The following is a 56,575-nucleotide window of genomic DNA, read 5'->3' on the forward strand; positions in this document are numbered from 1 at the left end:
CGCAGGCCGGCGTCGGCGAGAGCCGCGACGTCCCGGGCGCGGGCGGCGTCGAGGTCGCCGTCGTCGCCCAGACGCACCGCGACGACCATGTCGTGGGGCCCGGCGGCGTCGGGCACCGCGAACCCCATGCCGGCGAGCACCTCGACGTTGAGCGGGGTGGCCATCGCCACCTGCGCAGAGGCGACCCCGGGCAGGGCCTGCACGGCTCGGCTGACCTGGAGGAGCGCCACCGAGTCGGCGTAGGCCCCGCGGCGGAGCTCGACGTGGGTGCGTGGGGGGTGCGCGGTCATGCCGCCGCTCCGATCCGCTGGGGACTGAGGTGGGACAGCGCCGCCGCGGCGCCGGTGAGCAGGCCGTGCCCGGAGGTGTGGCCGACGGCCAGCAGGTCGCGGGTCGCCGCGCCCTCCGAGGGCGTGCCGGCCGCGGCGAGCCAGGTCGCCAGCCGGGGCACCGCCTCGCCGTGCATCGCGCAGTCGAGCAGGGTGGCCGAGAGCAGCGTGGTGCGCCCGGAGAGCGCGCGCACCATCAGGTCCACGTCGTCGGTGGCGACGCCGGCGGCGCGGTGCGTGACGAGCCAGCCCGCCAGCACGTCGTCGTCGTACGGCGTGAGGCCGTCGCCGCGGCCGACGCGCAGGGCGGGCAGGGGGCCGGGGCCGGTGACGCGCGTCGTCACCGTCGGCACGCCCACGTCGACGAGCCGCCCCACCCTCAGGGCGGCACCGCCCAGGTGCAGGACGCCCGCGCGGACCTCGGCGGTCGGCGGGAGGTGGTCCACGCGGGGCAGGTCGCTGCGCAGCGCGCACGGCACGGCCACCGCGTCGCGCGCCAGCAGGCCCACGCACCGGCCCGACACCTCGACGTAGGTGGCGACGGCGCTGCGGTGCAGGACCGGCACCGGGCCGTCGGGGGCGGTCCGCAGCAGGTCCCGGACGCGGACGGGGGCGGCGACGGGGAGCATCCCGGCGACGCTAACCCGCCCCGCTAGCGTGTGCCGATGTGGAGTTCTGCCGAAGCGTCGCCCCCGTGACGGCACATGTCGCTGACGACGACCGGTCCCTCGCCGCGTCCGGGGAGCGTCGCCGTGGCTGACGACGACCCCGGGCGGCCCGACCCGGCGCCGGGCGGGACCGCGGCCCGGACCGCGGGCGCCCCCGACGCGCTGGCGCGGGTGGACGCCCTGCACATCGCGCTGACTCAGATCGTGCTCGAGGGCGGGGACCTGGCCGGGATCGCGGCCGAGGTCAGCCGCGTGCTCGACATCGCGGTCATCGTCACCTCCAGCGACGGTCGCGAGCGTGCCGCCGCGGTGAGCGACCGGGTGCGGGAGGTCCTCGCCGACCACCAGCTGCTCGACCCCACCGGACGCGTGCGGGTCGAGCGGATCGGGGCGACGGGCACCCCGGTCGCCGCCGGGGAGGCCCGACTGATGCTGGTCGGCGCCGGCGGGGCGGACCTGGCGCGCCTGGTGTGCGTGCGCACCACCCGGCCGTTCGGCCACGACGACGTCCAGTCCCTCGAGCGCGCCGCCGCCGTCGCCGCCCTGCTGATCACCCGCGAGGCCGCGGTCACCGCGGTGGAGAACAAGTACCAGGGCGACTTCCTGCGCGACCTGCTCCTGCGGCGCACCTCCGACCCGGCGTACGTCGCGGAGCACGCGGAGGGCTTCGGCTGGGACCTGCGCCGCCCCCACGTCGTGGTCTCCGCCCAGCTCGACCGGCCCGAGGACGACCCGCCCGTCTCCAGCGCCCGGCGGCGGCAGTGGCAGGAGCGGTTCTCGGCCGCCTGGCGTCAGGTGGGCGCCGAGCTCGGCGAGGGCATCGCCAGCGTCGACTTCTCCTCCGAGGTCGTCACGCTGCTGCCCGTCGGGGAGCCGTCCGACCCTGCCGACCCTGCCGACCCGGGCGACCCGGCCGGACCGGCCGACCCCGCCCCGGGGGCCGACCCGGGCCTCCTGCCCGGCGAGGCGCTCGTACGACGGGCGGTCACCGCCGTGCGCGGGGACCGCGGCGGCGGGCGTCGCCCCTTCTCGGTCGGCGTGAGCCGGGTCGCGGCGACCGTCGACGACCTGCCCGAGGCCTACCTGCAGGCGCGCCGCGCGGTCGACGTGGGGCGCCGGGTGCAGGGGATCGGCGCGCTGGCGTTCTTCGACCGGCTCGGCCTGCACCGACTGATCGCCCTCGTGCCGGAGCAGCGGGAGCTGGCGTCGTTCGTGGCGGACGTGCTGGGCCCGCTCGCCGCGCGCACCGAGGAGGCCGCCGACCTGCGCGAGACGCTGCAGGTGCTGATCGACACCAACTTCAACGTGGCCGAGGCGGCGCGCACGCAGTTCTTCCACTACAACACGATGCGCTACCGCGTCTCCAAGCTCGAGCGGCTCCTCGGCCCGGTGGCCAGCGACCCGCATCTGCGTCTCGACGTCGCCGTCGCCCTGCGCGTGCTCGACGTCGTCGTCTGAGGCGGGGGAGCCGGCACCGGCGCGGGCAGGCCCCGCAAGTGGTGCCAACCACGGGTGCGACCGTTCGGCAGACCCTGCCGTCGTAGGGGTGAGATCCGGCTCACTACGTTGGCGTGGATCTCGGGCTCCGAGGACGAGCGAAGGGCGTGGCCGGATGTCGATGTTCACGTGGGACGTGGTGGACCCCGCCCCGGGCGAGGCCGTCGGGCCGCGCCAGCGACTGCCGTGGGGCAAGACGATCGGCCTGGGCGCCCAGCACGTCGTCGCCATGTTCGGGGCCACGTTCGTCTTCCCGCTCGTCATGGGCCTCGACGCCAACCTCGCGATCATGTTCAGCGGCATCTGCACGGTGCTGTTCCTGCTGATCTGCGCCAACCGCGTGCCCAGCTACCTCGGCACCTCGGCCGCCTTCGTCGGCGGGGTCGCGGCCATCCGGCTGCAGGGCGGCGACTCGGCCGACGTCACCGGCGCGATCATGGTCGCGGGTCTCGTGCTCGTCGTCGTCGGCGTGCTGGTCCACGTCGCCGGCACCGGCCTGATCTCGCGGGTGCTCCCGCCGGCCGTCACCGGCGCCGTGGTGATGCTGATCGGCTTCAACCTCGCGCCCGTGGTGGCGCAGACCTACTGGCCCCAGGACCAGTGGGTCGCGCTGCTGACCGCCACCTTCCTGGTGGCCGGCGCCGTGCTGCTGCCGGGCTTCTGGTCGCGGATCGCGGTCTTCCTGTCACTGGTCTTCGGCTACCTGCTGTCGTGGGCCCTCGACGGGGTCCTCGGCCCGATCACCTCGGTGCTCCCGACCGGCCCCGACCCGGTCGAGCACGACCGCGTCGACCTGTCGGCGGTCGGCCGGGCGGACTGGATCGGCCTGCCCAGCGGCACGCTCGCGGACGGCGTCCCCGTCGTCCACGCCCCGAGCATCGAGCTCACCTTCGTGCTGCTGGTCCTGCCCGGCGTAGTGGCCCTGATCGCCGAGAACCTCGGCCACGTCAAGGCCGTCGCCGACATGACCGGCGAGGACCTGGACCCCTACATGGGCCGCGCCATCGGCGCCGACGGCCTCGCCACCGCGCTGGCCAGCGCGTTCGGCGGCTCCCCGACCACGACGTACGCCGAGAACATCGGCGTCATGAGCGCCACCCGGGTCTACTCGACCGCGGCCTACTACGTCGCCGCCGCGGTCGCGATCCTGCTCGGGCTCTGCCCGAAGTTCGGCGCGATCGTCAACGCCACCCCCGGCGGCGTGCTCGGCGGCATCACGGTCGTGCTGTACGGGATGATCGGCCTGGTGGGCGCCAAGATCTGGGTCGAGAACCGGGTCGACTTCGGCGACCCCGTCAACCTCGTCGGCCTCGCCGCCGGCATCATCGTCGGGGTCGGCAACGTGACCCTCGTGATCACCGACCAGTTCCAGCTCTCCGGCATCGCGTTCGGCACGCTGCTGGTCGTCGTCTACTTCCACCTGGCCCGCACCGGGAGGTCGAGCACGTCCGGCGAGGTGACCCGCGCCCCGTGAAGCCCGCGCCCTTCGTCTACCACCGGCCCCGGACCCTCGACGAGGCCGTCGCCCTGCTCGCCTCCGAGCCCGACGCCAAGGTGATGGCGGGCGGCCAGAGCCTGGTGCCGCTGCTGTCGATGCGGCTCGCCGGTCCGGCGACGATCGTCGACGTCTCGGCGGTCGCGGGCCTCGCCACGCTCGTCGTCGACGACGGCGGGGTCCGGGTGGGCGCGATGGTCCGGCACGCCGACCTCCTCGCCGACCCCGACGCACGCCGGGTCCAGCCGCTCCTCGGCGCGGCGCTGGCGCACGTCGCCCACCCCACGATCCGCAACCGCGGCACGACCGTGGGCTCGATCGTCCACGCCGACGCCGCCGCGGAGATGCCCGTGGTGCTCGCCGTGCTCGAGGGCTCGGTCGACGTGGTCGGCCCGCACGGCGGGCGCACCATCGCCGCCGCCGATCTCGTCGTGGGCCCCCTCGAGTCCTCGCTGGCCCCCGACGAGATCGCCACCTCGGCCTGGTTCCCCGCCCTCGCGCCCGGTGCCGGGGTGGGGTTCGCGGAGATCGCCCGACGCCGCGGCGACTACGCCGTGGTCGGGGTCGCGGCGCTGGTCGAGGCGGGGGGCCGCGCCCGGGTCGGGTACCTGTCGGTCGGCGACGTCCCCACCGTCGTCGACGTCACCGGCGTCGACCCCGCCGACGCGGGGGAGGCGGCGCTCGCCCACCTGGAGCCCGGCGGCGACGTGCACGCCTCCGCGGCGTACCGGGCCCAGCTCGTCCGTGTGCTGACCGCCCGGGTCCTGCGCGAGGCCGAGGCCCACCGACAGACCCGCCAGGGAGCCGCATGAGAGTCCCGACCGACCCGCAGACCGGCCCGCAGACCGACTCGCAGACCGGGGAGTACCTCCACGACGTCCGCCTGCGCGTGAACGGGGTCGTCCACGACCTGCGGGTGCCCGCGCGCCGGCTGCTGAGCGACGCCCTGCGCCACGACCTCGGGCTCACCGGCACCCACGTCGGCTGCGAGCACGGCGTCTGCGGTGCCTGCACCGTCCTCGTCGACGGCCGCCCGGCCCGCGCGTGCCTGATGCTCGCCGTCGCGAGCGTCGGGGCCGAGATCACGACCGTCGAGGGGCTCACCCGCCCGGACGGGTCGCTGGGCCCGGTGCAGCAGGCGTTCCGCGAGTGCCACGGGCTGCAGTGCGGCTTCTGCACCCCGGGCTTCCTGACCACCGTCCACGCCGGGCTCGAGGAGAACCCCGACCCCACCCACGAGGAGGCCCGGGAGATGATCGGCGGCAACCTGTGCCGCTGCACCGGCTACCAGAACATCGTGCGGGCCGTCGAGCGCGCGGCCGTGCTCCGCCGCGAGACCGCGGACGGGGACCGCGCGTGACCACCAGGCTCATGGGCACCGGCGTCCAGCGCGTCGAGGACCAGCGCCTCCTGCGGGGCCAGGGGGCCTACACCGACGACCTCGACGTCGGGCCCGGGCTGCTCCACGCCGCCGTCGTCCGCTCGCCCCACGCGCACGCGCGGATCGTCGACATCGACGTCGACGCGGTCCTCGACGTCGAGGGCGTGCACGCCGTGTTCACCCACGAGGACCTCAGCGGCCCCATGGCCGAGCCGCTGCCGCTGCTCATCCCGCACCCGGCCCTCACCCACGGCCGCACCCAGTACGCGCTGGCCAGGGACGAGGTGAACTACGTCGGCGAGGCGGTCGCGTTCGTCGTGGCCACCGACCGCTACGTCGCCGAGGACGCCGTCGGCCGGGTCCGGGTCACCTACGACGTGCTGCCGGCCGTGGTCGGCATCGAGGCCGCACGCGCCGCCGAGCGCCTGGTGCACGACGACGTGCCGGGCAACCTCGGCGCCCGCCTCGAGCAGCAGGTCGGCGACGCCCCCGCCGCCGTCGCGGCCGCGCCGCACCGGCTCTCGCTGGACCTCGACATCGAGCGCAGCGCGTGCATGCCCCTCGAGGGCCGGGCGACCGTCGCCCGCTGGGAGCCGGCGCTCGACCGGCTGCAGGTGTGGACCTCGACGCAGTCCTCGACGGGCGTCCGCGCCGCCGTCGCGGTCAAGCTCGGCCTCGACCTCGGACAGGTCGACGTCATCACCCCCGACGTCGGCGGCGGTTTCGGCCTGAAGATCAACCACCCGTGGCCCGAGGAGCTCCTGGTCCCGTACGCCGCCCGCGTGCTGGGGCGGCCGGTGAAGTTCGTCGAGGACCGCCGCGAGCACTTCATCTCCTCGGCCCACGAGCGCGGCCAGGTCCAGCACGTCGAGGTCGGCTTCGACGACGACGGGCGGCTGCTCGGGCTCGACGTCGAGTTCTGGCACGACCACGGCGCGTACACGCCGTACGGGCTGATCGTCCCGATCATCACCTCCACCCAGCTCCTGGGCCCCTACAAGCCGGGCGCCTACCGGGTCGTCTTCTCCTCGCTCTACACCAACACCGTGATCGTCACGCCCTACCGCGGCGCCGGGCGGCCCCAGGGCTGCTACGCGATGGAGCGCACGATGGACGCGATCGCGGCGCACCTCGGCAAGGACCGCGCCGAGGTGCGGCGGGTCAACCTGATCCAGCCCGACGAGTTCCCCTACGAGCACCACCTGGTCTTCCAGGACGGCCGTCCGCTGACCTACGACTCCGGCGACTACCCGGCGATGCTGGACAAGATCCTGGCGCTCGTCGACTGGGACGGCTTCGGGGCCCGCAGGGCCGCGGCGGCCGCGGAGGGTCGCCGCCTGGGCATCGGCCTGGCCTGCTACGTCGAGGGCACCGGCGTGGGCCCCTACGAGGGCGCCCACGTGCACGTCGAGACCACCGGCAAGGTCAAGGTCGCGACCGGCCTGACCAGCCAGGGGCAGGGCCACGAGACCGTCTTCGCGCAGCTCGTCGCCGACGAGCTGGGCTGCCGGTTCTCCGACGTCGAGGTGGTCACCGGCGACACCCGCCGGATGCCGTACGCCGTGGGCACCTTCGCCTCGCGCGCCGCCGTGATGAGCGGCTCCGCGGTCCACCTGGCGGCCCGGCGGGCCAAGGAGAAGGCGTTGCGGATCGCCGCCGACGCGCTCGAGGCCGACGAGGACGACCTGCAGATCGTCGACGGCGTCGTCTCCGTCAAGGGCTCCCCGGAGACCGCGCTCGACCTCGGCACGGTCTCGGTGCTGTCGAACCCGCTGCGCTACGCCTTCGACGAGGCCTCGAAGCGGGCCACCCAGTTCAGCGTCGGCGACCCGGGCAGGCCACCGGTCGCCGAGGACGACGAGCCGGGCCTGGAGGGTCGCGACTTCTACTCGCCCGAGCGGGCCACCTTCGCCTCCGGGATGCACGCGGTCGTCGTCGAGACGGACCCGGAGACCGCCGAGGTCGAGATCCTGCAGTACGCCGTCGTCCACGACTGCGGCACGCTGATCAACCCGCTCATCGTGGAGGGCCAGATCCACGGCGGCGTCGCGCAGGGGGTGGGCGGCGCGCTCTACGAGCGGATGGCCTACGACGACACCGGCCAGCTGCTGAACGCCTCCTTCATGGACTTCCTGATGCCCTACGTCAGCGAGGTCCCCGACGGCATCGACATCGACCACCTCGAGACCCCGTCGCCGCTCAACCCGCTCGGCATCAAGGGCGCCGGCGAGGCGGGCGTGATCCCGTCGGCCGCGGTGTTCGCCGCCGCGATCTCCGACGCCGAGGGCTTCGAGATCACCGCCATGCCCATCTCGCCGTCGGAGCTGTTCGCCCTCCGCCAGGCCCAGCAGTCCCCGTGAGACGAGGAGCCCCATGAAGATCTCCGGCGCCGACGACGTCGCCCACCCGCCGCAGGTGGTGTGGGACGCCCTGCTCGACCCGCGGGTCCTCGTGGCCGCGATCCCCGGCTGCTCGCGGCTGGAGGCGACCGGCGAGCACGCCTACGACATGACCGTCACCGCGGGCGTGGCCGCGATCAAGGGCACCTACGACGGCTCGTGCGCGCTGAGCGACCTGACGCCCCACGAGACGCTCACGATGCGGCTCTCGGGCTCCGGCGCCCCGGGCACGGTGGACGCCACCGTCGCCGTGCGCTTCACCGACCTGGGCGGGCGCACCCGCGTCTCCTACGACGCCGACGCCACCGTCGGCGGCATGGTCGGCGGCGTCGGGCAGCGCATGCTGTCGAGCGTCTCGAGGCGCATGGCCGGCGAGTTCTTCGGCAACGTCGCGAAGGCGATCGAGACGCCGCCGGCCTCCGCGGCCGCCGCGGACCCCGCCACCGACGTCGCTCCCGTCGTCGAGACCGCGCCCGGGGTGTTCGTCGCACCCACGGCCGCCGTCGCGGGCCCGGCGTCCGGCACCGGGTTCCTCGCGGGCGTCGCCGTCGGCGCCGGCCTGGTCGCCCTGGGCGTCGTGCTCGGCGGCGCCCTCGGACGTCGGTCGTGACCATCACGCCGGACTCGACCGCCCGCGACCAGGCGGGCGCCGTCCGGGCGGGGGAGATCAGCGCCCGCGAGCTGCTCGAGCTGCACCTCGACCGCATCGACGCGCGCAACGGCGAGCTCACCGCGATCGTCTCCCTCGACCCCGAGCGCGCGCGCGAGGGCGCCGCCGCGGCCGACGAGGCCCTCGCCTCGGGCGCGGAGGTCGGCCCGCTGCACGGTCTGCCGTTCGCGTTCAAGGACACCCACGAGGTCGCCGGCTGGCGCACGACCTACGGCTCGGTGCTCTACGCCGACCACGTCCCCGCGACCGACGAGCTCATCGTCGAGCGGGTCCGCCGGGCCGGGGTCGTGGTGCTCGGACGGACCAACGTGCCCGAGTTCGCCGCGGGGTCCCACACCTTCAACCGGGTCTTCGGCACCACGCTCAACCCCCACGACCCGACCCGGTCCGCCGGCGGGTCCAGCGGGGGAGCGGCCTGCGCGCTCGCGGCCGGGATGGTGCCGCTCGCCGACGGCTCCGACATGGGTGGCTCCCTGCGCAACCCCGCGTCGTTCTGCGGCGTCGTCGGCCTGCGGCCCTCGCTGGGTCGGGTGCCGACGTGGCCGCAGCCCAACCACTGGGAGACGACCTCGGTGGGCGGACCGCTGGCCCGCACCGTCGACGACGTCGCGCTGCTGCTGTCGGTCATGGCCGGGCCCGACCCCCGCGCGCCGCAGGCCCTCGGCGACCCCGGGTCGGCGTTCGCGCCGCCCCTGCGCGGATCCCTGGCCGGACTGCGGGTCGCCGTCACCACCGACCTCGGCGGCGCCTTCGCCTGCGACCGGGAGGTGGCCGCGGTCGTGGCCGCGTCGGCCGGCACCCTGGCGTCGGCGGGCGCCCGGGTCGACGACGAGGTCCCCGACCTGCGCGAGGGCGAGGACGTCTTCCGCACGCTGCGTGCCTGGCACTTCCAGGCGACGTTCGCCGAGCGCCTCGCCGCCCACCCGGACGCCTTCAAGACCTCGCTCGCCGACAACATCCGCGCCGGCGCCGACCTCACCGGCGCCGACGTCGCCCGCGCGTACGCCGGCCGGACCACGCTCGCGCACCGGGTGCGGGAGTTCTTCACCACCCACGACCTGCTGGTGCTGCCGGCCTCCCAGGTGCCGCCGTTCCCGGCCGAGGTGGAGTACCCCGGCGCCATCGACGGCGTGCCGACGGAGACCTACCTCGACTGGATGCGGGCGGCCTACCTCGTCACCGTCACCGGCTGCCCCGCGGTCTCGGTGCCCTTCGGTCGCACCGCCGACGGCCTGCCCGTCGGGCTCCAGCTCGTCGCGGCCCACGGCCGGGACCGGTTCCTGCTGGAGTGCGCGGCCGCGCTGGAGGTCCTCGTCGCCGGATAGACACCGGGTGGCACCGGGTGGCACCGGGTGGCACCGGGTGGCGCCGGGTGGTTCGGGGTGACGCCGACCGCCGTCACAGGCCCGTCAGCCCGCCGTCAGCCCGCCGCCGGTCCCGACCGGACGACCGAGAGCTCCCGGGTGCGGGGCACCCAGTGGCGCAGCACCACGCCGTGACCGGTCAGCGCCCCGAGGGGCAGCAGGTCCAGGGCCGCCGCGACCTGGTCGGCGTCGAGGCCGGCGGCCAGGGTGACGTGGGGCGTCCACGCGCCGGGCGCGGTGTGGGCGGCCGGCGGCCAGGGCGGGTGCCCGGCGGCCGCGTCGAGCAGCGCGCCCACCTCGGCGTGCAGCCCGAGCAGGGCCTCGCCCGGCGTCACCGCCCGGGCGAGCACGAGGCCGCGCCGGGTCGGCAGGACCAGCAGCCCGGTGAGCGTCAGCGGGACGGGCAGCCGCGCCGCGGCCCGTCGTACGGCGTCGGGCGGGGGCAGGTGGCGTCGCTGCGCGAGGGTGACGTGCGGGGCGTTGGTGTGCAGCGGGTGCTCGGCCAGGCTCGGCAGGCCGGCGTCGGCCAGCAGCCGCCACTGGGCGCGGACCCGGTCGTCGAGCGCGTCGTCCAGACCGAGGTCGACCGACGAGGCAGGCACCGGCGTCGGCGAGCGGTCAGTAGCGGCCGACCGGCTTGTGGGAGCCGAACGACATCACCAGCGCGACGATCCACAGCACCACGGTCCAGCCGCCGAGCAGGTTGACCCAGAAGATCGTCCAGTGGTTCGACTTGCCGCGCAGGGCGGCGACGGCCCACGGCAGCATGTAGCCGCCGGTCAGGATCGCGACGAGGACGGCGACGAAGGCGCTGACGGGCCGGTCGCGCTGGTCGGTCAGGTAGCCACTCATGGCCCGAGCGTACCGGCGGGGCCACGCCGCTGCCGGGCGTCGCGGCCTGTCAGAGGTTGCGGCGCGGAGCAGGGCCGGTCGGCAACCTCTGCCATGGTCGCCGTCCGGCGGGGCCGGTTGAATCGTCGCCATGCCTGAGGAGTCACGGGGACCGCGCCGCGTCCGGGTCGGCATCGACACCGGGGGCACGTTCACCGACGTCGTCGCGCTCGACGAGGCCAGCGGCGAGGTGGTGACGACGAAGACGCCGTCGACCCCGGCGAACCCCGCGGACGGCTTCATGGCCGGGATCGCGAAGGTGCTCGACCTCCTGGGGCTCCCGCCCGGCGACGGCGGCCCGCTCGCCGCGGTCAGCCACGGCACCACCGTGGCGACCAACCAGCTCCTGGAGGGCAAGGTCGACCGGCTGGGGTTCCTCACCACCGAGGGCTACGGCGCGATGCTGGAGATCGCGCGCCAGTCCGTGCCCGACGGCTACGGCAACTCCTACTTCTGGGTGAAGCCGCCGCGGATCGTCCCGCGCGACCTGGTGCAGGAGGTCGGGGGCCGCCTGGACCACACGGGCGCCGAGGTCCGGCCCTTCGACGAGGCCGGCGCGCGGCGCGCCGCCCGCTGGTTCCGCGACCACGGCGTCGACACCCTCGGGGTCTGCTTCCTGCACTCCTACGCGAACGACGCCCACGAGGAGCGGATGCGCGCCGTCCTCGCCGAGGAGCACCCCGACGCGGTGGTCTCGGTCAGCAGCGAGGTGCTGCGCGAGTACCGCGAGTACGAGCGCGCCATGACCACGCTCGTCGACGCGGCCGTGAAGCCGCGGCTCGGCCGCTACGTGCGCACCATCTCCGAGCGCCTCGCCGCCCTGGCCGGCCGCGAGGACGTCGGGGCGGTGCCCTTCTACGTGATGAAGTCCAACGGCGGCGTGCTGAGCGCCGAGGAGGTCGTCCACCAGCCGATCACGACGGTGCTGTCGGGCCCCGCGGCGGGCGCGCTCGGCGCGGCACTGATCGCCCGCACCGCGGGCTTCGACAAGGTGCTCACCTGTGACGGCGGCGGCACGTCGACCGACGTCTCGGTCGTCGTGGACGGCGAGCCCACGCTGACCACCGAGGGCTCCGTGGGGGCCTTCCCGAGCAAGATCCCGATGATCGACGTCGTCACCGTCGGCGCCGGCGGCGGGTCGGTGGCCTGGCTGGGCCCGGAGGGCACCCTCAAGGTCGGGCCCCACTCGGCCGGCGCCGACCCCGGCCCGCTCTGCTACGCCACGGGCGGCACCGACGTCACCATCACCGACGCCCACGTCGTGCTGGGCCGGATCCCGCCCCACCTGCTCGGCGGCGAGATCCCGCTCGACGTCGCGGCGGCCCGCGCGGGGGTCGAGAAGCTGGCCGGCGAGCTCGGTCTGAGCCCCGAGGCGGCCGCCGCGGGCGTGCTGGAGATCTCCGCCTGGAACCAGGCCAACGCGCTGCGCGAGGTCACCGTCAAGCGCGGCCTCGACGTCCGCGACTTCACCCTCGTGACCTTCGGCGGCTCGGGCTCGCTGCTGCTGTGCCGTCTGGTCGACGTGCTCGGGCTGCGCCGGGTGCTGGTGCCGCCCGACCCCGGCAACGTCTCCGCGTTCGGGCTGCTGACGGTCGACGTCCGCAACGACGTCGTGCAGACCCACGTCGCGCTCGCCGACGACCTCGACCCCGCGACGCTCCGCGACGCGTACGCCGGGCTCGTGGCCCGCGCCGACGAGGCGCTCGCGAGGGAGGGGTTCGCCCCGGAGGCGCGGGTCCACCACTGCACCGCCGACCTGCGCTACCTCGGCCAGGCCTTCGAGGTGCGGGTGGGCGTCCCGCCGCCCGAGGACCTCGACCCGGCCGCGCTCGACGCGGTCGCCGACGCCTTCCACGCCGCGCACCGCGGCCTGTACGGCTACGACTTCGCCCACGACGCCGACCAGCAGGTCGAGTGGGTCAACCTGCGGGTCTCCGGCATCGGGCCGATCCGGCGCCCCGAGATTCCCTCGTACGAGCCGGCGCCGCAGGACCCGACGCCCACCGGTCGCCGCGAGGTGTGCTTCGACCCGGCCGCCGGCCACGTCGACACCCCGGTGCTGCGGCGCACCGACCTCACCCCGGGCACCACGGTGGTCGGCCCCGCGGTCATCGAGGAGTTCGGCTCGACCGTGCCCCTGCACCCCGGGTTCTCCGCCCGGGTGGACGCCCACCGCAACCTCGTCGTCGAGCGTGTCGGGAGGGACGCATGACCAGCTCCAGCCGCCGGGCCCCCACCGAGTTCCCGTTCGGGTTCCTCACCGACGACCGCGGTGCCGGCGCGGACCCGGTGCTGACCGAGATCGTGGCCGGGAGCCTGGCCGCCGTCGAGCGGGAGGTCGAGACCGCGATCGCGCGCACGTCGCGCAGCCCGATGATCCGCGACGCCCACGACTTCCGCGCCGGCATCCACGACCGCCTGCTCCGCAAGCTCACGGGCCGCTCGTACTCCGCGCTCGTGCACCCCGTGGCCCGGGACTTCCCGATCGCCGGGATGCGCGAGGGCGACGTCTTCTTCCACAACGACGTCTACCGCTCCGAGGGCGGCATCGGTCACCTGCCCGACCTCTGCGTCACCGTCCCGGTCTTCAGCGAGGGCGCGGTCGTCGCGTTCGTGCAGGCCTTCGGCCACCACGACGACATCGGCGGCGCCGTGCCCGGCTCGATGCCGTCCGGGGCCACGAGCGTGTTCTCCGAGGGGCTCATGGTCCCCCCGATCCGGCTGTGGGACGCCGGCGTGCCCAACCGGGCGGCGCTCACGATCATGACCCGCAACTCCCGGATGCCGGAGTCGCTGGCCGCCGACCTCGACGCCGAGTGCTCGGCCTGCCTGATGGGCGCGCGGCGGCTGGGCGAGCTGTTCGACCGCTACGGCGTCGCCGCCGTCGAGGCGTGCTTCGACGCGATCATCGACGGCTCCACGCGCACCTACCGCCGCGAGATCCTGTCCAAGATCCCCGTCGGGACCTGGACGTGGGAGGACTACGCCGAGCACGACGGCGTCGACGAGCCGCAGCTGCACACCCAGCGGATCACCCTGACGCGCACGCCCGAGGACGACCCGGACGGCGAGCGGCTGGTGCTGGACTTCGACGGCACCTCCCCGCAGGCGAAGGGGCCGATCAACCACTGCGGCGACTACAGCGACGGCGTCTTCCTCGCCAAGTGGCTGGCGCCGATCCTGCGCAACCTCGCGGACACCCCCGAGCGCATGGCCGAGCTCGACGTCAACGAGGGCGTCGTGCCGCTGCTCGAGCTCCGCTTCCCCGAGCCCGGCACGCTGCTGACGCCGGTCTTCCCGGCCCCGACCAACGCGCGGACCTTCGTCATCCTGCGGCTGCTGGGCGTGCTGGCCGGGGTGGTCGCCAAGGCGGTCGACGGCCGGATGCCCGCCGACCAGGAGACGATCCGCTACACCGGGGTGTACGGCGAGGACCACGACGGCCGGCCCTACCTGATGCGCGAGGTGCTCGGCGGCGGCTCGGGCGGGCGCTACTACGCCGACGGCGAGGACACCATCCACGTCGTCCCCGACTCCCGCAACCTGCCGACCGAGTTCACCGAGGCCCGCTTCCCGTTCCGCGTCGAGGCGCTCCGGCTCGCGATGGACTCCGGCGGCGCCGGCCAGCACCGCGGCGGCCTCGGCTACGAGAAGCACGTCCGGATGCTCAAGGACGGCCACTTCATGTCGATCGCCGACCGCTCGATCCTGGCCTGCTGGGGCGTGAAGGGCGGCCTGGCGGGCGCGCCGTTCTCCGTCGTCGTCGACCCGGGCGGGCCCGCGGAGCGCGAGGTCGACGCGCTGGCCGACGCCGAGCCCGTGCGGGCCGGCGAGGTGATCCGGATCCGCACCACCGGCGGCGGCGGGTGGGGCGACCCGCTGCAGCGCGACCCCGAGGCGGTCGTGCGGGACGTGGTGTGGCGCAAGGTGTCCCCGCAGGCCGCGCTGGCGTCGTACGGCGTGGTGCTGACCGGCTCCCTCGAGGCCGGCGACCTGGGCCACGACGCCGCGGCGACCGCCGCCGAGCGGGCCTCCCGGCCCGGCCCCGGCGAGGCGTTCTTCGACCGCGGCCCGGGCTACGCCCGCCTGTCCGGCGGGGCGACGCACGCCGCGGTCGACCGGCGGGTCGACGTGGGGTGAGTGCCACCCGGGTCGTGGTGCTCGCGGGCCGCGGCAAGACCGGCCGCGCGGTGGCGTCGGCGCTCGGGCGGCGCGGCGTCGGGGTCGTCGCGCTCGGCCGGGAGGTGGCCGGGGACCCGGCCGGGTCCCTCGCCCGGCTGGCGCGCGGCTGCGACGCCGCGTACGTCGTGGCCCCCAACCTGCACCCCGACGAGCCGGCCCACGTGGCCGCGGTGCTCGACGGGCTGCGGGCCGCCGGCGTCGGCCGGGTGGCCTACCACTCGGTGGCGTCGCCGTACGCGCCGTCGATGCCGCACCACCTCGGCAAGGCGGCCGCCGAGGACCTGGTGCGTCGGTCGGGGCTGGCGTGGACGGTGCTGCAGCCGGGGGCCTACCGGGACAACCTCGACCTGTCCGCCGACCTCGTGGTGCCGTACGACGTGCGCGCGCGGTTCGGCTTCGCCGACCTGGCCGACGTGGGCGAGGCGGCGGCGGTGGTGCTGACGGGGGCCGGCCACGAGGGGGCGACCTACGAGCTGGCCTCGCGGGTCGCGTCGGTCGCCGAGCTGGCCGCCGAGGCGGGGGTGACGGCGCGCCGGGGCGAGGTGGACCTGTCCGCGCTCGACCCGCGGGAGGCGGCGTGGTTGCGCGCGATGTTCGCCCACTACGACGCCCACGGGCTGCCGGTCGGCACGCGGGTGCTCGCGGCGCTGCTCGGGCGCGCCTGAGCCCTCGGTCCTCAGGGCCGCCCGGCGTGGGGCACGTCCACGTCGACCGCGCGGATCTCGCCCTCGCGGGCGGCGCTGCGGGCGTGCTCGTCGAAGTCCGGGGCGCAGCACAGGTACAGCGTGCGGCCGTCGGCGCCGCCGAGCGTGCAGGCGTAGACCCCGGTCCCGGGCGACACCGTGTCCACGACCTCCCCGCCCTCGCGGACCCGGACGGCCCGGCCGCCGACGGCGTCGGCGACCCACAGGCACCCCTTGGCGTCGAGACCGCAGCCGTCCGGCGCGACGGCGAGCTGGCCGATGGCCTCCCCGACGGCGGAGGCGGTCGGCGGCTCGCCGAACCGCGCCCAGTCGCGGCGCGGGCCCAGGGCGCCGTCGGGCGCGACGTCGAAGGCGCTCACCCGGTTGCCGAAGGTCTCGTCGACGAGCAGCGTGCCCCCGTCGGGCGTGATCGCGCTGCCGTTCGGGAACCACAGCCCCTCGGCCACCCGGGTCACGGCGCCGTCCGGGTCGACCCGCAGCAGGCCGGTCCGCGCCAGGTCGGCGCCCCCCATGAGGTCGAAGCCGAAGTCGCCGAGGTAGCAGCGTCCCTCGGCGTCGACGACCATGTCGTTGGGGTGACCGCCGACGTGGTCCGAGACGTCGGCGTGGACCACGACGCTGCCGTCGTGCTCGCGCCGCATGAGAGCCGCGTCGCGCATCGACACGAAGACCATCCGCCCGTCGGGCAGCCACCCCAGGCCCGAGGGCTGACCGGGGACCTCCAGCTCGGTGCGCAGGTCGGAGCCGTCGCCGCGCACCGAGTAGTAGGCCTGCGTGTAGAAGTCGGCGAACCAGAGCCGCCCCGCGCCGTCGTCCTCGGAGGGCCGCCAGCGCGGACACTCCGTGAAGGACATGCCGGTGACGACGCGGCGGACAGGGCGGTCGGCGATGGCGGTCATCCGGGCATCCTGGCAGCGCCGGCCCGGGTGTGACAGGGCCCGACCGGGGGAGGCCTGCGGGCACGACCGAGCCCTCCACCCCGCCCGGCGTGATCCCCCACGTGGACGTCCACGACGGCCCGACGCGGGTCCTCCCGGTGACCCCCGGAGGCGCCGTCGACGTGGGGGTGGGCACGCAGGACGGCCTGCGCGGGGCCGGCGTGCTGCTCCCGCCGGGTGGGGCGCTGCCGCACCTGCTCCACCGGGTGCGGTCGACGGGCGAGGCCGAGTCCGGTCCGGCGTCCGGGTGAACCGGGCCGGGCCGTTTGGCAGAACCTGACGACGGACCGGGCGCCGGGTCGTCTCCGGCCACGATGTCGGGGCGTGGCCCGGATCACTACGGTCGGCGCATGCGGGTGGTGGTGGCTCTCGGCGGCAACGCCATGACGGGCCCCGACGGCAGTGCCCGGCCCGAGGACCAGATCGCCGCGGCCGAGACCGCGACGCGTGCCGTCGCGACCCTGCTGGCCGAGGGGTGGGAGGTCGTCCTCACCCACGGCAACGGCCCGCAGGTGGGGAACCTCCTCGTCAAGAACCAGCTCGCCGCCCACGTCGTCCCCCCGGTGCCGCTCGACTGGTGCGTCGCCCAGACCCAGGGCACCCTCGGCTTCGTCCTGCTCGACGCCCTCGACGCCGCGCTGGCCGCCGCCGGGGTCGAGCGGCGTACGGCGACGGTGGTGACGCGGACCCTGGTCGACGCCGACGACCCCGGCTTCGCGACCCCGTCCAAGCCTGTGGGCCGCTACGTCACGGCCGACGAGGCCCGGGTGATGACGGAGCACGGCGAGACCTGGGAGGACCGCGGGGAGCGGGGCTGGCGCCGCGTCGTCGCGTCGCCCGAGCCGCTCGAGATCGTGGACGCCGGCGCCGTCCGCGCGCTGGTCGACGCCGGGTACGTCGTGGTCGCGGCGGGCGGTGGCGGCGTCCCGGTCGTCCGCGCCGCCGACGGCACCCTGCACGGGGTCGAGGCCGTCGTCGACAAGGACCTGGCCGCGGCGCTCCTGGCCGTCGAGGTCGGTGCGGACGTGCTCGTGATCGCGACCGACGTCCCCCAGGTCGTGGCCGGCTGGGGCACGGACCACGAGCGGCCCCTGCGCCAGGTCTGCCGGCGCGACCTGCGCGCGCTCGCCGACGCCGGCGAGTTCGCCGCCGGCTCCATGGGACCCAAGGTCGAGGCCCTGCTGCGCTACGTCGCCCGCGCCGGCAGCCACGCCGCGATCTGCGCCCTCGACGACATCACCGCGGCGGTCGACGGCGGCGCCGGCACCGTCGTGTCCGCCGACGACGAGTCGTTCCTCGACCCGGACGACTGACACCCCGCACACCCCTACGAGAGGAAGCCATGCCCGACGCCATCGAGGTACGCAAGGTCCCGATCCACTCCGTCGCCGACGCCAGCGAGCTGGAGCGGCTGATCGACGACGGGGTGCTGCACGCCGAGCGGGTGGTCGCGATCATCGGCAAGACCGAGGGCAACGGCGGGGTCAACGACTACACCCGGATCATCGCCGACCGCGCCTTCCGGGAGGTGCTCGTCGCGAGGGGCGCGGACCCCGCGAGGGTCGCGGACGTGCCGATCGTGTGGTCCGGCGGCACCGACGGGGTGATCAGCCCCCACGCCACGATCTTCGCCACCGTCCCGCCGGAGGACGTCACGCCGTCCGACGACAAGCGGCTGTCGGTCGGCTTCGCGATGAGCGAGGTGCTCCGGCCCGAGGACATCGGACGCACGGCGATGATCACCAAGGTCGCGGCCGCGGTGGAGGTCGCGATGGAGCGCGCCGGGATCACCGACGTCGCCGACGTCCACTACGTGCAGACCAAGACCCCGCTGCTCACCCTCAGCACCATCGAGGACGCCAAGTCGCGCGGCGAGACGGTCTTCACCGAGGACACGCTGTACTCGATGGACGTCTCCAACGGCGGCACCGCGCTCGGCATCGCCGTCGCGCTCGGCGAGATCGCGATGCCCCGCGACGAGGACGTCCTGAAGGACCGCTCGCTGTACTCGGCGGTCGCGTCCTGCTCCTCGGGCGTCGAGCTCGACCGCGCCCAGGTGGTCGTCGTCGGCAACGCCCACGGCGTCGGCGGGCGCTACCGCATCGGCCACTCCGTGATGGACGACGCCCTCGACGCCGACGGCATCTGGGACGCCGTCCGCGACGCCGGCCTCGACCTGCCCGAGCGTCCCCGCACCGCCGACCTCGACGGCCGGCTCGTCAACGTCTTCCTCAAGTGCGAGGCCTCCGGCGACGGCAAGGTGCGCGGCCGCCGCAACGCGATGCTCGACGACTCCGACGTGCACTGGCACCGCCAGATCAAGGCGGCGGTCGGCGGGGTCACGGCCTCCGTCACCGGCGACCCCGCGGTCTTCGTGTCCGTCTCGGCCGCCCACCAGGGTCCCGACGGCGGCGGCCCCGTCGCCGCGATCGTCGACCTGGGCTGAGCCCGACGGCGACGGGGACCGCCGAGCGGCGGGGCCCGCCGCTCGGCGGCCCCCGCCCCCCGTCCAGGCACCTGTTTCACCCCTGTTACACGACGAAACGACGTGGTGACAGACCGCGCCTACCGTCGAGAGGTGACGTCCGGGCGGAGCGCACGAGCAGGCGCGGAGGAGTGGCAGCCGGTGTGCCGGCTGGAGGACCTGCGGGTCGGTCAGGGTGCCGTGGCACTCGTCCACGGGCAGTCGGTGGCGGTGTTCCGCACCTCGCGCGAGGAGGTGCACGCGGTCGGCAACCACGACCCGTTCCTGCACACCCAGAGCGTGTCGCGCGGGATCGTCGGGGCGCGCGACGGCGTGCCGTTCGTCGGCTCGGCCCGTCACGGGCACGCCTTCGACCTGGTCACGGGGCGCTGCCTCGACGACGAGCACGCCGCGCTCCCGGCGTACCCGGTGCGGATCGTCGACGGCCGGGTCCTCGTGGGCCCGCGACGGGTGGACCTCAGCGCCTGAGGGCCTCGCGGGCGATCGCCCCGTCCACCAGCTCGGCCAGCAGCGTGCTCACCAGCCGCGGCCGCTCGAGGGTGAGCATGTGACCGGCGCCGGGGGCGACCAGCAGCCGCGCACCGGGGCAGGCGGCGGCGATCGCGCGGGCGTGGCGCGGGGCGGTGAGCCTGTCGGCCGAGCCGACGACGACCGTCACCGGGCGCCCGGCGTACGCCGCGAGCGCCGGGCCGCGCTCGTGACCCATGAGGTCGCGGTAGAAGCCCTCCATCGTGGTCGGGGGACAGTTGATGATCTGGTCGACGACCAGTCCCACGTCGCGCGGGGGCTTGACGTCGCCGAAGAGGTAGCGGCGCACGATCATGCGCTCCGTCAGCGGGGTCCGGCGGCGCTTGGAGCGCGACAGGGAGCGGGCGCGGGTGGCCAGCAGCCGCGGGATCTGCTCGCGCACGCGGGTCCCGCCGGCGCCCGGGATCCCCAGCGTGACGGTGTCGAGGCCGCCGCTGGAGGTCGCGCAGAACAGGACGCCGTCGACGCGCTCCACCAGGTCGGGGCGCTGCTCGGCGAGCGCCATGAGCGTCATGCCGCCGATCGAGTGGCCCGCCAGCACCAGCCGGCCGGTCGGGGCGAACGCGTCGAGGAGGTCCCCGAGGTCGCGCCCGAGGTCGGCGATCGTGCACGCGGCCGTGGGGGCGGCGTCGGAGTCGCCGTGGCCGCGGGCGTCCCAGGTCAGCACCCGGATCCGGCCGCCGTACGCCGCGAGCAGGTCGTGGACCTGGTGGTGCCAGTCCTCGCGGTCCGCGGTCCAGCAGTGCGCCAGCACGACGGTCAGCGGCGGACGCCCGTCGACGGAGTCCGGCCCGTCCAGGCGGACGGCGAGGCGCAGCCCGTCGTGGGTGCGGAGCTCCTGCGGGGCGGGGGTGGTCGTCGCGGGCACCCGCCGATGTTCCCATGACACGGTGTCGCAGGCACCGTGGCTTCCACCACGCGGGTCGGCCCGCGGCCCACGACGCGCGAGTCGGCGTCGGTGTGCGGCGTACGGCGCGCGAGTCGGCGCCGGTGTGCGGTGGCGCTGCACGCACGCGCCGACTCGGGCCCTCCGGGGCGCACGCCCGCGCCGACTCGGCTCAGATGACGGTGGCGGTCGCGATGGCGGCGACGCCCTCGCCGCGGCCGGTGAGGCCGAGGCCGTCGGTGGTCGTCGCCGACAGCGACACGGTGCCGCCGGTCGCGGCGGCCAGCGCCTCCTGGGCCTCGGCGCGCCGACCGGACAGGCGGGGGCGCTCCCCGACGACCTGGACGGCGACGTGCCCGACCTGGAAGCCGGCCTCCCGCACCAGCCGCGCCGTCTCGGCGAGCAGCGCCGTGCCGGCGGCGCCCTTCCACCGCGGCTCGGAGGTGCCGAAGCGCGAGCCCAGGTCGCCCAGCCCGGCCGCCGACAGCAGCGCGTCGCACGCCGCGTGCGCCGCCACGTCCCCGTCGGAGTGGCCCGCCAGGCCCCGCGGCTCGTCGGGCCAGGCCAGGCCGGCGAGGTGCATGGGCACGCCCTCGACCAGGCGGTGGACGTCGGTGCCGACCCCCGTGCGGGGCAGTCGGGTCGCGGGTGTCGGTGCGCTCTCCACGTCGGTGATCATGCCCCGTGGGGTCGTGGGGAAGAATCAGCACCATGCACACACCGCGAGGCGCCTGGTCGTTGGCCGGGCTGTTCGCGGGCCTGGGCGGCGTCGCGGCCTCCCACCTGGTCGCGGCGCTGCTCCACGTGCGGGAGTCGCCCGTCGTCGCCGTCGCCGAGACCGTCGTGCGGCTGCTGCCGACGCCCGTGGTGGAGTGGGGGATCGAGGCCTTCGGCTCGTTCGACAAGGTCGTCCTGGTCGTCGTCATCGTGCTCCTGCTCGCGGCCGTCTTCACCTGGGCCGGACGCCTGGCGCGGCGCCGGTCCTGGCTCCCCGCGGTCCCGTACGGCGTGCTGGCCGGCGTCGGGGCCGTCGCGGTGCTCCTGCGGCCCGGGGCCACCACCTCGGTCGACCTCGCGCCGGTCGCGGCCGGCCTGCTGGTCTGGCTGGGCCTGACCGCCGCCCTGACCGCGCCCCTGCGCCGCCAGGACGCCGAGGCCGCCGAGGCCGCCCCCGGGCCCGGGGGCCGCGACGACGACGGCGAGGACTCCGTGCTCGTCGAGCCCAGCCGCCGCACGTTCCTGACCGCGGTCGGCGCGGTCGCCGTGCTCTCGGTCGGCGCGGCGCTCGGCGGCGAGGTCCTCAGCCGCACCCGCCGCGGCATCGAGCGGGCCCGGTCGCTCCTCGCCCTCGACGTGAGCCGCCCGATGCCGCCGCCCGCGGCGCGCGTCGAGGTCGAGGGGATCAGCCCCTGGATGACCCGCAACGGTGACTTCTACCGCATCGACACCGCGTTCGCCGTTCCCACGATCGACCCCGCCGACTGGCAGCTGCGCATCCACGGCCTGGTCGAGCGCGAGGTCGTCGTCGACTTCGCCGACCTCGTCGACCAGCCCCTCACCGAGGCCTGGGCGACGCTGAGCTGTGTGTCCAACGAGGTCGGTGGCGACCTGATCGGCAACGCCTGGTGGAGCGGCGTGCCGACCCGCGACCTGCTCGCGCTGGCGGGTCCGGTCGACGGCGCCGACGCCGTCATGCAGACCTCCGAGGACGGGTGGACCTGCGCCACGCCGCTCGAGGCGCTGACCGACGACCGGCCCGCGATGCTGGCCGTCGCCATGAACGGCGAGCCGCTGCCGGTCGAGCACGGGTTCCCGGTGCGCGCGGTCGTGCCGGGCCTGTACGGCTACGTCTCGGCCTGCAAGTGGGTCGTCGACTGGGAGGTCACCCGCTTCGACGACGTCTCGGCGTACTGGACCGAGCGCGGCTGGTCCGAGGAGGGCCCGGTCAAGCTCGGCTCCCGGATCGACGTGCCGACCGCCGGCGCCGACCTCGACCCCGGCGACGTGGTCGTCGCCGGCGTCGCCTGGCGCCAGCACACGGGCATCGCCGGCGTGCAGGTCTCCGTCGACGGCGGCGCCTGGACCGACGCCGAGGTCGCCTCGGCCGACCTGCCCGACTCCTGGGTCCAGTGGCGCGCCGTCCTGCCCGCCCCGGCGGCGGGCGACCACGCCGTGCGCGTGCGGGCGATCGACGCCGACGGCGAGGTGCAGACCGGCGCCGAGGCCGCGCCGGCTCCCGACGGCGCCACCGGCTGGCACGAGGTCGACTTCAGCGTGCGCGAGGCCTGAGCGGCGTCGGCCCGGGGGTCCGGGGCCCGGCCGTGGCCGGCCGGTCTCACCAGTTGCGGGTGGCTCCGGCGACGCGGCCGGGCAGGCGCTTCTCGTCGCGCACGACGTACACCAGGCCGCCGGACTTCGGGATCCAGGCGTTCTCGAACTGCGCGCGGTCGTAGGTGCGGCGCACGCCGGCGTTGGACGACGCGGCCGGGTCGTTGACGACCACGTCGCCGGAGCGGGTGAACCCGACGATCACCAGCAGGTGGCCGTTGCTGGAGGAGATCGGCGCCCCCGTGAGCTGGCCGGAGCCGAAGCGGATCGAGGCGACCAGCGGGATCCCCGCGACGACGAACTTCTCGGCCTCGCGCAGCGAGCGCAGGCGGGTGACGAAGGCGTTGGCCACGTGCTGCGCGGCGTACGCCGTGCCGAACGGCCAGTTGCCGGCGCCGCGGTAGCCGTAGTCGTAGCTCATGCGGGCCGCGTGGTCGACGAACGGGTCGGGGCCGGAGGTCCAGGCCGTCGTCCGCGGACCGGGCAGCGAGCGGTGGTAGCCCAGCACCATCGAGATCGACGTGGGGCTGCACCAGGCCTCGCCGCCGTTGCCGTACTGGGGGTGGTGGCCGCGGTGGATCATCTGCGAGTACGACGGGACGTCCAGCACGCGCCCGCGCGCCTCGCCCGGCGCGGAGACCGGCACCCGGGCGTCCGAGGGCAGACGGCTGACCATCGCGCCGACGGTGTCGAGCGTCGGCACGGCGCCGCCGGCCCCCGCGGCGCGGAAGAGCGTCGCGCGGAGCTGCCACGCCCCCAGGCCCTCGGCGCGGTTCGCGACCCAGGTGTCGACGTTGACGCGGGCCAGGTCGTCGTCCTGACCGGAGATCGTGGTGCGCCGGCGGTGGGCGTCACCGGAGGTCCACTCCGCGAGCGTGTCCCACGAGGACGTCGCCCCGCCGCCCTTGCCGCGGACCTCGACCCGGACCCAGCTGTTGCCGGGGGTGGTGGCGTCCCACGAGGCGACGAGCTCGGTCAGCCCGTAGCCCGGCCGCGTCCACGGGGAGGTCCACGACCCGGCCGACCAGCGCTGGCCGCCCACCGAGACCACCGGCGCGCCGGTGCGCAGCCGCACGGCGCCCTTCGCGACGTAGGTGTGCTGCCGGGCGCCCTTCGCGAGCTGGGGCCCGGTGGCCCACTCCCGGTAGGTGATCCGGCGACCGGTGGTCTCCGCCGAGGCGGAGGGCGTGGCGGCGGCGACGGCGGCCACGGCGCCCGGAGCGGTCGCGGTGGACACGACGACCGGGGCGACCAATGCGGGGGCGAGCAGGGTGGCGGCGAGGGGGAATCCGAGCAGGGTGGCGCGGACCGTGGGGAAGGACGGCATGTCCAGCAGGGTAGGTGCTCGAGTCACTCCTGTCCCACGAGTCACAGACCTCGGCGTGTGCGCCCGCGCGGTGCGGGCTGTCCGTGCCGGTCAATAGACTCCGCCCATGGCCCTGCGACTGCACGACACCGCCACCCGGGAGGTGCGCGACTTCGTGCCCCTCCGCGAGGGCGAGGCCGGCATCTACCTGTGCGGCCTCACCGTCCAGTCCGCGCCCCACGTCGGGCACGTCCGCTCCGGGGTCTGCTTCGACGTGCTGCGGCGGTGGCTGACCGTGCGCGGCTACGCGGTCACCTTCATCCGCAACGTCACCGACATCGACGACAAGATCCTCGCCAAGGGCGCGGAGCAGGGCGTGCCGTGGTGGGCGCTGACGGCGACCAACAAGCGCCTGCTCGACGAGGCGTACGCCCTGCTCAACGTGGCCCCGCCGACCTACGAGCCCGCCGCCACCGGCCACGTGCCGGAGATGCTCGAGCTGATCGCGCTCCTGGTCGAGCGCGGCCACGCCTACCCGGCCGCCGACGACTCCGGCGACGTCTACTTCGACGTCGCCTCCTGGCCGGCGTACGGCGAGCTCACCCGCCAGCGGGTCGACGACATGGAGGCGGCCGGCGACGCGGACCCGCGCGGCAAGCGCGACCCGCGCGACTTCGCGCTCTGGAAGGGCGCGAAGCCCTCGGAGCCCGCGAGCGCCTCGTGGCCGAGCCCCTGGGGCCGGGGCCGCCCGGGCTGGCACATCGAGTGCTCGGCGATGGCCGCGAAGTACCTGGGCGCCGCCTTCGACATCCACGGCGGGGGCGTGGACCTGCGCTTCCCCCACCACGAGAACGAGCAGGCCCAGTCCCGGGCCGCCGGCGGCGACTTCGCGTCGTACTGGCTGCACAACGCCTGGATCACCACCGCCGGCGAGAAGATGAGCAAGTCGCTCGGCAACTCGCTGCTGGTGCCCCACGTGCTCGAGCGGGTGCGGGGCGTGGAGCTGCGCTACTACCTGGTCGCGGCGCACTACCGCAGCCACGTGGAGTTCAGCTTCGAGGCACTGGAGGAGGCCGCCACGTCGTACCGGCGCGTCGAGGGCTTCCTGGCGCGCGTCGGTGCCCCGGCGACCACGGTCGACGGCCCCCTGCTGGACCGGCTCCCGCCCGCGTTCGTCGCCGCGCTCGACGACGACCTCGGCACGCCGGCGGCCGTGGGCGCCCTGCACGACGCGGTGCGCGAGGGCAACCGGCTGCTCGCCGGCGGCGGCGCGGACGCGACCGCCCGTGCCGCCGAGGTCGCCGACGGCGTCCGGGCGATGCTCGACGTGCTGGGCCTCGACCCCGCCGACCCGGCCTGGGGCTCGCGCGCCGCGGGCGACGCCGAGGACCGGCTCACCGGCGTCGTCGACTCCCTGGTCACGGCCCTGCTCGCCGAGCGTGCCGAGGCGCGGGCGGCGAAGGACTTCGCGACCGCCGACGCCATCCGCGACCGCCTCGCCGCCGCCGGCCTCGAGGTCACCGACACCCCCGACGGCTCCGCCTGGAGCCTGTCCGACGACCCCCAGAGAGGCCCCGCCTGATGGCCGGCAACTCCCAGCGCCGCGGCGCGACCCGCAAGTCCTCCAAGGCCCCCACCGCCGGATCCGGCGGACGGGTGCGACGCGGCCTCGAGGGCAAGGGACCCACCCCGAAGGCCAAGGACCGTCCCAACCACAAGGCGTACGCCGCGGCGAAGGGCCCGGCGGCCTCGTCGACGTCCTCGCAGAAGGGCGGTGGACGAGGCTCCCGCGGCCCCGCGGGCAAGTCGCGTCGCGACGGCACCGAGGCCGAGTGGATCGCGGGGCGCAACCCGGTCGTCGAGGCGCTGCGGGCCGACCTGCCCATCACCGGGCTCTACGTGGCCGACGGCGCCGAGCGCGACGGCCGGATGCGCGAGGCGTTCGCGCTCGCGGCCGACAAGGGCCTGTCCCTCAACTCCGCCTCGCGCGCCGACCTCGACCGGCTCACCAACGGCGCGGTCCACCAGGGGCTCGCCGCCCGGCTCCCGCCGTACTCCTACGCCCACCCCGAGGACCTCCTCGGCCTGGCCGACGAGGCGGACGAGCCGGCGCTGATCGTCGCGCTCGACTCCGTGACCGACCCCCGCAACCTGGGCGCCGTCGTGCGCTCGGCCGCGGCGTTCGGCGCCCACGGCGTGGTCGTGCCCGAGCGGCGCGCCGCCGGGATGACCGCGTCGGCCTGGAAGACCTCCGCGGGAGCGGCCGCCCGGGTGCCGGTGGCGCGGGCGACCAACCTGGTCCGCACGCTGAAGGAGTACGCCGACGCCGGCTGCATGATCGTCGGCCTCGCCGGCGACGGCGGCCCCGAGGGCGGCCCCGACACCGTGGACCTGCCCGGCCTCGAGCTCGCCGACGGCCCCCTGGTGCTCGTCGTCGGGGCCGAGGACGACGGACTCGCCCGGTTGACCCGCGAGACCTGCGACCAGCTGGTCCGGATCCCGATGGCTCCCGGCGTGGAGTCGCTGAACGCCGGCGTCGCCGCCGGCGTCGCCCTCTACGAGATCGCGCGGCTGCGGTCGGCGTGACCCTGCGCGACCGGCTCCGGCCCACGCGGCGCGGCCTCGCCGTCGCGGGTGCCCTGGCCCTGGTGTGGCTGGTGGTGGCGGTCGCGGTGGCGGTGCCGGCGTTCCTCGGCAGCAGCCGCACCGTCGTGCTCGCCAGCCACGACGCCCTGCTGAGCCCCACCACCGAGGGCTGGCTGACGGTCAACAGCGGGCCGGTGCTGCCCGACGTCCGGCTGCCCTCGCCCGCGCCCTACGGCGGGCTGGAGATCACCCTCGGCAAGACGGAGGCGGCGACCACCGAGGAGCTCGTCGACCGCTACGCGTTCATCGCCAGCCAGCCGGACGCCCAGGTCGACATCGTCGTCGGCGCGGTCGAGGACATGGCGGTCTCGGCGATCCTGCGCGGCGCCGTCGCCGGGCTGGTGCCGGTCGGGGTGTGGCTGCTGCTGGGCCGGGTCCGGCGCCTCGAGCTGCTGCGACGGGTGCGCACGCCGGGCGCGGTGGTGGTCGCCTCGGGCCTGGCGCTCGCGGTCCTCACCGCCTGGCAGCCCTGGGTCGACACCCCCGACGCGATCACCGACGTCGAGGAGTGGGAGACGCTGCAGGACTTCGTCGGTCCCGACGTCCCGGTCCCGGCCGCGGCGGCCGCCGTCGAGATCCGCACCGACGTCACCACCCAGCAGACCCGCGGCCTGATCCAGGGGGCGGTCGACACCTACGAGGCGTCGCAGACCTTCTACGACGACGCGGCCGAGGCCGCCGGCGGTCTCGAGCTCCGCGAGCCGGAGGACGACGAGACCGTGGCCGTCCTCGTCTCCGACCGCCACGACAACATCGGGATGGACCGGGTCGCCCGGGCCATCGCGGACGCCGCGGGCGCGACCGCGGTGCTCGACGCGGGTGACGACACCTCCAGCGGACGCTCGTGGGAGGCGTTCAGCCTCGACTCGCTGGACGCCGCGTTCTCCGACTACGAGGGCCGCTTCTCGGTCACCGGCAACCACGACACCGGGCCCTTCGTGCCGGGCTACCTCGCCGAGCTCGGCTGGGACGTCCTCGACGGCATGGGGGAGGAGGACCCGGGACCGGTCGAGGGACCCGGCGGCTCGGTCCTGTTCGGCGTGCCCGACCCGCGCAGCAGCAGCCTGACCCCGGACCGCGACGCCGTCGGCGCGTCGTTCGACGAGGTGCGGGCCGACCTCGCCGACGAGCTCTGCCGGCTCGCCGACGAGGGGGAGCGCGTTGACACGCTGCTCGTCCACGACGCCAACCTCGGCAACCGGGCGCTGGCCCGCGGCTGCGTCGGCCTCGTGCTCGGGGGCCACGTCCACACCCGGATCGGGCCCGAGGCCTACGAGGGCGAGAACGGCGAGCGCGGCGTCCGCTACACCAACGGCACCACCGGCGGCGCCGCGTTCGCGATCGCCGTCGGCTCCAAGCCGCGCCGCGCCGCCGAGGTCACCCTCCTGACCTACCGCGACGGCGAGGCGGTCGGCCTGCAGTACGTCGTCCTGCAGACCAACGGCGACGTCGAGGTCGGTGACTACGTCGAGCTGGCGGACGTGGCGATCGCCGAGGAGCCCCTCACCGGCGTGCCCGCCGAGCCCACCGAGGAGCAGCCCCGTCTCGGCCCCGAGGACCCCGCCGCCTGACGAGTCGGCCCGGGTGCGCACGATCCGACCCCCGAGTCGGCCCTGATGCGCACGATCCGAGCCCCGAGTCGGCCCGGATGCGCGTCGCGGCTGCACGCGAGCGCCGACTCGGCGTCCCCGGGCTGCCCGTGAGCGCCGGGTCAGCGGTAGCCGTAGACCCGCTGCAGCCGACGCTGGTACGACGTGCCGCGCGTGCGGTTGCCGGCCGCGGTCGCGCGGAGCAGGGCGGGCAGCTCCGCGCGGCAGGCACCGCCGCGACAGTTCCGCGTGGCGTCCCAGACCCGCCGCAGGGCGCGGCGCTCGTCGGCGTACCGGGGGTCGCCGGTCACGCTGCGCAGCTGGAACGGGTCGCGCGCCAGGTCGTAGAGCTCGTCGGCGCCGACACGGTGGCGGAAGTAGGCGTAGCGCGACGTCCGCACCCCGATGGTCGTGCGGGGCCCGGAGAACCCCTGCTTCGGCCGCAGGCGAGAGGTGCGGACGGCCTCGGTCGGCACCGGCTGCGTCCACCCGCGGTCACGCTCGAGGCTGGGCACGCGGCTGGTGCCGTCGAGGGCCCACGGCATCCGCGCGCCGGCCAGGTCGAGCACGGTCGCGGCGAGGTCGACCGTCGAGACGGGGTCGTAGCGGGACCCGCCGGAGCGGAAGCCGGGCCCGGTGACGACCAGCGGGACGCGCAGGGACGGGTCGTGCGGCCAGACCTTGCCCTGGCGCAGCCGGTGCTCGCCGAGCAGGTAGCCGTTGTCGGAGGTGAAGGCCAGCACGGTGTCGGACCACTCGCCGCGCTGCTTGAGCGCGCGCACCAGGCGCCCCACCTGCCGGTCCATCACGTGGATCGACTCGGCGCGCTGCCGGGCGACCTCGCGGATCGCCGCCCACTCCCGCGCGGTCGGCTCGGGGCGGCTGCGGATGGCCGGCGGCTTGTCCGACATGTCGCGCTCGGCGGGCCCGGAGCGCGGGCGTCCGGGGGAGCGGGTGACGAGACGGTCGAAGCGGCCCTTCACCCAGCCGGGGCGGGCGGGGGTCACCAGCCCGAGCAGCCGGCCGTCGCGGTCGCGGACCCCGCGCGGGTCGTCGGGCTCGGCGGGCGCGCCGTGGTGCGGGGCGACGTAGTTGACGTTGAGGAAGAAGGGCGCCCGCCCCGACACCCGCCGCAGCGTGTCCAGCGACAGGTCACCGATCACGTCGGTCTGGTAGCGCCCCCGGTAGCGGTTGTCGATCCGGCCGTTGCGGTTGTACGGCGTGTCGAAGTAGTCGTAGGTGCCGCCGTGGATGCCGTCGCGCCCGGGGTTCTCGATCGCCGCGTGCCACTCGTCCCAGCCCCGCGGCACGTAGCGGTACGACGGGCCGCCGCTGACCCGGGAGTCCATCACGCCGTACCCGTTGAGGTACTTGCCGACGAAGCCGGTGCGGTAGCCCTGCCGGCGCAGCGCCGTGGCCAGGGTCCGGGAGTCGTCGAAGGAGCCGTAGCCCCACGGCCGCTCGTGGGAGAGGACCCGGTGGTTGTGCGCCAGCCGGCCGGTGAGGAACGACGCCCGGGCCGGGCAGCAGAGCGGGTAGTTGGAGAACGCGTTGCGGAACGTCAGCCCGTCGCGCGCCACCAGCCGCCGCAGGGTGGGCGCGAAGCGCAGGTCGTCGTGGCGCATGTCGTCGGCCATGACGACCACGACGTTGGGTCGCGCGGGCAGCGCCGCGGGCCGCCGGTCGGGGCGCGCGCCGCCCGGCGCCGCGGGCACGGCCCCCTCGGCCGTGCTGCCGGCGGGCGCGCGGCCCTCCGGCACGAGCACGTGCACCCCCACGACCAGCGCGATCGCGAGCACGATCGCCAGCAGCAGCGTGGACAGCGTCGTCCTGATCCCCATGTCGTGCCTTCCCCCGAGGTGGTCCCACCCGTGTGACGCCGTGGGCGCGCCGGAGGTTGCCCGGGCGGCCGCTCGTCCCGCAGATCGTCGCGCACCCCGACCCCGGGACCCGTGAGGAGCGCGCCCCGCGTGGCGTCGTACGGCGGGGACCGCGACCGGGGCGACCGCGCCGCCGGGCTGTTGGGCGGGGTGCCCGCGGGTGGCGGCGCGCCTACCATGGGTGCCATGTCCTTGGACGTCCAACGAATCCTGCCGACCCCCGAGGCCGAGGACCTGCTCGCGCTGGTCCGCGAGCTCGCCCGCGAGGAGCTCGCGCCCCAGGTGGAGGCCGCGGAGGCGGAGTCCCGCTTCCCGGGCGACGCCTACGCGCTGCTGGGCAAGTCGGGGCTGATGAGCCTGCCCTTCGCCGAGCGGTGGGGCGGCGGCGAGCAGCCCTACGAGGTCTACCTGCAGGTCGTCGAGGAGCTCGCCGCCGTGTGGCCGAGCCTGGCGGTCGGGGTCTCGGTGCACGCGCTGACCGCGACGGTGCTCGACCGCAACGGCACGGACGAGCAGCGCGAGACCTGGCTGCCCCGGATGCTGGGCGGGGAGTGGCTCGGCGCCTACTGCCTGTCCGAGGCGCAGGCCGGCTCCGACGTCTCGGGGATCCGGACCCGGGCCGTCCACGAGGACGGACCCGACGGCGGCGCCTACGTCGTGAGCGGCACCAAGGCGTGGATCTCCAACGGCCCCCACGCCGACTACTACGTCCTGTTCGCCCGGACCTCCGAGGACGCCCGCTCGGGGCTGTCGGCCTTCCTGGTGCCCTCGGACACGCCGGGCATCGGCCACGGCGCGCCCGAGCGCAAGATGGGGCTCCACTGCGACCCCACCAGCCAGGTGATGTTCGAGCGCACCCGCGTCCCCGCCGCGCAGCGCATCGGCGAGGAGGGCCGCGGGATGGCGGTCGCACTGTCCGCCCTGGACGCCGGCCGCCTCGGCATCGCCGCCGTCGCCACCGGCATCGCCCAGGCGGCGCTGTCCCTGGCGGTCTCGTACGCCGGGCAGCGCGAGCAGTTCGGGCAGCGCATCGGCGACTTCCAGGGCGTGCAGTTCATGCTCGCCGACATGGCGGCCGCCACCGGCGCGGCCCGCGCGGCGTACCTGCACGCGGCGCGGCTCAAGGACGCCGGCAAGCCGTTCGGCCCCGAGGCCAGCATCGCCAAGCTCACCGCCAGCGACGCGGCGGTGAAGGTCACCACCGACGCCGTGCAGGTGCTTGGCGGGGCGGGCTACACCGCGGACTTCCCCGCGGAGCGGCTGTTCCGCGACGCCAAGATCACGCAGATCTTCGAGGGCACCAACCAGATCCAGCGCATGGTGATCGGGCGGTCCCTGCTCAGGCGGTGAGGAATGAGGTCACGGGCTGACCTGAGGGCCGGGGAGGGTGGCGGCATGACGCACCGCAGACCGAGCCCTCCGACCCGCACGAGCCGCCCGACGCGTTCGGTGGCGCAGAAGATGGGGGTCCGGGCGGGCTCACGGGCCCGTCTGGTCGACGCCCCGCCCGGGGTCGCGGACGAGCTCGGCCTGCCCGGTCTGCGGTGGGTCGGGGCGGGCGAGGAGGCCGACCACCTGCACCTGTTCGTCGTCACGGAGGCGGGGATGCGGACGTCGTTCGCGGCCGTGGCCGCCGACCTCGCCCCCGGGGGCGCGCTGTGGGTGTCGTGGCCCAGGGGGAGGCGCCGGGGCGCGGACCTGACCCTCCGCGAGGTCATCGCCGTCGGCTACGACGGCGGGCTGGTCGAGAGCACGTGCCTGCGCGTCGACGACACCTGGGCCGGCCTGCGCTTCACCCACCCGAGGCCCGGCCGGGTCTACGCCAACAGCTACGGCACGCTGCCCTGGCAGCGCCCGGCCGACCGCCGGCCCTGAGCCGGGCCGGGGCGCCTCACTCCGGGGTGGTCAGCGCCTCGTCGGGCCGCGACGGCAGCTCGGTGGCCAGGTAGTCGCGGGCGGCGTCGAAGATGTCCGTCTCCGTGCCTGCGCGCTCGGAGAGGTACCAGCGGTGCTCGAGGATCTCGTGGAAGATCTCGGCCGGCTCCAGCTTGCCCAGGCCCTCGGGCGGGATCATCGAGATGATCGGCTCGTAGACCTGGTTCATCCACCGGTTGGCGACCAGCGACCGGTCCTCGCGCCCGAGGTCGAAGTGGGCGGTGAAGGCCGCGAGGTCGTTGAGGAGCCGTCGGGCCTGGCCGTCCTCCACGTTCATGCCGGTGAGGGCCTGCAGCTCGCGGCAGTGGTGGCCGAGCTCGACGACCCGCGGCTGGATCCGGATCTCGTCGCCGGCGAGGTCGGTGACGATGTCGAGCTCGTCGACGTCGAAGCCGAGGTCGTTGAGCCGTTCGATGCGACGCTCGATCCGCCACATCTCGTCGGTGGAGAACCGCTCCTCGCTGGTCAGCTCCGTCCACAGCGCGTCGTACCGCTCACGGACCAGCGCGACCACGTCGTGCGCGCGCAGCTCGCCCTCGACGGCGTGCGCGGCCTGGAGGTCGAGCAGCTCGGCGAAGACGTTCTCGCAGCCCACGGTCACGTCGTGCTCGCGCATCCCGCGCGAGAGGGTCGGGCGCAGCTCACCGGTCTCGGCGTCGACCAGGTACGCCGAGAACTCGCCCGCGTTGCGCCGGAACAGCACGTTGGACAGCGACACGTCGCCCCAGAAGAAGTCCGACAGGTGCAGCCGCACCAGCAGCACCACCAGCGCGTCGACCAGCGAGGGGATGTTGTCGGCCCTCAGGCCGTGGCTGAACAGGCTGCGGTAGGGCAGCGAGAACCGCAGGTGCTCGGTCACCAGCGCCGCCGGCAGCTCCTCGCCGTCCGCGTCGACCCGGCCGGCGACCACGCCCTGCGGGGCCACCGCCGGCAGCCCGAGGCGCCCGAGGTCGCGCAGCGTCCGGTACTCGCGGAACGCGATCGGCTCCTGGGTCTCCTTCACCGCGTACGTCCGCGCGCCGAGGCGCACCATCCGCACCACGTGGCGCGACAGCCCGCGGGGGAGCGGCACGACGAACTCCTCGCCCCACTCCTCCAGGGGCGTCGACCAGGGCAGGCTCACGATCGCGGGGTCCGGCCTGGTCGCGACGATGCGCAGGGCCATGGGCTCACAGTAGGGCCCCGCGACCCGGCGCGACCCGGCCGCGACCCGGCGGTTTCACCAGGTATGTCACGGAACCCTCACTCCTCGCGCCGCGCACGCCGCGAGAAGTGACACCCGGACGACATACCTGGTGAAACCGCGCGTCGCGCCCGGGCCCGCGTCGCGCCCGGGCCCCGGGCCCGGTCGTACGGGGTGGGCTCAGGACGGCTCGAGGAACACGGCGCCCGGGCCGCGGTCGGCGACCTCGTCGCCGGGGTTGCGCAGGGCGCAGGTGCGCAGGCTGAGGCAGCCGCAGCCGATGCAGTCGTCGAGGTGGTCGCGCAGGCGCTCGATCCGGGCGAGCTGCTCGTCGAGGCGGGTGCGCCAGGCGGCCGACAGCCGCGCCCAGTCGGCCTTGGTCGGGGTGCGGCCGGCGGGCAGCGAGTCGAGCGCCTCCGCGACCTCCTCCAGCGTCAGACCCACCCGCTGCGCGGCCCGCACGAAGGCGATCCGGCGCAGGACGGCGGGCGCGTAGCGGCGCTGGTTGCCGGCGGTGCGTTCCGCCGTGATCAGTCCGCGGCCCTCGTAGAATCGCAACGCCGACGTGCTCACCCCGGAGCGCTCGGCGACCTCCCCGATCGTCAGCCCACGCATGCCGCGAGGATGCCCGGACCTCGAGCGAGGTTCAAGTCCGCCGCCGGATACGCTGCTGCCGCGGGCCGGACGTCCGCGCGCCGGTGTAGCTCAGTTGGTAGAGCGCCTCACTTGTAATGAGGATGTCGCGGGTTCGACTCCTGTCACCGGCTCGGGCGGGGGGCCTCACGTGTCTCGAGGATGTCGCGGGTCCCGACTCCCGTCACCGGCCTCGCCACGCACAGGTGTGCGCGTCGTCCCGTCGGCGGCGCCTGCGCGACACGCCGTCGGCGGGAGGGGTTATGGTCCCGATCACACCGTCCCCCGGGCGCCGGGGAGCGGGGAAGGGAGCCGTCGTGGACGCCACCGGGTCGGACGAGACCGTCGTCCCCGTCTACTTCCTGTCGGACTCCACCGGCATCAGCGCGGAGACCATGGGCAACGCGCTGCTGATGCAGTTTCCCGACACCGTCTTCGAGCGGACGACCATCCCGTTCATCACCAGCATCGAGGCGGCGCGCGACGTCGTGGAGACCCTCGACGCCGCGATGGACGGCCCGGTCCCGCCGCTGGCGTTCACCACCGCCGCCGAGGACCACATCCGTCACACCCTGCTCGAGACCCGGGCGCCGATCATCGACTTCTTCGGCCTCCACATGGAGCGGGTCGAGTCGCTGCTCGGGGTGCAGGGCGTGCGCCAGCCCTCGCGCCTGCACAGCGTCGGCGACGTCAAGCGCTACAACACCCGCATGGCGGCGGTGGAGTTCACCATCGAGCACGACGACGGCCAGTCCCTGCGCGCCCTCGACCGGGCCGACGTGATCCTGCTCGCGCCCTCGCGCTGCGGCAAGACCCCGACGAGCATGTACCTCGCCCTCCAGCACGGGCTGTTCGTCGCCAACTACCCGCTCGTCGAGGAGGACCTCGAGTCCTCCGAGCTGCCGCGCCCCGTGCGCGAGCACCGCGAGCGCTGCTTCGGCATCACCACCACCGCGGAGCGCCTCAGCCGCGTGCGCAACGAACGCCGTCCCGGCTCGTCGTACGCCTCGGCGGGGCAGTGCCGCTGGGAGCTGCGCCGCGCCGGCCAGCTCTACACCGAGCACCACGTGCCCGTCATCGACTCCGCCACCAAGTCGGTGGAGGAGATGGCGGCGCTCGTGCTGCAGACCCTCAAGCGCAACGGCGGCGTCCCCAGCCGCGAGCGGAGCAAGGCCCGTCACTCCCCGGACAGGAAGGCACGACCGTGACCGAGCAGGCAGCCGAGCAGGCAGCAGAGAGCAACGACAACGTCCGCTGGTTCTCCGACCTCGGCATGGACGACCTCGACCAGGTCGGCGGCAAGAACGCCTCGCTGGGCGAGATGGTCTCCCACCTGACCGACCTGGGCGTGCGCGTGCCCGACGGGTTCGCGACGACGGCGGAGGCCTACCACCGGTTCATCGGCGAGACCGGTCTGGCCGAGCAGATCTCCGGGCTGCTCGACGACCTCGACACCGACGACGTACGACGGCTCGCCGAGGTCGGCAAGGAGATCCGCGGGCTGGTGGTCGAGCGTGACTTCCCCGCCGACCTCGAGGCCGACATCCGCGCCGCCTACGAGGCGCTAGTCGAGGGCTCCGGCGACGAGGCGTCGTTCGCGGTCCGCTCCTCGGCCACCGCCGAGGACCTGCCCGACGCCTCCTTCGCCGGCCAGCAGGAGACCTTCCTCAACGTCCGCGGGATCGACGCCGTGCTCGACGCCATCCGCGAGGTCTTCGCCTCGCTCTACAACGACCGCGCGATCGCCTACCGGGTGCACCACGGCTTCGCCCACGGCGACGTCGGCCTGTCGGCGGGCGTGCAGAAGATGGTCCGCTCCGACATCGGCGCCGCCGGCGTCATGTTCACGATGGACACCGAGTCCGGGTTCACCGACGCCGTCTTCGTCACCTCGGCCTACGGCCTGGGCGAGGGCGTCGTGCAGGGCGCGGTCAACCCCGACGAGTTCTACGTCTACAAGCCCGGCCTGCGCGCCGGCCGGCCCGCGATCCTCAAGCGCAACGTCGGCGGCAAGCGCACCAAGATGGTCTACACCGACGACGCCACGGTGGGCCGCACCACGGAGTTCGTCGACGTCGACGACGCCGACGCGCGGCTGCTCTCGCTCACCGACGACGAGGTCACCGAGCTCGCCCGGCACGCGCTGACGATCGAGGAGCACTACGGCCGCCCGATGGACATCGAGTGGGCCCGCGACGGCGTCGACGGCCTGCTCTACGTGCTGCAGGCCCGTCCCGAGACGGTCCAGTCCCGGCGCACGGGCGCGGTCGAGCGGTTCGGCATCGAGTCGTCGGTGACCCGGGGGGCGACCGTGCTGGTCGAGGGCCGCGCCATCGGCCAGAAGATCGGGGCGGGCGCGGTCCAGGTGATGCGCAGCGTCGAGGAGATGGGCGACTTCTCCGACGGCCAGGTGCTCGTCGCCGACATGACCGACCCCGACTGGGAGCCGATCATGAAGCGCGCCGCCGCGATCGTGACCAACCGCGGCGGCCGCACCTGCCACGCCGCGATCATCGCCCGCGAGCTCGGCATCCCCGCGATCGTCGGTACCGGTGACGCGACGACCACGCTGACCGACGGTCGCGAGGTCACCGTCTCGTGCGCCGAGGGCGACACCGGCAACGTCTACGAGGGGATCCTCGACTTCACCGTCGAGCGCACCGAGCTCGACGAGCTGCCCGACCTCGACGTCAAGCTGATGATGAACGTCGGCACCCCGGACCAGGCGTTCTCCTTCGCGCAGCTGCCCAACAAGGGCGTCGGGCTCGCGCGGCTGGAGTTCATCATCAACCGCCAGATCGGCGTCCACCCGAAGGCGCTGCTCGCCCTCGAGTCCGACCCCGACTCGCTGGACCCCGACGTGCGGGCCGAGGTGGAGGAGATCATCGCCGCCCACCCCGGACCGCGGGAGTTCTTCATCCGCCGCGTCGCGGAGGGCGTCTCGATGCTCGCCGCGGCGTTCGCCCCGCACCCGGTGATCGTGCGGATGAGCGACTTCAAGTCCAACGAGTACGCCAACCTCCTCGGCGGCGAGGCCTACGAGCCCGACGAGGAGAACCCGATGATCGGCTACCGCGGCGCCTCGCGGTACCTCTCCGCGGAGTTCGCCGACTGCTTCGCGCTCGAGTGCGAGGCGATGCGCTACGTGCGCGACGAGATGGGCCTGACCAACGTCTGGCTGATGATCCCGTTCGTGCGCACCGTCACCGAGGCGGAGGGCGTGGTCGGGCTGCTCGGCGACCACGGCCTGGAGCGCGGCAAGAACGACCTGAAGGTCGTCATGATGTGCGAGGTGCCGTCCAACGCCGTCGTCGCGGACTCGTTCCTCGACCACTTCGACGGCTTCTCGATCGGGTCCAACGACATGACCCAGCTGACGCTGGGCCTCGACCGCGACTCCTCGCTCGTCGCGGCCGGGTTCGACGAGCGCGACCCCGCGGTCAAGCACATGCTGTCGCTGGCCATCTCGGCCTGCAAGGCCCGCGGCAAGTACGTCGGGATCTGCGGGCAGGGCCCCTCGGACCACCCCGACCTCGCGCAGTGGCTGATGGAGCAGGGCATCGAGTCGATGTCGCTGAACCCCGACACCATCGTCGCGACCTGGGAGCGCCTCGGCGAGCTCGCCGCGAAGGGCTGAGCCGCCCGCAAGGGTTTCCCCGCTTGTCGGGGCTCCCGGGCGCGGTCGAGGGTGGGACGCCCACCTCCGACCGCGACCCGGGAGCAGCCACCATGACGAGCCCGACGAGCCCGATCAGCAGGACCTCACGTCGTACCCGCGTGCTCGCGCTGGGGGCGGCGGCCGCCTTCGCGGCGACCCTCGGGCTGTCGGCCGGCACGGGCGGCGGGCTCGGCGCCGCGGCGGCCCAGGACTCCTCCGGGCCCGCCCGCGACCTCGCGGCGACCGACGCGACCCTGCGCACGCCGTTCGAGGTCAGCGGCGGCGCGCGCTGGACGACCCAGCCCGAGGGCCAGCGGTTCTGGCGCGACCTCGACGCCGCCAGCGAGCGGGTCGAGGTGCGGACCGTCGGGCGCAGCGTCGAGGGCCGCCCGATCCAGCTCGTCGCCGTCGGCGACCCCGCACCGGCGTCCCCGGCCGAGGCCGCCGAGGGCTCCGTGCTGCTCAACGTGTGCTCGATCCACGGCGACGAGCCGTCCGGGCGGGAGGCCTGCCTGCAGATGGCCCGCGACCTCGCCGGCACCACCGACCCCGCCTGGCGGCGACTGCTGCGCGACACCACGGTGCTGTTCCTCGTCGGCAACCCCGACGGCTGGGTCGCCGACACCCGCGGCAACGCCGACGGCGTCGACGTCAACCGCGACTACCTGGCCCTCGCGACCCCCGAGGCGAAGGCCGTCGTGCGCACCATCCGGCACTGGGCGCCCGACACCCTCAACGACCTCCACGAGTACGGCCCCCGCGAGTACTACGACACCGACCTCCTGCAGCTGTGGCCCCGCAACCGGCAGGTCGACGCCGGTGTCCACGACCTGGCGCGCGAGATGAGCGAGGGGTACGCCGCCGACCAGGTGCGCGCGGAGGGCTACACCTCGGGGGAGTACGGGATCCTCGTGAAGGACGGCGAGCCGTTCCAGCAGGTCGCCGGCGACGAGCAGCCCGGCATCCTGCGCAACTACGCCGGCACCCAGCACGTCGTGGGCATGCTCAGCGAGACCGCCAACGCGCCGCTAGACGCCGCCGAGGAGGCCGACGAGTCGCTGCTCAACCGTCGCCGGGTCGAGGTGAACTACCTCGCCGCCGTCGGGAGCGCCCAGTACACCCTCGAGAACCGCGCCACGCTCCTCGCCGAGACGGCCGCCGCCGGCGAGCGGGCGACGGCCGAGGGGGCCGAGCAGAGCGGCGTCGTCTACTTCGCCGGTCAGGACGACCGGCTGCCGACGTCCCCGGACGAGGTCGAGCCCGAGCCGATGTGCGGCTACCGGCTCAGCGCCGACCAGCGCCGTGCGGTGCTGCCCACCCTGCGCCTGCACGGCGTCGAGGTCACCCGCCGCGACGGGGCGCCGTTCGTGTCGATGGCCCAGCCCGACCAGCCGCTGATCCCGCTGCTGCTCGACGCCCGCTCCGACTACGCGATCACGGAGGCCGCGCCGGTCGCGACCTGCTGAGCGTCGGTCTCGGCGTTCGCCCGCGCGGAGACGGGAGGCGGTCCTACCATCGGTTGGTGGACCCAAGCATCCGCCGGGTCACGAGCCCCGGAGGCGCTGCCATGACCACCTCGTCGTCACCCCGCCGGCCCCGCGGCCCGCTCGCGGTCCTCGCCCTCGTCGCGCTGGTCGTCGGGCTGCTGGCCGGCCCCGGCGCGACGGCGGCCCCCGCGGCCCCCACGGCCCCCGCCGCGCCGGTGGGAGCAGCGGCCGCCGAGGCGCCGCTGCAGGTGCAGGGCGTGACCGCGACCGCGGGGGACGGCTCGGCCACCGTCTCCTGGCAGCTGCCCCTGCTGGCGGTGCTCGTGACCTCCTACACCGTCACCGCCCAGCCGGGCGGCGCGAGCGTGACGGTCGGCGACCCTCTGGCCACCAGCGCGGTGGTGCCGGGCCTGCGCAACGGCACGGCGTACACCTTCACGGTGGCGGCGAGCGACCTGCTCGGGACCGGACCGGCGTCGGTGCCCAGCGCCCCGGTCGTGCCGCAGGCGGCCCCCGGCCTGCCGCCGCAGGTGCAGGGCGTGACCGCGACCCCGGGCGACGCCTCCGCCCGCGTCGCCTGGACGGCGCTCGGCGGCGAGGTCACGTCGTACACCGTGACGGCCAGCCCGGGAGGGTCCAGCGTCGTGGTCGGCGCGGCCCGGGCCGGGTCCGCCCCGCAGGCCGTCGTGGGCGGACTGACCAACGGCACCGCCTACACCGTCACGGTCACCGCCGCCGGGGCCGCGGGCTCCGGGCCGGCCTCCGCGCCCAGCGCGCCGGTGACCCCGCGCGCGGCGCCGCTGCTGCCGGTGCCGTCGGTCACCGACGTCGCGGCCACCGCGGGCGACCGGGCGGCGACGGTGACCTGGACGCCGCCCGCGCTGCCCGTCGGCCTGGGCTACCGGGTCGACGTCGTCGGCACCGGGGTGTCGGTGGAGGTCGCCGACCCGACGGCGAGCAGCGCCACCGTCGAGGGGCTCACCAACGGCCGTGCCTACAGCTTCACCGTGACGACCACCCGCGTCGACGGCGCCACGTCGGACCCCGCCGGCCCGACCGCGCCCGTCGTCCCCGCCGGGCCGCCGCTGGCGCCGACCGGCGTCGCCGCGGCCCGGGGCGACGGGAGCCTCGTCGTCACCTGGGCGCCCGCGGTCGCCAACGGCGCCGACGTCACCGCCTACCGGGTCCGCGTCGGCGACCAGGAGCAGACCGTCCCCGCCTCCCCGCGGCGGCTCGAGGTCACCGGGCTGCGCAACGGCACGGCGTACGACGTGACGGTGACCGCGACGAACGCCGCCGGCACCGGCCCCGCCTCGGCGCCCGTCCGCGCGACCCCGGCGGCGCCTCCCGGCCGGGTGGCCCGCCCGACGGCCACGGTGACGGGCCGCACCGTCGTGCTGCGGTGGCGCGCTCCGGCGGCCAACGGCGCGGCCGTGACCGGCTACCGCGTCAGCGGCGGGCCGCGGGCCCGCTCCGTCGGCGCCGGGACCCGCACCCTGCGCCTGACCGGCCTGTCCGCCCGCCGCTACGCCTTCCGGGTCACCGCCCGCAACGCCGTCGGCGCCGGCCCCGCCAGCACCCCCGTCCGGGTCCGCGTCCGCCGCTGAGCCGGCACGGACGGCCGCGCACCTCGGAGCGGGGGGTCCCGCCGGACGTCGGCCGGGTCAGCGGACCCGGCGGGCCTCGAAGCGCTCGGAGGGGTGGACGATCTCCTCCTGCGACGGCACGAGCTGGAGCTCGCGGAAGCCGGACTCGAGGGTCGCGCGCAGCACGCCGTACACCGCGGAGGTGGTGGCGGCCAGCGCCTCGGCCGCGGAGGGGGCGGTGAGCAGGTGCGCGAGCCAGAGCGCCGAGGTCAGGTCGCCGGCGCCGTTGGGCGAGATCGGCAGCTGGGGGGTGGTGACGGCCCAGGCGCCCTCGTCGGTCACGGCGAGCACGTCGAGGTGCCCCTCGGGCACGGCGTCGTGGAGCAGGCTGGTGACCAGCACCGTGCGCGGGCCGCGCTCGCGGACGGCGTCGACGGCGGCGAGGACCTCGTCCATCGTGCGGGTCTCGACGCCGGCCAGGAAGTCCAGCTCGAAGTGGTTGGGCGTGATCAGGTCGGCGGCCGGCACCACCGCGTCGCGCATGAACTCCGGGATGCCCGGACGCACGAACATCCCGCGCCCGACGTCGCCCATCACCGGGTCGCAGCAGTAGACGGCGGCCGGGTTGAGCTCCTTGACCATCGCGACGGTGTCCAGCACGACCTGCCCGACGTCCTCGGCGCCCTGGTAGCCGGTCAGGACCGCGTCCGCCGTGCCGAGCACCGAGACGGTCTCCGCGCCGTTGTCGCCCCGGCCGGGCACCTCGCGCTCGCCGATGCCGGTGATGACGTCGGCGACGTCGGACGCGGCCAGCAGCGGCCCGCGCCACGCGCCGTACCCGGTGTGGTTGGAGAAGTGCACCGTGTTGACGGGCCACACCTCGTGGCCCAGGCGCTGGAGGGGGAAGACGGCCGCGGAGTTGCCGACGTGGCCGTAGGCCACCGACGACTGGATGGACAGGATCCTCATCCGGTGATCCTCCCACCACCGACGTCGGCGGCGCCCGGCAGACTGCCCGCATGAGCGCTCTCGCGGGACTGGTGGACCAGGGCCTCGTGGCCCCCGACTGGGCCGAGGCGCTCGCCCCGGTCGACGACCGGATCGCCGCGATGGGGGAGTTCCTGCGCGCGGAGCTCGCGGCCGGCCGCTCCTACCTGCCGGCCGGCGAGAAGGTGCTGCGCGCCTTCCAGCGCCCGATGGCCGAGGTGCGGGTCCTCGTCGTGGGCCAGGACCCCTACCCCACGCCGGGCCACCCGATCGGGCTGAGCTTCGCCGTCGACGCCGACGTCCGACCGCTGCCCAGGAGCCTGGTCAACGTCTACCGCGAGCTGCGCGACGACCTCGGCGTCGAGCCGCCGGCCCACGGCGACCTGTCGGCGTGGGCCGACCAGGGCGTCCTGCTGCTCAACCGCTGCCTGACCGTCGAGCCGGGCCGACCCGCCTCCCACCGCGGCAAGGGCTGGGAGGAGGTGACGCAGCGGGCGATCGAGGCGCTGGTCGCCCGCGGAGGGCCGCTCGCGGCCGTGCTGTGGGGCCGCGACGCGCAGTCGTTGGCCCCGATGCTCGGCGACGTGCCCAGCGTCGCGTCGCCCCACCCGTCACCGCTGTCGGCGAGCCGTGGGTTCTTCGGGTCGAAGCCGTTCAGCCGGGTCGACGCGATGCTGGCCGAGCAGGGTGGCACCGGCGTCGACTGGCGGCTCTGAGGCCGCCGGCCGACCCCGACGTCGCGCCTCGTCTCAGGCGTTGTCGGCGGGCTCGAGGCTCAGCGACACCGAGTTGATGCAGTAGCGGTCGCCCGTGGGGGTGCCGTAGCCGTCGGGGAACACGTGCCCGAGGTGGGAGCCGCAGTTGGCGCAGCGCACCTCCGTGCGGCGCATGCCGAGGGTGTTGTCCTCGATGTACTCGATGGTGTCGGTGATCGGCTGGTAGAACGACGGCCAGCCGCAGCCCGAGTGGAACTTGGTGTCCGACTCGAACAGCTTGGCCTCGCACGCCTTGCAGCGGTAGACGCCCGTCGTCTCGGTGTCGGTGTACTCGCCGGTGAACGGCCGCTCGGTGCCGGCCTGGCGCAGCACCTGGAACTCCTCGCGCGAGAGCTCCTCGCGCCACTGCTCGTCGGTCTTCTCCACGTTGTAAGCCACGAATCCAGGATACGTCGGGGGCGGAGTCAGAACGAGGTCGCGCAGTACGGCGCGGGTCCGCCGTCGGCCATCCGGCCGAGCGTGCGCACGGCCTCCGGGCGGGCGTCGCCGAGGCGCCCGGCGGCGGCCAGCACCGCGACGTCGACGTCGCCGAGGTACAGCGAGCCGAGGGTGTCGGCGTCGAGCACGGCGTCGGGGTCGTCCGCGCTCGCCGTGACGTCGGCGACGCCGTCGCGCACCGTCACCCGCCAGGTCCCGTCGGCGTGCCCGAGCGGGTCGACGACGCGCAGGACGACCGACCCGTCGACGGACCAGGGTCGCGCCGCGAGCGCGACGGGGACGTCGAGCACCCGCAGCCACAGGTGGTCGCCGAGCCGGGTGGTGCGCACCGCGCGGGGCTCGACGAGCGCGTGGTCGAGCACCCAGTCGACCGGCACGGTGTCGCAGCGCAGCCGCTCCACGAGGTCCATCGACGCCAGCAGCGACCACAGCCGCAGCTCGACCTCCGGCGTCGCGGCCAGCAGGTCGGTCACCTCGACGGTGCGCCGTCCCTCCTCGACCCCGGTCCAGCGGAACGCGGCGTGGCCGTCGGGTCGCTTGTCGGCGTCGAGGTGCAGGAGCACCTGGGCGTGCCGGTCGGGCGAGCGGTCCCAGGGCAGGTAGGCGCCCGTGAGGATGGGCTCGTAGCCCTGGTGGCGGTCCACCGCGCCGCGGGTGCGGGCGAGGTGGTCGGCGAAGACGGCGGAGATCGCGGGCCAGGCCTCGCGGGGGGCGACCAGCTCGAGCCGTCCGGTGTCGGCCGGCAGCGTCCGCCGCAGCGCGACGCGGGTGGTGTCCACCTCGACGCGGCGCAGGCGGGTGGCCGGACCGAAGCCGAAGCGCCCGTAGATCGACCCCTCGGACGCGGTGAGCGCGGCCAGCGGCAGCCCGCGCGCGGCTGCGTCCGCGAGGTCGGCGGTCATCAGCGACCGCAGCAGCCCCCGACGCCGGTGGGTCGGCGCGACCGTGACGTCGGTGACCATGTGCAGCGGCAGCACCCGACCGCCGCCGACGTCGATCGACTGCGTCCAGCTCGCGTAGGTAGCGACCGGCGGAGAGACGGCGACGGGTGCGCCGCTCGCGGGCGCGTCGGCGGGGGGCGTCCACGTCCGCTCGGGCCACACGCCGGACAGGCGCAGGCCGTCGTGGCGCACCTGCGCCCGCCACCGGGCGAGCCAGTCGTCGTCGGGCGCGCCGTCGTGGAACGACTGCACGACGGCGGTGGCCCACGCGCGGCCCTCCTCGCCGTCGGGGTCGACCGTGCGCGGGGTCAGCCGGTGCTCCGTCACACCGGCGAGGGTAGGAGCGCGGGGCCGGGTGGGGCCACGGGGTTACGTTCGACCCCACCACCACCACCCGAGGGAGCGCGTCGTGATCGAGCTGCAGGCGGGGCAGGCCCTGCCCCTGGAGCACACCCGGCTGCGTCTCGGCCTGGGGTGGGACTCCGAGGAGGGCGCCGGGGTGATCTCGGAGCGCAAGGAGGTCGACCTCGACGTCTCGGCGTTCCAGTTCGCCGGCACCGAGCTGTTCGACCTCGCCTTCTACAACAACCTCGCCACCCGTGACGGCTCGACGGTCCACCTCGGCGACAACCTGACCGGCGACGGCAAGGGCGACGACGAGCAGGTCACCGTCGACCTCACGAAGGTCTACCGGACCGTGGACCGCATCGCCGTCCTGGTCAGCAGCTACCAGGGCCACAGCCTGGAGTGGGTCGGCCGCGCCTACTGCCGGGTCGTGGCGGTCGGCGAGGACCCGGGCGGCGCGGACGAGGTCGAGCTGGGGCGGCTCACCATCTCCGGCGGCATCCGCGAGACCGGCGTCGTCCTGGCCGCCCTCGAGCGCACCGCGGAGGGCTGGTCCTTCCGGGGCGTCGGCCGGGGCGTCGAGGCCCGGGTGCCGACGGAGTCCGTGCGCGCCGTGCGCCGCGCGCTCTGAGGACCGGTCGCAGGCACTAGCCTCGGCCCATGGCACGTACGCCGGCCGCGGAGGTGGTCGCGGGGGAGCGGACGGTCCGGGTCTCGAGCCCCGACCGGGTGGTCTACCCGGCCACCGACCGCACGCCCGAGGTCACCAAGCTCATGGTCGCCGAGTACGTCGTGGCGGCCGAGGTCGGGCTGATGCGCGCGCTGCGCGACCGCCCGACGGCGCTGGAGCGCTGGCCGTCGGGGGTGCAGGAGGGGATGCGCCTGGCGACCGGGCCGGGCGACAAGGACGCCGACGCCTTCTACCAGAAGCGCGTCCCGAAGGGCGCGCCCGACTACCTGGAGACCGCCCGCATCACCTTCCCGTCGGGCCGCACCGCCGACGAGATCTGCCCGACCGAGGTGGCCGTCCCGGTCTGGTGCGCCCAGATGGGCACGATCACGTTCCACCCGTGGCCGGTGCGACGCACCGGGGACGACGCGAGCCTCGACCACCCCGACGAGCTGCGGATCGACCTGGACCCGCAGCCCGGCACGACGTTCGGCGACGCCGCGCGGGTCGCCGGCGTGGCGCGCGAGCTCCTCGCCGAGCACGGCATCACCGGCTACGTGAAGACCTCCGGCAACCGCGGCGTCCACGTCTACGTCCGCCTCGAGCCGCGGTGGGACTTCGTCGACGTCCGCCACGCCGCCATCGGCTTCGGGCGCGAGCTGGAGGCCCGCGACGACCAGGTCACCACCGCGTGGTGGAAGGAGGAGCGCGGGAGCCGGATCTTCGTCGACTACAACCAGAACTGCCGCGACCGCACCATCGCCTCGGCGTACTCCCTGCGCCCGCAGCCCGGCGCCCCCGTCTCCACCCCGCTGGGCTGGGACGACCTCGCCGCGCTCGACGACCCGCGCGGCCTCAACCTGTTCACGGTGCCCGAGCGCCTCGCCGACGGCGACCCGTGGGCGGGCATCGACGAGGTCCACCACGACCTGACGCCCCTCCTGGCGCTGTACGACGCGCAGCCCGGGGGCGAGATGCCCTACCCGCCCGACCACCCCAAGATGCCGGGCGAGCCGCCGCGGGTGCAGCCCAGCCGCAAGGTCGCCGCCCACTGGCCGGACGACGCGGACTCCTGACCCCCCTCCAGCCGGCGCCCCGCACGGCGGGGCGGCGCCGGTTGCTAGGTTGCCCCTTCCGTGCCGGAGGGAGGGAGGGCGCCGACCGCCGGCGCCCGCGAGTCGATGAAGCGTGTCCTCGTGCGTGTGTTCCGCGACCCGTTCCAGCCGGTCAACCCGGTCCGGGTGTGGCGGGAGAACCAGGTCAGCGGCAACACCGGCAACCTGCTGTTCAGCGACGCCGCCGTGCGGGCCGTCGCCTGCGAGGACGTCGAGGTCACCTGCTGGACCGACGCCGAGATGTCGGAGCGGGCCGAGGAGGTCGCCGAGCGCTTCGACCACGTCGTGATCCCGCTGGCCAACGCGTTCCGCAACGCCTACCGCGGCCGGCTGCAGTCGCTCACCTCGACCATCCGCACGATGGCCACCCCGGTCACGGTGCTCGGCGTGGGCGCCCAGTCCAGCGCCGACTACGACCTGGAGGCCATGGCGTCCGTCGACGAGACCGCGCGCGAGTTCGCCCGGGCCGTGCTCGAGCACTCCGGCGCCATCGGGGTCCGCGGGGAGTTCACGGCGCGCTACCTGGCCTCGCTCGGCTTCGACGAGGTCGAGGTCATCGGCTGCCCCTCCATGTTCGTGCACGGCGACCGGATGCCGGCCCAGAAGCCGCTCGCCGACACGACCACGGACCTCGCGATCTCGCTGGGGCTCACCCCCGACGCGCCGATGGACGCGCAGTGGCTCGACGAGCTCGTCGCGCAGCACCCCCGCCTGAGCTACATCCCCCAGGACCGGATCGACCTCGAGACGATGATCTGGGGCCACGCCGAGGTCGCCGGTCCGCGCTCGCAGGCCGGCTTCCCCTCCGACCTGTCCCACCCGGTCTTCGCGGACCGGGTCGCCCGGATCCACCTGGACCCCCGGTCGTGGATCGAGGACCTCCGCTCCGCCGACCTCGCGATCGGCACGCGGATCCACGGCGTCATCGCCGGGCTGCTCGCGGGGATCCCCGCCCACCTGCTGGTGCACGACTCCCGCACCCGCGAGCTCGCCGAGCACTTCGGCATCCCGCACACCCGCATCGACGGCGGCCGCGCGCTGCCGAGCCTGGAGGAGGTGCTCGCGGCCGACGCGTCCAGCACCTACCGGGCGCACCCGGCGCGCTGGGAGCAGTTCTCGGCGTTCCTCGACCGCCAGGACCTGCCCCACGTCTGGCGGGAGTCCGCGGTGTCGACGTACGACGACCGCCTGCCGCCCGTCACCGCGCCGGTCGTGGTGGACCACGGCCGCACCCCGACGCCGGCGGAGGTGCTGGCCTGGGTCGAGGAGTACCACTCCGCGTCGGTGGTCCGACTCGAGCGCCAGGCCGCTCGGCAGCGCGCGCAGCTGCGGCGCCAGGCCCGCACCGCGTCGGGCCTGCGCCGCGAGGTCAAGGAGCTGCGCCGCGACGCGCGGGCCGCCGACAAGCGGGCCGAGCGCCTCGCGGGCCGGCTCGACGAGCTCGGCGCGCAGGTGGCGGAGCTGCAGGCGGCGCCCAGCGGCCTGCGCGAGCGTCTCGGCGCCGCCGTGCGACGCCGCGAGGAGTAGCGGCTACAGGCCGCTGATCCCGCCGGCGTCGCCGGCCTGCTCGGAGAAGCTCTCGTGCTCCACGAGGTGCAGCACCGGGATCCCGAGGTGGCGCTCGGCCCGGGAGGCCCAGTCGACGTGGAGGAACTCGGCGACCACGTGACGGCTGGTCAGCACGATGGCCTCGTCGGCGCCGCGGTCCGCGACGACGCGACGCAGGGCGTCGACCGGGTGCTCGTCGGTCGCCGCGCCGTCGACGGTGGCGCCCGCGGCGCGCATCGCCTCGAGCGACGAGGCCAGGTGGCGCGACGCCACCGTGTGCTCGGCCTCGACCAGCGCGCGCTCCTCCTCGGGGCTCGCGACCGGGGCCGCGAGCGGCTCGCCCGCGGCGAAGGAGCCCATCGCGGAGTGCACGCGCGCCGCGGCGTCGTCGACCGGCAGCAGCAGGTGGTAGCGCACCTCGGTGTCCAGGCCCTCGTGGAGCGAGGTGAGGCGGGCGGCGTCGCCGGGGGAGACGTCCTCCTCGACCAGCACGACGACGTCGTACGGGGGCTCGGTGCCGGTGGGCGCGGACGCGGGGTGCTCGGGGGTGCTCATGGTCTCCTCGGGTGGCGGGGCGGTCAGTCGCGGTTCTTCAGGATGGCGGACAGGTCGTAACCGTCCGGCTCGTCGAGCTGGTCGTAGCCGCAGGAGGCGGCGTCGCGGTCGGGCCGCCAGCGCAGGAAGTGGGCGGTGTGGCGGAAGCGCCGGCCCTCCATGTGGTCGTACTTGACCTCCAGCACCCGCTCGGGACGCAGGGGCGTGAACGACAGGTCCTTGCCCGCGCTCCATCGGCTCTGGGTGCCGGGCACGCGGTCGGGGTTGGCGATCGCCCACTCCTGCCAGGAGCCCCACGGGTGCTCGGCGATGGGGCAGACGAGCTCGGCGAGCTCGTCCATCAGCTCGGCGCGACGGGTCGCGGTGAACGACGCGCTGACCCCGATGTGCTGCAGCTGCCCGTCCGCGTCGTGCAGGCCGAGCAGCAGGCTGCCCAGCAGCGGCCGCTCCGGCGTGCTCGTCTTGTGCTCGCGCAGCCCGGCGAGCACCACGTCGGCGGTGCGCTCGTGCTTGATCTTGAGCATCGTGCGCCCGTTCTCGACGTACGGCGCGTCGAGCGGCTTGGCGACCACCCCGTCGAGGCCGGCGCCCTCGAACGTGGAGAACCAGGCGCGGGCCTCGACGGGATCGGTGGTGGTGCGGGTGAGGTGGCAGGGGCCCGCGTCGGGCAGGTCGGCCAGCGCGTCGGCCAGGGCGGCCCGGCGCTCCGAGAAGGGCCGGTCGACGTAGGAGGTGTCGCCGAGGGCCAGCAGGTCGAACGCGACGAAGCCCGCGGGCGTGGTCTCGGCGAGCATCCGCACCCGGGAGTCGGCGGGGTGGATGCGCTCCTGGAGCACCTCGAACTCCAGGCGCGCCGACCCCGGGGGCCCGGCGGCGACGAACAGCTCCCCGTCGAGCACGCACCGCTCCGGCAGCTGGGCGAGGACCGCGGCGACGACCTCGGGGAAGTAGCGGGTCAGCGGCTTGGTGTTGCGGCTGGTGAGCTCGACCTCGTCGCCGTCGCGGAAGACCAGGCAGCGGAACCCGTCCCACTTCGGCTCGAACGACAGCGGCCCGACCTTCGCCGGGTCCGGCACGCCCGTGACCGACTTCGCGAGCATCGGTCGCACGGGCGGCATGACGGGGAGCCTCACCGGCCTCAGTGTGCCACCGGGCCCGCGCCCTAGGGTGGGGCCCACGTTCCCCGGTTGGTCTGCCGGCAGGGCCCGCCTGACTTTGAATCAGGACAAGCGACGTAGGTTCGACTCCTACCCGGGGAGCCACCTCCGCAGGGTGCCGGAGCCCTACCCTGCGGGGATGGTCACCGCCCGCCGCGCCCTGGTCCGCCGCCCCTCGCCCCGCCTGGCCGAGGGCCTGCTCACCCACCTCGAGCGCACGCCGGTCGACGTCGGCCTCGCGATGGCGCAGTGGCAGGGCTACGTCGACGCGCTGCACGCCGAGGGCTGGGAGACGATCGAGGTGCCGCCGGCCCCCGACTGCCCCGACGCGGCCTTCGTCGAGGACACCGTCGTGATGTACGCCGACCTCGCGGTCCTCGCCCGGCCCGGCGCCGACGAGCGCCGGCCCGAGACCGCCGGGACCGAGGAGGTCCTGCGCGACCTCGGCTACCGGGTGCGGCGCATCGAGGAGCCCGGCACCCTCGACGGCGGCGACGTCCTCAAGCACGCCGTCGACGGTCACGGGGTCGTGTGGGTCGGCCTGAACGGCGGTCCCGGCGGGCGCACCAACGCCGCGGGCATCGCGCAGCTCGCCGACCACCTGACCCCGCTCGGGGCGCGGGTCGAGACGGTGCCGCTCAGCAAGGCCCTCCACCTGAAGTCCGCGGTCACCGCGCTGCCCGACGGCACGGTGGTCGGCTGGGACCCGGTCGTCGACGACCCGGGCGTCTGGCCCTCGTACGAGGCGGTGCCGGAGGAGCCCGGTGCCCACGTCGTGCTGCTCGACGGCGAGACGGTCCTGATGTCGACGGCGGCCCCGCTCACGGCGGCGTCGTACGAGGCGCGCGGGCTGCGGGTGGTCGCCGTCGACATCTCCGAGTTCGAGAGGCTCGAGGGCTGCGTCACCTGCCTGTCGGTACGGCTGCGCCACACGCCCTGAGGCGGGACGGCGCGGCCGGGGTCACCTAGTGTCGGCGCCATGAGCGCCGACGTCACCGTGATCGTCCTGGCCGCCGGGGGCGGCACCCGGATGCGGTCCAAGACCATGAAGGTCCTGCACCGGGTCTCCGGCCGCAGCATGCTGGGCCACGTGCTCGCCGCCGTCGAGCGCTGCGAGCCCGCCCGCGTCGTGGCCGTCGTGGGCCACCAGCGCGAGGCCGTGGCCGCGCACCTGGCCGACCTGCGTCCCGACGCGCTCGTGGCCGTGCAGGAGACCCAGGAGGGCACGGGGCACGCGGTCCGGGTCGCGCTCGACGCGATGGCGGCGGCGGGGGAGACCCCCCGTGGCCCGGTCCTGGTGGCGTACGGCGACACGCCGCTGCTCGACGGGGGCTCCCTGGCGTCGTTCGTGACCGAGCACCGCGAGGAGGGGCGCGCCGTCAGCATCCTGTCGGGCGTCGTGGCGGACCCGACCGGCTACGGCCGCGTCGTGCGCCGCGAGGACGGCTCCGTCGAGGCGATCGTCGAGCACAAGGACGCGGACGAGACGCAGCGCGCGGTGCGCGAGATCAACTCCGGGATCCTCGCCTTCGAGCCCGGCTTCCTGCTCGAGGCGATCGGCCGGATCGGCAACGACAACGCCAAGGGCGAGTACTACCTGACCGACGCCGTGGCCCTCGCCCGCGAGGCCGGCCTCGGCGTCGGCGCCCACCGCGTCGCGGACGTGCTGGAGACCGAGGGCGTCAACGACCGCGAGCAGCTCGCGCGGGCGGGTCGGGCGATGAACGACCGCATCCTGCGCCGCTGGATGCAGGCCGGGGTCACCGTCATGGACCCCGCCACCACGTGGGTCGACGCCGACGTCGTGCTGGAGCCCGACGCGACGCTGCTGCCCGGGGTCCAGCTCCTCGGCGCCACCGTGGTCGCCGAGGACGCCGTGGTCGGTCCGGACTGCACTCTGGAGGACTGCGAGGTCGGGGCGGGGGCGCGCGTCGTGCGCGCGCACGCCCAGCTCGCGGTCGTCCACGCCGGGGCCCAGGTCGGGCCGTTCGCCTACCTGCGGCCCGGCTCGGTCGTCGGCCCGTCCGCGAAGGTCGGCACCTTCGTCGAGACCAAGAACTCGACGCTCGCCGAGGGCGCCAAGGTGCCGCACCTGTCCTACGTCGGGGACGCCGACATCGGCGAGGGCACCAACGTCGGGGCCGGCACGATCGTCGCCAACTACGACGGAGTCGCCAAGCACCGCACCACCGTCGGCCGGCACGCCCGGACCGGCTCCAACAACACCTTCGTCGCCCCGGTGACGATCGGGGACGGCGCCGGCACCGGCGCGGGCACGACGGTCCGCGAGGACGTGCCGGCCGGCGCGCTGGCGGTCTCGGCCGGTCCCCAGCGCAACCTCGAGGGCTGGACCGCGCGGCGGCGGCCCGGGACCGCGCAGGCCCGGGCGGCCGAGGAGGCGCAGGTCACACCGGGCTCCTGACCGGTCCCCGGGCGTGGACCCGGGGTGCGCGACGGCCCCGCCGTGGGTCAGAATCGTCTGTCGCCCCACCCGCACCTCCTCGAGGAGTCGTCTCGCGTGAGCGGAATGAAGCGCACCACCGAGAAGAACCTGATGGTCTTCTCCGGCCGGGCCCACCTGGAGCTGGGCCAGGAGGTCGCCGAGCTCCTCGGCACCGGCCTGGTGCCCCAGTCGGCCTACGAGTTCGCGAACTCGGAGATCTACGTCCGCTACGAGGAGTCCGTCCGCGGCTGCGACGCGTTCGTGCTCCAGAGCCACGCGGCGCCCATCAACGAGTGGGTGATGGAGCACCTGATCATGGTCGACGCCCTCAAGCGGGCCTCGGCGAAGCGGATCACCGTCGTGCTGCCGTTCTACGGCTACGCGCGCCAGGACAAGAAGCACCGCGGCCGCGAGCCGATCTCGGCGCGGCTGATGGCGGACCTGTTCAAGACCGCCGGGGCCGACCGCCTGATCACCGTCGACCTCCACGCCGACCAGATCCAGGGCTTCTTCGACGGGCCCGTCGACCACCTGATGGCGCTGCCCGTGCTCGCCGACCACGTCAAGGCCCGGTACGGCGGGGAGCGCCTGGCGGTCGTGTCGCCCGACGCGGGCCGGATCAAGGTCGCGGAGCGCTGGTCGGCCCACCTCGACGGCGCGCCGCTGGCCTTCATCCACAAGACCCGTCGCACGGACCGGCCCAACGAGACCGTGGCCAACCGCGTGGTCGGCGAGGTCGAGGGCCGCATGTGCGTGCTGGTCGACGACATGATCGACACCGGCGGCACGATCGTGAAGGCCGCCGACGCCCTGATGGCCGAGGGCGCGGCGGGCGTGATCATCGCCGCGACGCACGCGATCCTCTCCGACCCGGCGGTCGACCGGCTGAAGAACTCCCCGGCCACCGAGATCGTCGTCACCAACACGCTCCCGATCCCGGCCGACCGAGAGTTCGACAAGCTCACCGTGCTGTCGATCGCCCCCCTGATCTCGCGGGCGATCCGCGAGGTCTTCGAGGACGGCTCGGTCACCAGCCTCTTCGGCGGGGCCACCTGAGCGACGTCGCCGCGGCCCGGCGTCCGGGTCGTGGTCGGGCCGGGTTGGTGCTCGCGCGGCGCGGCCCGTAGGATTCCCAGGTTGCCTCGGCGAGGGAGCGGCCCGGGTCCACCGGGAGACGCACCGTGATCGACAGGGCCGGCAGTTGACTCTGCGCCCGACGTCGGCCGCGTCCGCCGGGCGGCCACGATCCTGCACGACTGTCAGCCACGCACGAGGAGCGCACCACCATGGCCAGCGAGAAGATCACCGCCGAGACCCGCACCGAGTTCGGCAAGGGCGCCGCGCGCCGCATCCGCCGCGCGGACAAGGTGCCCGCCGTGATCTACGGGCACGGCAACGACCCCGTCCACCTGACGCTGCCCGGTCACGCGACCTGGCTCGCGCTCAAGAACGGCGGCGCCAACGCGCTGCTCGAGATCGAGGTCGACGGCTCGACCCAGCTCGCGCTGACCAAGCAGGTGCAGACGGACCCGATCCGCCGCACCCTCGAGCACATCGACTTCGTGGCAGTCCGCCGCGGCGAGAAGGTCACCGTCGACGTGCCCGTCACCGTGGTCGGCGAGGCCGGCCCGGAGACCCTGGTCGTCACCGAGAGCGGCACCATCTCGATCGAGGCCGAGGCCACCAACATCCCCGAGACGATCGAGGTCTCCGTCGAGGGCGCCGAGGTCGGCACCCAGATCTCGGCCGCCGACGTGCAGCTGCCCGAGGGCTCCGAGCTGCTCACCGACCCCGAGGCCCTGGTCGTCAACGTCACCAACGCCCCCACGGCCGCCGAGGTCGAGGCGGAGCTGGAGGAGGCCGAGGCCGAGGCCGGCATCGAGCGCGACGAGTCCGACGAGGAGCTCGCCGAGCAGGCCGAGGCCGAGTCCGCCGAGGGCGACGGCGACGCGTCCGAGGACGGCGACGCCGACAGCGAGTGACCTCGCCCGACGTCTGGCTGGTCGTCGGCCTCGGCAACCCGGGGCCGACGTACGCCGGCCACCGCCACAACGTCGGCTACCTGGTGGTCGACGAGCTGGTCTCCCGTGTCGGGGGGACGCTGCGCGCCCACAGGAGCGGGCGCGCGCAGGTGCTGGAGGGCCGGGTGGGGCCGCCGGGCGGCTCCGCCCCCCGGGTGGTCCTCGCCCGGCCCCGCAGCTACATGAACGAGCTCGGCGGTCCCGTGAAGGCACTCGCCGGCTTCTACCGGGTCGAGCCGGCCCACGTCGTCGCAGTGCACGACGAGCTCGACCTGCCCTTCGGGGGCCTGCGGGTCAAGCTCGGCGGCGGCGACAACGGTCACAACGGCCTGCGCTCGATGCGCTCCTCGCTCGGCACCGGCGACTTCCACCGGGTCCGCGTCGGGATCGGCCGTCCGCCCGGTCGGCAGGACGTCGCCGACTTCGTGCTCTCGGACTACTCCCGGACGGAGCGCAAGGAGCTCGACCTGCAGGTCGTGGAGGCCGCCGACGCGGTCGAGTCGCTGCTGGTCGACGGTCTCGAGCGCACCCAGCAGCAGTTCAACCGCTGAGCGAGCGGGTCCGGGGCACGCCCGGGGTCGTGTCGTCGACGGTCATCCCCATCGCGAGCAGGATCGCGACCAGGTGACGGTCGAAGGCCTCCTCGGGGTCGGTGTAGAACCGGCCCAGGTGGCCGAAGAGCTCGAGCATGACGAACCCGTGGAAGGCGCCCCAGCCGCTCAGCAGCAGGTTCAGTGCCTCCGGCGTCAGGTCGACGTCGGGGTGCTCGGCGAACCTCGCGGCCGACGGGGTGAGCTCGGGGGCGCGGGGGATGAGGACGCGCTCGAGGTCGACGTGGCCCGAGTGCGCCGCCTCGACGAAGATCGACACGGGCACGGCGAAGAACTCGGTCACCCGCTCGTTGGTGACCCCGTCGCCGCCCGTCGGGTGGGTCTGGTCGGTGCTGAAGATGAGGTTGAACTCGGCCTTGTGCTCGTGGGCCCACCGCCGGTAGGCGTGGCCCAGGGCCCGGAGGCGGTCGGGCACCGCGTGTCCCTCGGTCTCCTCCGCCGACGAGCGCAGCGCGGCCGCGGCGGACGCGTACGCGTCGTCGGCCACCGCTGCCATCAGCTCCTGCTGCGACTGGAAGTAGCGGTAGATCGCGGACGGCGTGAGCCCGACGTCGCGCGCGACCGCCCGCAGCGACAGCTGGCTGGTCGCCTCGAGGGTCAGGTGCTGGCGGGCCGCGGACTTGATCTCCTCGATCGTCTCGCGCCGCTGACGCTCCCGTCGGGTCTCCACGGCGGGCGCCTCGGGGTCGGCAGCGTCGTGGGCGACGTCACCCGGGACCGGGCCCGATGCGGCGGTCGTCACCGGGCGTCCCCCCTCGTCCTGCGCGATCAGTGCTTCCTCCAACAGTATCGGGCCGCGGAGCGTCCGCAGGCCGTTTCGAACCGGGCGGGGCCTGCTCCTCAACGGCCGCGCAAGGTACACACCAGAAGTTCGCGATTGAATTGACAACGCCGTTCTGTGGTGTGGACAGTGTTCTCTTGTACACGTGACGTGGGGTGCCGACGGTCGTTGACCACGGTGCTCTGGAGTCCCCGAGCGGAACCAGGGGACACGACCGGATCCGTCCGGTCTCGATCGAGGGGGGGCCTCGAGATGACGAAGGAACGACCGCCGGGTGCCCGGCTGTCGGTCGCCGGCACAGTACCGGTAACCGCGCACGCACCCGACGAGCACGAGGACACGGATGCCCGCGCGTCGGGGACCGTACCGCGTTCTCTCACGACCGCACCGTCCGGGTCGTCACGCCAGGACTTCGCGCGACCGCAGAAGCCGCGCGGCGGGGGAGCCCTGCGCTCCGCCGTCGAGGTCGTCCTCGTCGTCGCCGCGGTCGCCGCGGTCGCCGTGGCGACCGGCGTCGCCGCCGGCCTCGCCGCCCCGGTCCTGCTGGGCTGGATGATCGCCGTCGTCGCCTTCCGGGCGTCCAAGCCGGCCGGCGCCGCGGCGCCGGACGTGCCGCTGCGCGCCGGCTTCTACGTCGTCTCCGCGGCTGCGATCGTCGCGGTGCTGGGCGAGGTCGCCCGCGCCGTCGTGATCGACGTCATGGTCGTCGCGGGCACCGCCACCCTCGTGGCGCTGGCCGCCGTCGCCGTGCGCGAGCTGCGTCGCGGCCCCACCCGCGTCCTGGTCATCGGCGAGCCCGAGGCCACGGCAGCCGCCTTCCGCCGGTGGTCCGACCGGCGGGACGCCGTCGTCGTGGGCCTGTGCGACCTCACCGTCGACGGCGACGCCGGCTACGTGCACCGCTACCCGGGCGCGCCGATGGAGGAGGGCTTCAGCGACATCACCAAGGCCATCGCGGCCTGGAACGTCGACCTCGTGCTCGCCACCACCGGCGCCGGCCTCGGCACCGACGTCTTCCGGCGGCTCGGGTGGCAGCTCGAGCGCACCGGCGCCGAGCTGGGCATGCTCGACGAGTCCGGCTCGCTGTCCCCGCACCGCGTGTCGGTGACCGGGGTCGGCGACAGCACCGTCGTCTCCGTCTCGCCGCCCCGACCCCGGATGCTCGCCGCCGTCGGCAAGATCCTCGTCGACCGGCTCGCCGGTCTCCTCCTGCTCGCGGTGGCCGCACCGGTGATCGCGGTCGCGATGATCGCGATCCGCCTCGACTCCTCCGGTCCCGCGCTCTTCACCCAGACCCGGATCGGCCGCTACGGGCGCCCCTTCACGATCTACAAGCTGCGCACCATGACCGACGACGCCGAGGACCGCCGCACCCTGCTGGCGCACTCCAACGAGTCCGACGCCGTGCTGTTCAAGATCCGTCGCGACCCCCGCGTCACCCGGGTCGGCCGGCTGCTGCGGGTCTCCTCGCTCGACGAGCTGCCCCAGCTGCTCAACGTCGTCCGCGGCGACATGTCGCTGGTCGGTCCCCGCCCGGCG

General features: G+C 75.0%; 50 protein-coding genes, 2 tRNA genes and 1 pseudogene (1 of these 53 only partly in view). 36 read left to right on the forward strand and 17 right to left on the reverse strand.

Features of this window, described 5'->3' with window-relative positions; genetic code table 11:
* Together ABD158_RS08885 and ABD158_RS08890 are read right to left on the reverse strand one after the other, a co-directional pair.
* Positions 1 to 290 (reverse strand): annotated as a pseudogene (locus ABD158_RS08885) (FdrA family protein); the annotation flags it as partial.
* Positions 287 to 958, reverse strand: a complete 672-nt coding sequence (locus ABD158_RS08890) for an oxamate carbamoyltransferase subunit AllH family protein (RefSeq protein WP_344006246.1) — start codon at positions 956 to 958, stop codon at positions 287 to 289. The gene ABD158_RS08890 and the pseudogene ABD158_RS08885, both read right to left, overlap by 4 nt.
* Positions 959 to 1,081: 123 nt before the next feature.
* On the opposite strand from ABD158_RS08890, the gene ABD158_RS08895 reads away from it, so the two are divergent.
* The 7 genes from ABD158_RS08895 to ABD158_RS08925 all read left to right on the forward strand — a co-directional run bounded on the left by ABD158_RS08895 (position 1,082) and on the right by ABD158_RS08925 (position 9,764).
* The gene (locus ABD158_RS08895; protein ID WP_344006248.1) at positions 1,082 to 2,455 is read left to right on the forward strand and encodes a PucR family transcriptional regulator; all 1,374 of its coding nucleotides are present in this window, start codon (positions 1,082 to 1,084) and stop codon (positions 2,453 to 2,455) included.
* 154 nt (positions 2,456 to 2,609) lie between these two features.
* Complete coding sequence (locus tag ABD158_RS08900; RefSeq protein WP_344006250.1) at positions 2,610 to 3,968, forward strand: uracil-xanthine permease family protein; 1,359 nt, start codon at positions 2,610 to 2,612, stop codon at positions 3,966 to 3,968.
* The gene (locus tag ABD158_RS08905; RefSeq protein ID WP_344006252.1) at positions 3,965 to 4,801 is read left to right on the forward strand and encodes an FAD binding domain-containing protein; all 837 of its coding nucleotides are present in this window, start codon (positions 3,965 to 3,967) and stop codon (positions 4,799 to 4,801) included. The genes ABD158_RS08900 and ABD158_RS08905 overlap by 4 nt, the downstream gene beginning before the upstream one ends.
* The gene (locus tag ABD158_RS08910) at positions 4,798 to 5,349 is read left to right on the forward strand and encodes a (2Fe-2S)-binding protein (RefSeq protein ID WP_344006254.1); all 552 of its coding nucleotides are present in this window, start codon (positions 4,798 to 4,800) and stop codon (positions 5,347 to 5,349) included. Before ABD158_RS08905 ends, ABD158_RS08910 begins: the two co-directional genes overlap by 4 nt.
* Positions 5,346 to 7,730, forward strand: a complete 2,385-nt coding sequence (gene cutA / locus ABD158_RS08915) for an aerobic carbon-monoxide dehydrogenase large subunit (RefSeq protein ID WP_344006256.1) — start codon at positions 5,346 to 5,348, stop codon at positions 7,728 to 7,730. The genes ABD158_RS08910 and cutA overlap by 4 nt, the downstream gene beginning before the upstream one ends.
* Before the next feature lie 13 nt (positions 7,731 to 7,743).
* Entirely contained in the window at positions 7,744 to 8,379 is a 636-nt protein-coding gene (locus tag ABD158_RS08920; RefSeq protein WP_344006258.1) for an SRPBCC family protein, read from the forward strand.
* Complete coding sequence (locus ABD158_RS08925; RefSeq protein ID WP_344006260.1) at positions 8,376 to 9,764, forward strand: amidase; 1,389 nt, start codon at positions 8,376 to 8,378, stop codon at positions 9,762 to 9,764. The genes ABD158_RS08920 and ABD158_RS08925 overlap by 4 nt, the downstream gene beginning before the upstream one ends.
* 95 nt (positions 9,765 to 9,859) lie before the next feature.
* Here the strand turns inward: ABD158_RS08925 and ABD158_RS08930 are convergent, their stop codons facing one another.
* Together ABD158_RS08930 and ABD158_RS08935 are read right to left on the reverse strand one after the other, a co-directional pair.
* Positions 9,860 to 10,405 (reverse strand): 2'-5' RNA ligase family protein, encoded by a 546-nt coding sequence (locus ABD158_RS08930; RefSeq protein ID WP_344006262.1) that lies wholly within the window; start codon positions 10,403 to 10,405, stop codon positions 9,860 to 9,862.
* A 16-nt stretch (positions 10,406 to 10,421) separates the two neighbouring features.
* Positions 10,422 to 10,655 (reverse strand): superinfection immunity protein, encoded by a 234-nt coding sequence (locus tag ABD158_RS08935; protein ID WP_344006263.1) that lies wholly within the window; start codon positions 10,653 to 10,655, stop codon positions 10,422 to 10,424.
* Between the two features lie 130 nt (positions 10,656 to 10,785).
* On the opposite strand from ABD158_RS08935, the gene ABD158_RS08940 reads away from it, so the two are divergent.
* From ABD158_RS08940 to ABD158_RS08950, 3 genes are read left to right on the forward strand one after another with little or no spacing between them, the layout of a single operon-like run.
* The gene (locus ABD158_RS08940) at positions 10,786 to 12,906 is read left to right on the forward strand and encodes a hydantoinase/oxoprolinase family protein (RefSeq protein ID WP_344006265.1); all 2,121 of its coding nucleotides are present in this window, start codon (positions 10,786 to 10,788) and stop codon (positions 12,904 to 12,906) included.
* Positions 12,903 to 14,834: a hydantoinase B/oxoprolinase family protein gene (locus ABD158_RS08945; protein ID WP_344006266.1), complete on the forward strand. Its 1,932-nt coding sequence runs from the start codon at positions 12,903 to 12,905 to the stop codon at positions 14,832 to 14,834. The genes ABD158_RS08940 and ABD158_RS08945 overlap by 4 nt, the downstream gene beginning before the upstream one ends.
* Positions 14,831 to 15,541: an SDR family oxidoreductase gene (locus ABD158_RS08950; protein ID WP_344006268.1), complete on the forward strand. Its 711-nt coding sequence runs from the start codon at positions 14,831 to 14,833 to the stop codon at positions 15,539 to 15,541. Before ABD158_RS08945 ends, ABD158_RS08950 begins: the two co-directional genes overlap by 4 nt.
* A gap of 11 nt (positions 15,542 to 15,552) precedes the next feature.
* On the opposite strand, the gene ABD158_RS08955 is transcribed toward ABD158_RS08950, so the two are convergent.
* Positions 15,553 to 16,479, reverse strand: coding sequence for an SMP-30/gluconolactonase/LRE family protein (locus ABD158_RS08955; RefSeq protein ID WP_344006270.1), 927 nt, complete (start codon positions 16,477 to 16,479; stop codon positions 15,553 to 15,555).
* An 89-nt stretch (positions 16,480 to 16,568) separates the two neighbouring features.
* On the opposite strand from ABD158_RS08955, the gene ABD158_RS08960 reads away from it, so the two are divergent.
* The 4 genes from ABD158_RS08960 (at position 16,569) to nirD (ending at position 19,471) form a co-directional block, all read left to right on the forward strand.
* On the forward strand, positions 16,569 to 16,769 hold the full coding sequence (locus tag ABD158_RS08960) for a hypothetical protein (protein WP_344006271.1): 201 nt from the start codon (positions 16,569 to 16,571) through the stop codon (positions 16,767 to 16,769).
* Positions 16,770 to 16,868: 99 nt separating this feature from the next.
* On the forward strand, positions 16,869 to 17,831 hold the full coding sequence (locus ABD158_RS08965) for a carbamate kinase (RefSeq protein ID WP_344006273.1): 963 nt from the start codon (positions 16,869 to 16,871) through the stop codon (positions 17,829 to 17,831).
* A gap of 29 nt (positions 17,832 to 17,860) precedes the next feature.
* A complete protein-coding gene (gene bar / locus ABD158_RS08970) occupies positions 17,861 to 18,964 on the forward strand; it encodes a barbiturase (protein WP_344006275.1) in 1,104 nt (367 codons plus the stop codon).
* A gap of 132 nt (positions 18,965 to 19,096) precedes the next feature.
* On the forward strand, positions 19,097 to 19,471 hold the full coding sequence (gene nirD / locus ABD158_RS08975) for a nitrite reductase small subunit NirD (protein ID WP_344006277.1): 375 nt from the start codon (positions 19,097 to 19,099) through the stop codon (positions 19,469 to 19,471).
* On the opposite strand, the gene ABD158_RS08980 is transcribed toward nirD, so the two are convergent.
* Both ABD158_RS08980 and ispF read right to left on the reverse strand, forming a co-directional pair.
* On the reverse strand, positions 19,461 to 20,399 hold the full coding sequence (locus ABD158_RS08980; RefSeq protein WP_344006279.1) for an alpha/beta fold hydrolase: 939 nt from the start codon (positions 20,397 to 20,399) through the stop codon (positions 19,461 to 19,463). The genes nirD and ABD158_RS08980 overlap by 11 nt on opposite strands.
* A gap of 190 nt (positions 20,400 to 20,589) precedes the next feature.
* Positions 20,590 to 21,096, reverse strand: a complete 507-nt coding sequence (gene ispF / locus ABD158_RS08985) for a 2-C-methyl-D-erythritol 2,4-cyclodiphosphate synthase (RefSeq protein WP_344006281.1) — start codon at positions 21,094 to 21,096, stop codon at positions 20,590 to 20,592.
* A gap of 32 nt (positions 21,097 to 21,128) precedes the next feature.
* Here ispF and ABD158_RS08990 point away from each other — a divergent pair, with 32 nt between their 5' ends.
* On the forward strand, positions 21,129 to 22,706 hold the full coding sequence (locus ABD158_RS08990) for a molybdopterin-dependent oxidoreductase (RefSeq protein WP_344006283.1): 1,578 nt from the start codon (positions 21,129 to 21,131) through the stop codon (positions 22,704 to 22,706).
* A 46-nt stretch (positions 22,707 to 22,752) separates the two neighbouring features.
* Here ABD158_RS08990 and ABD158_RS08995 read toward each other — a convergent pair whose 3' ends face one another.
* Positions 22,753 to 24,072: a C39 family peptidase gene (locus ABD158_RS08995; protein WP_344006285.1), complete on the reverse strand. Its 1,320-nt coding sequence runs from the start codon at positions 24,070 to 24,072 to the stop codon at positions 22,753 to 22,755.
* Between the two features lie 106 nt (positions 24,073 to 24,178).
* On the opposite strand from ABD158_RS08995, the gene cysS reads away from it, so the two are divergent.
* From cysS to ABD158_RS09010, 3 genes are read left to right on the forward strand one after another with little or no spacing between them, the layout of a single operon-like run.
* Positions 24,179 to 25,633: a cysteine--tRNA ligase gene (gene cysS, locus ABD158_RS09000; RefSeq protein ID WP_344006287.1), complete on the forward strand. Its 1,455-nt coding sequence runs from the start codon at positions 24,179 to 24,181 to the stop codon at positions 25,631 to 25,633.
* A complete protein-coding gene (gene rlmB / locus ABD158_RS09005; protein WP_344006289.1) occupies positions 25,633 to 26,637 on the forward strand; it encodes a 23S rRNA (guanosine(2251)-2'-O)-methyltransferase RlmB in 1,005 nt (334 codons plus the stop codon). Before cysS ends, rlmB begins: the two co-directional genes overlap by 1 nt.
* Positions 26,634 to 28,268 carry a metallophosphoesterase gene (locus ABD158_RS09010; protein ID WP_344006291.1) on the forward strand — a complete coding sequence of 545 codons (1,635 nt, stop codon included), beginning with the start codon at positions 26,634 to 26,636 and terminating at the stop codon, positions 28,266 to 28,268. The genes rlmB and ABD158_RS09010 overlap by 4 nt, the downstream gene beginning before the upstream one ends.
* Before the next feature lie 140 nt (positions 28,269 to 28,408).
* On the opposite strand, the gene ABD158_RS09015 is transcribed toward ABD158_RS09010, so the two are convergent.
* Positions 28,409 to 30,127, reverse strand: a complete 1,719-nt coding sequence (locus ABD158_RS09015; RefSeq protein WP_344006293.1) for a sulfatase family protein — start codon at positions 30,125 to 30,127, stop codon at positions 28,409 to 28,411.
* A 231-nt stretch (positions 30,128 to 30,358) separates the two neighbouring features.
* On the opposite strand from ABD158_RS09015, the gene ABD158_RS09020 reads away from it, so the two are divergent.
* Positions 30,359 to 31,516 (forward strand): acyl-CoA dehydrogenase family protein, encoded by a 1,158-nt coding sequence (locus tag ABD158_RS09020; RefSeq protein WP_425573182.1) that lies wholly within the window; start codon positions 30,359 to 30,361, stop codon positions 31,514 to 31,516.
* Between the two features lie 45 nt (positions 31,517 to 31,561).
* Positions 31,562 to 32,041 carry a hypothetical protein gene (locus ABD158_RS09025; protein WP_344006297.1) on the forward strand — a complete coding sequence of 160 codons (480 nt, stop codon included), beginning with the start codon at positions 31,562 to 31,564 and terminating at the stop codon, positions 32,039 to 32,041.
* 16 nt (positions 32,042 to 32,057) lie between these two features.
* Here the strand turns inward: ABD158_RS09025 and ABD158_RS09030 are convergent, their stop codons facing one another.
* Entirely contained in the window at positions 32,058 to 33,266 is a 1,209-nt protein-coding gene (locus tag ABD158_RS09030; RefSeq protein ID WP_344006298.1) for a DUF4032 domain-containing protein, read from the reverse strand.
* 198 nt (positions 33,267 to 33,464) lie between these two features.
* On the reverse strand, positions 33,465 to 33,899 hold the full coding sequence (soxR, locus tag ABD158_RS09035; RefSeq protein WP_344006300.1) for a redox-sensitive transcriptional activator SoxR: 435 nt from the start codon (positions 33,897 to 33,899) through the stop codon (positions 33,465 to 33,467).
* A 79-nt stretch (positions 33,900 to 33,978) separates the two neighbouring features.
* Between soxR and ABD158_RS09040 the strand changes: the two genes are divergently transcribed.
* The 5 genes from ABD158_RS09040 (at position 33,979) to ABD158_RS09060 (ending at position 40,669) form a co-directional block, all read left to right on the forward strand.
* Positions 33,979 to 34,051, forward strand: a tRNA-Thr gene (locus ABD158_RS09040).
* 183 nt (positions 34,052 to 34,234) lie between these two features.
* Complete coding sequence (locus ABD158_RS09045; protein WP_344006302.1) at positions 34,235 to 35,125, forward strand: pyruvate, water dikinase regulatory protein; 891 nt, start codon at positions 34,235 to 34,237, stop codon at positions 35,123 to 35,125.
* A complete protein-coding gene (ppsA, locus tag ABD158_RS09050) occupies positions 35,122 to 37,554 on the forward strand; it encodes a phosphoenolpyruvate synthase (protein ID WP_344006304.1) in 2,433 nt (810 codons plus the stop codon). The genes ABD158_RS09045 and ppsA overlap by 4 nt, the downstream gene beginning before the upstream one ends.
* A 92-nt stretch (positions 37,555 to 37,646) precedes the next feature.
* Entirely contained in the window at positions 37,647 to 39,041 is a 1,395-nt protein-coding gene (locus tag ABD158_RS09055) for a M14 family zinc carboxypeptidase (protein ID WP_344006306.1), read from the forward strand.
* 101 nt (positions 39,042 to 39,142) lie between these two features.
* Positions 39,143 to 40,669 (forward strand): fibronectin type III domain-containing protein, encoded by a 1,527-nt coding sequence (locus ABD158_RS09060; protein ID WP_344006308.1) that lies wholly within the window; start codon positions 39,143 to 39,145, stop codon positions 40,667 to 40,669.
* Positions 40,670 to 40,726: 57 nt separating this feature from the next.
* Here ABD158_RS09060 and pdxY read toward each other — a convergent pair whose 3' ends face one another.
* On the reverse strand, positions 40,727 to 41,617 hold the full coding sequence (gene pdxY / locus ABD158_RS09065) for a pyridoxal kinase PdxY (protein WP_344006310.1): 891 nt from the start codon (positions 41,615 to 41,617) through the stop codon (positions 40,727 to 40,729).
* A gap of 50 nt (positions 41,618 to 41,667) precedes the next feature.
* Here pdxY and ABD158_RS09070 point away from each other — a divergent pair, with 50 nt between their 5' ends.
* Positions 41,668 to 42,351 carry a uracil-DNA glycosylase gene (locus tag ABD158_RS09070; RefSeq protein ID WP_344006312.1) on the forward strand — a complete coding sequence of 228 codons (684 nt, stop codon included), beginning with the start codon at positions 41,668 to 41,670 and terminating at the stop codon, positions 42,349 to 42,351.
* A 33-nt stretch (positions 42,352 to 42,384) separates the two neighbouring features.
* On the opposite strand, the gene msrB is transcribed toward ABD158_RS09070, so the two are convergent.
* The gene (gene msrB / locus ABD158_RS09075; protein WP_344006314.1) at positions 42,385 to 42,789 is read right to left on the reverse strand and encodes a peptide-methionine (R)-S-oxide reductase MsrB; all 405 of its coding nucleotides are present in this window, start codon (positions 42,787 to 42,789) and stop codon (positions 42,385 to 42,387) included.
* A 26-nt stretch (positions 42,790 to 42,815) separates the two neighbouring features.
* On the reverse strand, positions 42,816 to 44,117 hold the full coding sequence (locus ABD158_RS09080) for a GNAT family N-acetyltransferase (protein ID WP_344006316.1): 1,302 nt from the start codon (positions 44,115 to 44,117) through the stop codon (positions 42,816 to 42,818).
* An 82-nt stretch (positions 44,118 to 44,199) separates the two neighbouring features.
* On the opposite strand from ABD158_RS09080, the gene ABD158_RS09085 reads away from it, so the two are divergent.
* The 3 genes from ABD158_RS09085 to ABD158_RS09095 all read left to right on the forward strand — a co-directional run bounded on the left by ABD158_RS09085 (position 44,200) and on the right by ABD158_RS09095 (position 47,447).
* Positions 44,200 to 44,766: a TerD family protein gene (locus tag ABD158_RS09085; RefSeq protein WP_344006317.1), complete on the forward strand. Its 567-nt coding sequence runs from the start codon at positions 44,200 to 44,202 to the stop codon at positions 44,764 to 44,766.
* A 29-nt stretch (positions 44,767 to 44,795) separates the two neighbouring features.
* On the forward strand, positions 44,796 to 45,881 hold the full coding sequence (locus ABD158_RS09090) for a DNA polymerase domain-containing protein (RefSeq protein WP_344006319.1): 1,086 nt from the start codon (positions 44,796 to 44,798) through the stop codon (positions 45,879 to 45,881).
* A 120-nt stretch (positions 45,882 to 46,001) separates the two neighbouring features.
* Complete coding sequence (locus tag ABD158_RS09095) at positions 46,002 to 47,447, forward strand: polysaccharide pyruvyl transferase family protein (RefSeq protein ID WP_344006321.1); 1,446 nt, start codon at positions 46,002 to 46,004, stop codon at positions 47,445 to 47,447.
* 3 nt (positions 47,448 to 47,450) lie between these two features.
* Here ABD158_RS09095 and ABD158_RS09100 read toward each other — a convergent pair whose 3' ends face one another.
* Positions 47,451 to 48,023 (reverse strand): hypothetical protein, encoded by a 573-nt coding sequence (locus tag ABD158_RS09100; protein ID WP_344006323.1) that lies wholly within the window; start codon positions 48,021 to 48,023, stop codon positions 47,451 to 47,453.
* 23 nt (positions 48,024 to 48,046) lie between these two features.
* On the reverse strand, positions 48,047 to 49,156 hold the full coding sequence (locus ABD158_RS09105) for an ATP-dependent DNA ligase (protein WP_344006324.1): 1,110 nt from the start codon (positions 49,154 to 49,156) through the stop codon (positions 48,047 to 48,049).
* 47 nt (positions 49,157 to 49,203) lie between these two features.
* Here ABD158_RS09105 and ABD158_RS09110 point away from each other — a divergent pair.
* From ABD158_RS09110 to pth, 6 genes are all read left to right on the forward strand, one after another.
* Positions 49,204 to 49,285: transfer RNA gene (locus tag ABD158_RS09110), tRNA-Gln, on the forward strand.
* A 34-nt stretch (positions 49,286 to 49,319) separates the two neighbouring features.
* The gene (gene ddaH / locus ABD158_RS09115) at positions 49,320 to 50,120 is read left to right on the forward strand and encodes a dimethylargininase (protein WP_344006325.1); all 801 of its coding nucleotides are present in this window, start codon (positions 49,320 to 49,322) and stop codon (positions 50,118 to 50,120) included.
* Between the two features lie 39 nt (positions 50,121 to 50,159).
* Complete coding sequence (gene glmU / locus ABD158_RS09120) at positions 50,160 to 51,602, forward strand: bifunctional UDP-N-acetylglucosamine diphosphorylase/glucosamine-1-phosphate N-acetyltransferase GlmU (RefSeq protein WP_344006327.1); 1,443 nt, start codon at positions 50,160 to 50,162, stop codon at positions 51,600 to 51,602.
* Positions 51,603 to 51,698: 96 nt separating this feature from the next.
* Entirely contained in the window at positions 51,699 to 52,679 is a 981-nt protein-coding gene (locus ABD158_RS09125) for a ribose-phosphate diphosphokinase (RefSeq protein ID WP_425573173.1), read from the forward strand.
* A 230-nt stretch (positions 52,680 to 52,909) separates the two neighbouring features.
* On the forward strand, positions 52,910 to 53,605 hold the full coding sequence (locus ABD158_RS09130; RefSeq protein ID WP_344006329.1) for a 50S ribosomal protein L25/general stress protein Ctc: 696 nt from the start codon (positions 52,910 to 52,912) through the stop codon (positions 53,603 to 53,605).
* Positions 53,602 to 54,195: an aminoacyl-tRNA hydrolase gene (pth, locus tag ABD158_RS09135; protein ID WP_344006331.1), complete on the forward strand. Its 594-nt coding sequence runs from the start codon at positions 53,602 to 53,604 to the stop codon at positions 54,193 to 54,195. The genes ABD158_RS09130 and pth overlap by 4 nt, the downstream gene beginning before the upstream one ends.
* Here pth and ABD158_RS09140 read toward each other — a convergent pair.
* Entirely contained in the window at positions 54,185 to 54,997 is an 813-nt protein-coding gene (locus ABD158_RS09140) for a TetR/AcrR family transcriptional regulator (protein WP_344006332.1), read from the reverse strand. The two genes, pth and ABD158_RS09140, sit on opposite strands and share 11 nt — an antisense overlap.
* A 291-nt stretch (positions 54,998 to 55,288) precedes the next feature.
* On the opposite strand from ABD158_RS09140, the gene ABD158_RS09145 reads away from it, so the two are divergent.
* On the forward strand, positions 55,289 to 56,575 hold the 5' portion of the coding sequence (locus ABD158_RS09145; RefSeq protein ID WP_344006334.1) for a sugar transferase. 222 nt of this gene lie beyond the right edge of the window; only the first 1,287 of its 1,509 coding nucleotides appear in the window; the start codon lies at positions 55,289 to 55,291; the stop codon falls past the right edge of the window.

Source organism: Nocardioides lentus, assembly GCF_039529515.1.
In the GTDB taxonomy this organism is placed as follows: domain Bacteria; phylum Actinomycetota; class Actinomycetes; order Propionibacteriales; family Nocardioidaceae; genus Nocardioides; species Nocardioides lentus.

Bases quoted from the DNA above. Each gene is read 5' to 3' on its own strand.
- ABD158_RS08890 (WP_344006246.1), bottom strand. From the start codon at position 958: ATGCTCCCCGTCGCCGCCCCCGTCCGCGTCCGGGACCTGCTGCGGACC.
- ABD158_RS08900 (WP_344006250.1), top strand. From the start codon at position 2,610: ATGTCGATGTTCACGTGGGACGTGGTGGACCCCGCCCCGGGCGAGGCC.
- ABD158_RS08910 (WP_344006254.1), top strand. From the start codon at position 4,798: ATGAGAGTCCCGACCGACCCGCAGACCGGCCCGCAGACCGACTCGCAG.
- ABD158_RS08920 (WP_344006258.1), top strand. From the start codon at position 7,744: ATGAAGATCTCCGGCGCCGACGACGTCGCCCACCCGCCGCAGGTGGTG.
- ABD158_RS08935 (WP_344006263.1), bottom strand. From the start codon at position 10,655: ATGAGTGGCTACCTGACCGACCAGCGCGACCGGCCCGTCAGCGCCTTC.
- ABD158_RS08940 (WP_344006265.1), top strand. From the start codon at position 10,786: ATGCCTGAGGAGTCACGGGGACCGCGCCGCGTCCGGGTCGGCATCGAC.
- ABD158_RS08945 (WP_344006266.1), top strand. From the start codon at position 12,903: ATGACCAGCTCCAGCCGCCGGGCCCCCACCGAGTTCCCGTTCGGGTTC.
- ABD158_RS08955 (WP_344006270.1), bottom strand. From the start codon at position 16,479: ATGACCGCCATCGCCGACCGCCCTGTCCGCCGCGTCGTCACCGGCATG.
- ABD158_RS08965 (WP_344006273.1), top strand. From the start codon at position 16,869: ATGCGGGTGGTGGTGGCTCTCGGCGGCAACGCCATGACGGGCCCCGAC.
- bar (WP_344006275.1), top strand. From the start codon at position 17,861: ATGCCCGACGCCATCGAGGTACGCAAGGTCCCGATCCACTCCGTCGCC.
- ispF (WP_344006281.1), bottom strand. From the start codon at position 21,096: ATGATCACCGACGTGGAGAGCGCACCGACACCCGCGACCCGACTGCCC.
- ABD158_RS08990 (WP_344006283.1), top strand. From the start codon at position 21,129: ATGCACACACCGCGAGGCGCCTGGTCGTTGGCCGGGCTGTTCGCGGGC.
- ABD158_RS08995 (WP_344006285.1), bottom strand. From the start codon at position 24,072: ATGCCGTCCTTCCCCACGGTCCGCGCCACCCTGCTCGGATTCCCCCTC.
- cysS (WP_344006287.1), top strand. From the start codon at position 24,179: ATGGCCCTGCGACTGCACGACACCGCCACCCGGGAGGTGCGCGACTTC.
- rlmB (WP_344006289.1), top strand. From the start codon at position 25,633: ATGGCCGGCAACTCCCAGCGCCGCGGCGCGACCCGCAAGTCCTCCAAG.
- ABD158_RS09015 (WP_344006293.1), bottom strand. From the start codon at position 30,127: ATGGGGATCAGGACGACGCTGTCCACGCTGCTGCTGGCGATCGTGCTC.
- ABD158_RS09025 (WP_344006297.1), top strand. From the start codon at position 31,562: ATGACGCACCGCAGACCGAGCCCTCCGACCCGCACGAGCCGCCCGACG.
- ABD158_RS09030 (WP_344006298.1), bottom strand. From the start codon at position 33,266: ATGGCCCTGCGCATCGTCGCGACCAGGCCGGACCCCGCGATCGTGAGC.
- soxR (WP_344006300.1), bottom strand. From the start codon at position 33,899: ATGCGTGGGCTGACGATCGGGGAGGTCGCCGAGCGCTCCGGGGTGAGC.
- ABD158_RS09055 (WP_344006306.1), top strand. From the start codon at position 37,647: ATGACGAGCCCGACGAGCCCGATCAGCAGGACCTCACGTCGTACCCGC.
- ABD158_RS09060 (WP_344006308.1), top strand. From the start codon at position 39,143: ATGACCACCTCGTCGTCACCCCGCCGGCCCCGCGGCCCGCTCGCGGTC.
- pdxY (WP_344006310.1), bottom strand. From the start codon at position 41,617: ATGAGGATCCTGTCCATCCAGTCGTCGGTGGCCTACGGCCACGTCGGC.
- ABD158_RS09070 (WP_344006312.1), top strand. From the start codon at position 41,668: ATGAGCGCTCTCGCGGGACTGGTGGACCAGGGCCTCGTGGCCCCCGAC.
- ABD158_RS09090 (WP_344006319.1), top strand. From the start codon at position 44,796: ATGGCACGTACGCCGGCCGCGGAGGTGGTCGCGGGGGAGCGGACGGTC.
- ABD158_RS09100 (WP_344006323.1), bottom strand. From the start codon at position 48,023: ATGAGCACCCCCGAGCACCCCGCGTCCGCGCCCACCGGCACCGAGCCC.
- ddaH (WP_344006325.1), top strand. From the start codon at position 49,320: ATGGTCACCGCCCGCCGCGCCCTGGTCCGCCGCCCCTCGCCCCGCCTG.
- glmU (WP_344006327.1), top strand. From the start codon at position 50,160: ATGAGCGCCGACGTCACCGTGATCGTCCTGGCCGCCGGGGGCGGCACC.
- ABD158_RS09130 (WP_344006329.1), top strand. From the start codon at position 52,910: ATGGCCAGCGAGAAGATCACCGCCGAGACCCGCACCGAGTTCGGCAAG.